This window comes from Ruegeria sp. BHSA191, from assembly GCF_059613325.1.
In genome coordinates this window covers 57,672-113,934 of sequence record NZ_JBXWSH010000011.1, presented here as the reverse complement: position 1 = coordinate 113,934, position 56,263 = coordinate 57,672, and the positions used below count along the sequence as shown (strand labels likewise).

49 protein-coding genes are annotated in these 56,263 nt (G+C 63.4%); 22 read left to right on the top strand and 27 right to left on the bottom strand.

The window, feature by feature from the left end; translation table 11 throughout:
* The 4 genes from AC2FNS_RS12330 to AC2FNS_RS12315 all read right to left on the bottom strand — a co-directional run.
* A partial coding sequence (locus AC2FNS_RS12330; protein WP_496803869.1) for an ATP-binding cassette domain-containing protein occupies positions 1-240 on the bottom strand: 240 nt, incomplete at its 3' end.
* Positions 241-259: 19 nt separating this feature from the next.
* Positions 260-1,564, bottom strand: coding sequence for a phosphate ABC transporter permease PstA (pstA, locus tag AC2FNS_RS12325; protein ID WP_496712000.1), 1,305 nt, complete (start codon positions 1,562-1,564; stop codon positions 260-262).
* Positions 1,565-1,574: 10 nt separating this feature from the next.
* Positions 1,575-2,951, bottom strand: a complete 1,377-nt coding sequence (gene pstC / locus AC2FNS_RS12320; protein WP_496712001.1) for a phosphate ABC transporter permease subunit PstC — start codon at positions 2,949-2,951, stop codon at positions 1,575-1,577.
* A 66-nt stretch (positions 2,952-3,017) separates the two neighbouring features.
* Positions 3,018-4,055 carry a substrate-binding domain-containing protein gene (locus tag AC2FNS_RS12315; protein WP_496683071.1) on the bottom strand — a complete coding sequence of 346 codons (1,038 nt, stop codon included), beginning with the start codon at positions 4,053-4,055 and terminating at the stop codon, positions 3,018-3,020.
* Between the two features lie 302 nt (positions 4,056-4,357).
* Here AC2FNS_RS12315 and AC2FNS_RS12310 point away from each other — a divergent pair, with 302 nt between their 5' ends.
* On the top strand, positions 4,358-5,020 hold the full coding sequence (locus tag AC2FNS_RS12310; RefSeq protein ID WP_496712002.1) for a L,D-transpeptidase: 663 nt from the start codon (positions 4,358-4,360) through the stop codon (positions 5,018-5,020).
* Here AC2FNS_RS12310 and AC2FNS_RS12305 read toward each other — a convergent pair whose 3' ends face one another.
* The gene (locus tag AC2FNS_RS12305; RefSeq protein ID WP_496685579.1) at positions 5,021-5,293 is read right to left on the bottom strand and encodes a hypothetical protein; all 273 of its coding nucleotides are present in this window, start codon (positions 5,291-5,293) and stop codon (positions 5,021-5,023) included.
* 210 nt (positions 5,294-5,503) lie between these two features.
* Between AC2FNS_RS12305 and AC2FNS_RS12300 the strand changes: the two genes are divergently transcribed.
* The 10 genes from AC2FNS_RS12300 to AC2FNS_RS12255 all read left to right on the top strand — a co-directional run bounded on the left by AC2FNS_RS12300 (position 5,504) and on the right by AC2FNS_RS12255 (position 13,777).
* Positions 5,504-5,953 carry a c-type cytochrome gene (locus AC2FNS_RS12300; RefSeq protein ID WP_496683079.1) on the top strand — a complete coding sequence of 150 codons (450 nt, stop codon included), beginning with the start codon at positions 5,504-5,506 and terminating at the stop codon, positions 5,951-5,953.
* Positions 5,954-5,977: 24 nt separating this feature from the next.
* On the top strand, positions 5,978-6,298 hold the full coding sequence (locus tag AC2FNS_RS12295) for a hypothetical protein (protein WP_496683082.1): 321 nt from the start codon (positions 5,978-5,980) through the stop codon (positions 6,296-6,298).
* A 54-nt stretch (positions 6,299-6,352) separates the two neighbouring features.
* A complete protein-coding gene (locus AC2FNS_RS12290) occupies positions 6,353-6,925 on the top strand; it encodes a c-type cytochrome (protein WP_496797883.1) in 573 nt (190 codons plus the stop codon).
* A gap of 9 nt (positions 6,926-6,934) precedes the next feature.
* The gene (locus AC2FNS_RS12285) at positions 6,935-7,834 is read left to right on the top strand and encodes a c-type cytochrome (RefSeq protein ID WP_496727614.1); all 900 of its coding nucleotides are present in this window, start codon (positions 6,935-6,937) and stop codon (positions 7,832-7,834) included.
* A gap of 70 nt (positions 7,835-7,904) precedes the next feature.
* Positions 7,905-8,345 carry a c-type cytochrome gene (locus tag AC2FNS_RS12280; protein ID WP_496803870.1) on the top strand — a complete coding sequence of 147 codons (441 nt, stop codon included), beginning with the start codon at positions 7,905-7,907 and terminating at the stop codon, positions 8,343-8,345.
* A 68-nt stretch (positions 8,346-8,413) separates the two neighbouring features.
* Entirely contained in the window at positions 8,414-10,924 is a 2,511-nt protein-coding gene (locus AC2FNS_RS12275; RefSeq protein ID WP_496713709.1) for a heavy metal translocating P-type ATPase, read from the top strand.
* 14 nt (positions 10,925-10,938) lie between these two features.
* A complete protein-coding gene (cueR, locus tag AC2FNS_RS12270; RefSeq protein ID WP_496683096.1) occupies positions 10,939-11,325 on the top strand; it encodes a Cu(I)-responsive transcriptional regulator in 387 nt (128 codons plus the stop codon).
* A 301-nt stretch (positions 11,326-11,626) separates the two neighbouring features.
* The gene (locus AC2FNS_RS12265; RefSeq protein WP_496713711.1) at positions 11,627-12,367 is read left to right on the top strand and encodes an amino acid ABC transporter substrate-binding protein; all 741 of its coding nucleotides are present in this window, start codon (positions 11,627-11,629) and stop codon (positions 12,365-12,367) included.
* Between the two features lie 4 nt (positions 12,368-12,371).
* Positions 12,372-13,046: an amino acid ABC transporter permease gene (locus tag AC2FNS_RS12260; protein WP_496713713.1), complete on the top strand. Its 675-nt coding sequence runs from the start codon at positions 12,372-12,374 to the stop codon at positions 13,044-13,046.
* On the top strand, positions 13,043-13,777 hold the full coding sequence (locus tag AC2FNS_RS12255) for an amino acid ABC transporter ATP-binding protein (RefSeq protein WP_496727615.1): 735 nt from the start codon (positions 13,043-13,045) through the stop codon (positions 13,775-13,777). Before AC2FNS_RS12260 ends, AC2FNS_RS12255 begins: the two co-directional genes overlap by 4 nt.
* Before the next feature lie 69 nt (positions 13,778-13,846).
* Here AC2FNS_RS12255 and AC2FNS_RS12250 read toward each other — a convergent pair whose 3' ends face one another.
* The 3 genes from AC2FNS_RS12250 to AC2FNS_RS12240 all read right to left on the bottom strand — a co-directional run bounded on the left by AC2FNS_RS12250 (position 13,847) and on the right by AC2FNS_RS12240 (position 18,649).
* Positions 13,847-15,376, bottom strand: coding sequence for a phospholipase D family protein (locus AC2FNS_RS12250; protein ID WP_496713115.1), 1,530 nt, complete (start codon positions 15,374-15,376; stop codon positions 13,847-13,849).
* 207 nt (positions 15,377-15,583) lie between these two features.
* Positions 15,584-16,252: a PAQR family membrane homeostasis protein TrhA gene (trhA, locus tag AC2FNS_RS12245; RefSeq protein ID WP_496683110.1), complete on the bottom strand. Its 669-nt coding sequence runs from the start codon at positions 16,250-16,252 to the stop codon at positions 15,584-15,586.
* Positions 16,253-16,321: 69 nt separating this feature from the next.
* Positions 16,322-18,649 (bottom strand): fatty acid cis/trans isomerase, encoded by a 2,328-nt coding sequence (locus tag AC2FNS_RS12240; RefSeq protein ID WP_496713114.1) that lies wholly within the window; start codon positions 18,647-18,649, stop codon positions 16,322-16,324.
* 161 nt (positions 18,650-18,810) lie between these two features.
* On the opposite strand from AC2FNS_RS12240, the gene AC2FNS_RS12235 reads away from it, so the two are divergent.
* The 8 genes from AC2FNS_RS12235 (at position 18,811) to AC2FNS_RS12200 (ending at position 29,446) form a co-directional block, all read left to right on the top strand.
* Positions 18,811-22,359: an AAA family ATPase gene (locus tag AC2FNS_RS12235; RefSeq protein ID WP_496713112.1), complete on the top strand. Its 3,549-nt coding sequence runs from the start codon at positions 18,811-18,813 to the stop codon at positions 22,357-22,359.
* A 30-nt stretch (positions 22,360-22,389) separates the two neighbouring features.
* Positions 22,390-22,647, top strand: coding sequence for a DUF4242 domain-containing protein (locus AC2FNS_RS12230; protein WP_496683117.1), 258 nt, complete (start codon positions 22,390-22,392; stop codon positions 22,645-22,647).
* 104 nt (positions 22,648-22,751) lie between these two features.
* Positions 22,752-24,167 (top strand): FAD-binding oxidoreductase, encoded by a 1,416-nt coding sequence (locus AC2FNS_RS12225; RefSeq protein WP_496683119.1) that lies wholly within the window; start codon positions 22,752-22,754, stop codon positions 24,165-24,167.
* A 105-nt stretch (positions 24,168-24,272) separates the two neighbouring features.
* A complete protein-coding gene (locus AC2FNS_RS12220) occupies positions 24,273-25,088 on the top strand; it encodes an ABC transporter substrate-binding protein (protein ID WP_496683121.1) in 816 nt (271 codons plus the stop codon).
* A 1-nt stretch (position 25,089) separates the two neighbouring features.
* Positions 25,090-25,923 (top strand): amino acid ABC transporter permease, encoded by an 834-nt coding sequence (locus AC2FNS_RS12215; RefSeq protein WP_496713110.1) that lies wholly within the window; start codon positions 25,090-25,092, stop codon positions 25,921-25,923.
* Positions 25,923-26,654: an amino acid ABC transporter ATP-binding protein gene (locus AC2FNS_RS12210; RefSeq protein WP_496713108.1), complete on the top strand. Its 732-nt coding sequence runs from the start codon at positions 25,923-25,925 to the stop codon at positions 26,652-26,654. The genes AC2FNS_RS12215 and AC2FNS_RS12210 overlap by 1 nt, the downstream gene beginning before the upstream one ends.
* 96 nt (positions 26,655-26,750) lie before the next feature.
* Positions 26,751-28,595 (top strand): amidohydrolase, encoded by a 1,845-nt coding sequence (locus AC2FNS_RS12205; protein ID WP_496713106.1) that lies wholly within the window; start codon positions 26,751-26,753, stop codon positions 28,593-28,595.
* A gap of 41 nt (positions 28,596-28,636) precedes the next feature.
* Positions 28,637-29,446 carry a M90 family metallopeptidase gene (locus AC2FNS_RS12200; RefSeq protein ID WP_496713104.1) on the top strand — a complete coding sequence of 270 codons (810 nt, stop codon included), beginning with the start codon at positions 28,637-28,639 and terminating at the stop codon, positions 29,444-29,446.
* 33 nt (positions 29,447-29,479) lie between these two features.
* On the opposite strand, the gene AC2FNS_RS12195 is transcribed toward AC2FNS_RS12200, so the two are convergent.
* From AC2FNS_RS12195 to AC2FNS_RS12170, 6 genes are all read right to left on the bottom strand, one after another.
* On the bottom strand, positions 29,480-29,659 hold the full coding sequence (locus tag AC2FNS_RS12195; protein WP_496685613.1) for a hypothetical protein: 180 nt from the start codon (positions 29,657-29,659) through the stop codon (positions 29,480-29,482).
* Positions 29,660-29,976: 317 nt separating this feature from the next.
* Positions 29,977-30,333 (bottom strand): DMT family transporter, encoded by a 357-nt coding sequence (locus tag AC2FNS_RS12190; protein ID WP_496713102.1) that lies wholly within the window; start codon positions 30,331-30,333, stop codon positions 29,977-29,979.
* 27 nt (positions 30,334-30,360) lie between these two features.
* Complete coding sequence (locus AC2FNS_RS12185) at positions 30,361-31,797, bottom strand: UbiA family prenyltransferase (RefSeq protein ID WP_496797510.1); 1,437 nt, start codon at positions 31,795-31,797, stop codon at positions 30,361-30,363.
* Positions 31,798-31,887: 90 nt separating this feature from the next.
* A complete protein-coding gene (locus AC2FNS_RS12180) occupies positions 31,888-33,246 on the bottom strand; it encodes a nucleotide sugar dehydrogenase (protein WP_496713099.1) in 1,359 nt (452 codons plus the stop codon).
* A gap of 220 nt (positions 33,247-33,466) precedes the next feature.
* On the bottom strand, positions 33,467-34,642 hold the full coding sequence (locus AC2FNS_RS12175) for a glycosyltransferase family 4 protein (protein ID WP_496713097.1): 1,176 nt from the start codon (positions 34,640-34,642) through the stop codon (positions 33,467-33,469).
* A gap of 43 nt (positions 34,643-34,685) precedes the next feature.
* Positions 34,686-35,795, bottom strand: a complete 1,110-nt coding sequence (locus AC2FNS_RS12170) for an NAD-dependent epimerase/dehydratase family protein (RefSeq protein ID WP_496684254.1) — start codon at positions 35,793-35,795, stop codon at positions 34,686-34,688.
* A gap of 227 nt (positions 35,796-36,022) precedes the next feature.
* Here AC2FNS_RS12170 and AC2FNS_RS12165 point away from each other — a divergent pair, with 227 nt between their 5' ends.
* On the top strand, positions 36,023-37,075 hold the full coding sequence (locus tag AC2FNS_RS12165; protein ID WP_496797149.1) for a Gfo/Idh/MocA family protein: 1,053 nt from the start codon (positions 36,023-36,025) through the stop codon (positions 37,073-37,075).
* A 6-nt stretch (positions 37,076-37,081) separates the two neighbouring features.
* On the opposite strand, the gene AC2FNS_RS12160 is transcribed toward AC2FNS_RS12165, so the two are convergent.
* Positions 37,082-38,020, bottom strand: a complete 939-nt coding sequence (locus AC2FNS_RS12160) for a hypothetical protein (RefSeq protein ID WP_496685628.1) — start codon at positions 38,018-38,020, stop codon at positions 37,082-37,084.
* Positions 38,021-38,034: 14 nt separating this feature from the next.
* On the bottom strand, positions 38,035-38,928 hold the full coding sequence (locus tag AC2FNS_RS12155) for a glycosyltransferase family 2 protein (protein ID WP_496742949.1): 894 nt from the start codon (positions 38,926-38,928) through the stop codon (positions 38,035-38,037).
* Positions 38,929-39,296: 368 nt separating this feature from the next.
* On the opposite strand from AC2FNS_RS12155, the gene AC2FNS_RS12150 reads away from it, so the two are divergent.
* Positions 39,297-40,442, top strand: a complete 1,146-nt coding sequence (locus tag AC2FNS_RS12150) for a glycosyltransferase (RefSeq protein ID WP_496797511.1) — start codon at positions 39,297-39,299, stop codon at positions 40,440-40,442.
* An 86-nt stretch (positions 40,443-40,528) separates the two neighbouring features.
* Positions 40,529-41,797, top strand: coding sequence for a glycosyltransferase family 4 protein (locus AC2FNS_RS12145; protein ID WP_496797512.1), 1,269 nt, complete (start codon positions 40,529-40,531; stop codon positions 41,795-41,797).
* Positions 41,798-41,805: 8 nt separating this feature from the next.
* Here the strand turns inward: AC2FNS_RS12145 and AC2FNS_RS12140 are convergent, their stop codons facing one another.
* The 11 genes from AC2FNS_RS12140 to AC2FNS_RS12090 form a co-directional block, all read right to left on the bottom strand.
* Positions 41,806-43,335 carry a GMC oxidoreductase gene (locus AC2FNS_RS12140; RefSeq protein ID WP_496797513.1) on the bottom strand — a complete coding sequence of 510 codons (1,530 nt, stop codon included), beginning with the start codon at positions 43,333-43,335 and terminating at the stop codon, positions 41,806-41,808.
* A gap of 34 nt (positions 43,336-43,369) precedes the next feature.
* Positions 43,370-44,341, bottom strand: coding sequence for an NAD-dependent epimerase/dehydratase family protein (locus AC2FNS_RS12135; protein WP_496685640.1), 972 nt, complete (start codon positions 44,339-44,341; stop codon positions 43,370-43,372).
* A gap of 85 nt (positions 44,342-44,426) precedes the next feature.
* Positions 44,427-45,170 carry a polysaccharide deacetylase family protein gene (locus tag AC2FNS_RS12130; RefSeq protein ID WP_496713279.1) on the bottom strand — a complete coding sequence of 248 codons (744 nt, stop codon included), beginning with the start codon at positions 45,168-45,170 and terminating at the stop codon, positions 44,427-44,429.
* Between the two features lie 3 nt (positions 45,171-45,173).
* Entirely contained in the window at positions 45,174-46,613 is a 1,440-nt protein-coding gene (locus tag AC2FNS_RS12125; protein ID WP_496713277.1) for a protoporphyrinogen/coproporphyrinogen oxidase, read from the bottom strand.
* Positions 46,610-47,584: a lysylphosphatidylglycerol synthase transmembrane domain-containing protein gene (locus AC2FNS_RS12120; protein ID WP_496713276.1), complete on the bottom strand. Its 975-nt coding sequence runs from the start codon at positions 47,582-47,584 to the stop codon at positions 46,610-46,612. Before AC2FNS_RS12120 ends, AC2FNS_RS12125 begins: the two co-directional genes overlap by 4 nt.
* A gap of 1 nt (position 47,585) precedes the next feature.
* A complete protein-coding gene (locus AC2FNS_RS12115) occupies positions 47,586-48,512 on the bottom strand; it encodes a glycosyltransferase family 2 protein (RefSeq protein ID WP_496683730.1) in 927 nt (308 codons plus the stop codon).
* A 210-nt stretch (positions 48,513-48,722) separates the two neighbouring features.
* Positions 48,723-50,231, bottom strand: coding sequence for a PepSY-associated TM helix domain-containing protein (locus tag AC2FNS_RS12110; RefSeq protein WP_496797514.1), 1,509 nt, complete (start codon positions 50,229-50,231; stop codon positions 48,723-48,725).
* Positions 50,232-50,375: 144 nt separating this feature from the next.
* Positions 50,376-51,872 (bottom strand): NAD(P)/FAD-dependent oxidoreductase, encoded by a 1,497-nt coding sequence (locus AC2FNS_RS12105; protein ID WP_496685652.1) that lies wholly within the window; start codon positions 51,870-51,872, stop codon positions 50,376-50,378.
* Between the two features lie 513 nt (positions 51,873-52,385).
* Positions 52,386-53,408, bottom strand: coding sequence for a glycosyltransferase family 2 protein (locus AC2FNS_RS12100; RefSeq protein ID WP_496797515.1), 1,023 nt, complete (start codon positions 53,406-53,408; stop codon positions 52,386-52,388).
* Positions 53,408-54,892 carry a hypothetical protein gene (locus AC2FNS_RS12095; protein WP_496797516.1) on the bottom strand — a complete coding sequence of 495 codons (1,485 nt, stop codon included), beginning with the start codon at positions 54,890-54,892 and terminating at the stop codon, positions 53,408-53,410. Before AC2FNS_RS12095 ends, AC2FNS_RS12100 begins: the two co-directional genes overlap by 1 nt.
* Before the next feature lie 17 nt (positions 54,893-54,909).
* Complete coding sequence (locus tag AC2FNS_RS12090) at positions 54,910-55,917, bottom strand: UDP-glucuronic acid decarboxylase family protein (RefSeq protein ID WP_496796817.1); 1,008 nt, start codon at positions 55,915-55,917, stop codon at positions 54,910-54,912.
* Between the last annotated feature and the right edge of the window lie 346 nt (positions 55,918-56,263).

The window sequence follows — 56,263 nt, the reverse complement described above, 5'->3', positions numbered from 1 at the left end:
CCGGATATCACCTTCAACCCGGCAGATGTCGATCGTGTCGTTCATTCGGTTGAGGCAGCGAAGGAACGTCGACTTGCCGCAGCCCGACGGCCCGATGAAGGCCGTGACCGTCTTGTCAAGAATGTCCACCGAGACGTCCTTGATCGCCTGGGTTTCGCCATAGAAGACCTGGACGTCCTGCGCCTTTATCTTGACGGCATCGACGGCGACGCCCGGTTCGATCTTGCTCATGTCATTCATCATGATGATCCCTTTGCGCTTACCAGCTGCGCTCGAATTTGTTCCGAAGATAGATCGCGATGGCATTCATCGTGACTAGGAAACCCAGCAGCACCAGGATCGCCGCCGAGGTCCGGCTGACGAAGCCGCGCTCGGGGCTGTCGGCCCAGATGAAGATCTGGGTGGGCAAGGCGGTGGCGCTGTCGAACGGGCCGGCCGGGGCCGAGGTGATGAACGCGTTCATCCCGATCAGCAGCAGCGGGGCCGTTTCCCCCAGCGCCTGCGCCAGCCCGATGATCGTTCCGGTCAGGATGCCGGGCATCGCCAGCGGCAGCACATGGCCAAACACCACCTGATGCTTGGACGCGCCGATGCCCAGGGCCGCCTCGCGGATTGACGGCGGCACCGCCTTAAGCGCGGCGCGGGTGGCGATGATGATCGTCGGCATGGTCATCAGCGCCAGCGTCATGCCGCCCACGAACGGGGCCGAGCGCGGCAGGCCGAACCAGCCGATAAACACCGCCAGCGCCAGCAGGCCGAACACGACCGACGGCACCGCGGCCAGGTTGTTGATATTGACCTCTATGAAGTCGCTGATCTTGTTCTTGGGCGCGAATTCTTCAAGGTAGATCGCCGCGCCGATGCCCAGCGGGAAGGAAATCGCGAAACATACGAACAGCGCCCAGAACGACCCGATCAGCGCGCCCTTCAGACCAGCCAGTTCCGGGAATCGGCTGTCGGCATTGGTGACCAGGCCGGTGTTCAGCGGCTTGCTGATTACACCTTGGGCTTTCAGCTGGTCGAACCAGGCGATCTCGGCATCGTTCAGACGGCGGTTCTGCTCGGGCGTGTCGCGGTCGATGGTGCCCTTGTTCAGTTGGTCATACGGATCCGATACCGGCACCGTCAGCGTGATGGTCTGCCCGATCAGAGAAGGGTCAGCCACCACCCGGTCGCGCAGTTGAAACTGGGCGCCGTTGGACAGGATGCCCGCCAGGGCCTTACGGGTGGCCCGGTCGCTGGTGTCCACCTCGGGCAGCAACTCGGACAGCGAGGCTTGCAGCACGTCCTTGAAGCCGCCGCGCGGCAGCTTTTCGGGCTTGATCTCCTCGGGGTCAACATAAACCTCGAGCGTGATCTTGGTCTGGGTAAAGGCCTGATATCCCGACGATACCAGCGAGGCCACCAGTATGAACAGCATCAGAAAGGCAAAGCCGATGGCGCCCAGGCCCAAGCCCTGCAGCAGCTTCTGCTTGCGGTTGCGGCGGGTCAGGCTGGCGCGTACGGCGTCGGCGGTGTTGCCCTGCGGGGGCGTCTTTTCGGGTCCTGCGGTCAGGTCAGCCATGGTCTTAGCCTCAGTCATAGGCTTCGCGGTACTTGCGCACGATGCGCAGCGCGAAGACGTTGATGATCAGGGTGACGACGAACAGCATCATGCCAAGGGCAAAGGCCGCCAGCGTCTTGGGGTTGTCGAACGAGGTGTCGCCGATCAGAAGCGTGACGATCTGCACGGTCACCGTGGTTACGCTGTCCAGGGGGTTGATGGTCAGCGAGGCGATCAGGCCGGCGGCCATGACCACGATCATGGTTTCCCCGATCGCGCGGCTGACGGCCAACAGGATGCCACCGACGATGCCGGGAATGGCGGCAGGGAAAAGCACGTTCAGAACCGTCTCGGCCCGGGTTGCCCCCAGCGCCAGCGCCCCGTCGCGCAGCGAACGCGGTACCGCCGACAGGGCGTCATCGGTGAAAGACGAGATGAACGGGATCAGCATGATGCCCATCACGCTGCCTGCGGCCAGCGCCGTGTTGGGCGACACCGGAATGCCCAGCGAGGCGCCGAAACTGCGCATCGCCGGCGCCACCACCAGGATCGCGAAGAAGCCATAGACTACAGTCGGCACGCCGGCCAGGATCTCCAGCACCGGCTTGGCCACCGCCCGCAAGCGGTCGGGTGCGAATTCGTTCAGGTAGATGGCCGACAACAGGCCCACCGGAACCGCCAGGAACAGCGCGACCACGGTTATGACGATGGTGCCGAGGATGACCGGAAGCCAGCCGAAGGCACCTTCGGCCGCAATTTGGTCTTCGCGCAGAGGGATCTGCGGTTCCCAATTCAGGCCAAAGAAGAACTCGGTGATCGGCACCATCTCGAAAAAGCGGATGGATTCGAACAGCAGCGCGGCAATGATACCGACGGTCGTAAAAATGGCGACGGTCGAGCAGAAGATCATCAGGCTTGACACGATGCGCTCGACCCCGTGGCGAGCGCGGAACGCGGCCCCCACGCGCGAGCGGGCAAAGGCCACGATGGCCAACGACAGAGCGAGGACGATCGACAGCAGAACCCATCCCGACATCTTATGCAGCTCAAGATACCGCTGGGCCGCGGCCATCTTCCATTGTTCGGGCTCGCCGAAGATCTGCCCGCGCGAGATCGACTTAATCTCGGCCAGCACCAACTGGCGCCCGCCAGTGTCCAATCCGTCAAGGCTGCCGGCAGGCAGGCCCGACATGACCACATGGTCGATCACTGGGCCTTGCAGGATCAGCCACAGTACGATCAGCACAAAGACCGGAACCAGCGTGGACAGAAAAGAAAACAGCCCGTGATAGCCGGGCAGAGAGTGCAGACGCGCCCCATCTGCGCGCAGACCGGCTGCAGCCCGCCGGTTCAGCAAATATCCAAGGATACTGACGCCCAACAGCGCCGCAAACACGAAAGTCGTCATCTGCCCCCCAGGCAAAAAAATAGGCTGCCCGGTTTCGTGGCCGGACAGCCCCGTGAATTGCAAGTCTTACGACTTGGGTTCCATGTTCTGGCCGTTCAGGATTGCGTCCTGCAGCTCTTCACGACGCTCGTCGGACAGGGCCACCAGGCCACGCTCGGCCAAATAGCCGTCAGCGGCCAGCGCGTCGTCCGACATGTATTCTTCCAGGAATTCGTCCAGGTTCGGGATCACGCCGCGATGCGCGTTCTTGACGTAGAAGTACAGCGGGCGGGACACCGGATAGGACTTGTCGGCGATGGTGTCGGCATTCGGCTCGACGCCCTCGATCTTGACCGGCTTCAGCTTATCCAAGTTCTCGTACAGGAACGAGTAGCCGAAGATGCCAACGGCGTTCGGGTCGGCCTCGAGGCGCTGAACGATCAGGTTGTCGTTCTCGCCTGCTTCGACGAAGGGTCCGTCGGTGCGCATGCGCGAGCAGTTTTCCTTGACCCAGTCGCCATCAAACCCGCCATTCTTGACAAAATCCAGCTCTTCGCAGCCGGCATGCATCGCCAGCTCGACGAAGGCGTCGCGGGTGCCCGAGGTCGGCGGCGGGCCATAAGCCAGGATTTCCACGGCTGGCAGGTCGGGGTTGACTTCGTTCCAGGTCTTGAACGGGTTGTCCTTCCACTCGCCATCAACCGGCACCTGGGCGCCAAGGGCCAAGTAGATGTCACCCAGCGACAGGTCCCAGTCCTGATCATTGCCGCGCGAGATGGCGATCGACAGGCCGTCGAACCCGATCAGGGCTTCCGAGATGTCTGTGACGCCGTTCTTTTGGCACAGCTCGTATTCCGAGGCCTTCATGGCACGCGATGCGCCGGTGATGTCGGCGGTGTTTTCACCGATGCCTTCGCAGAAGATTTTCATGCCGCCGCCGGTACCGGTCGATTCGACGATGGGCGAGGCTGCGCCGGTGTTGTTGGCGAACTGCTCGGCGACGGCCTGGGTGTACGGGAACACGGTCGAAGATCCGACGATGCGGATGGCGTCGCGCGCCGAAGCAGCAGACGCAGCAATGGCGGTGATTGCCAGAACCGAAGCGGTCAGTTTGATGGTGGTCATGGTCACTCCTGAAACTCAGCTTTGGCCGCCCCCTGCGGCCTTGGCGACTGCTCTAAGCGGGACGTGCGACGCTTATGTAACGGCAGTGTAACAGTTTCATGACAAAGCGCGCAGGGTTCGGGTTTTTGCGGGATCTCCTGCGCCGAATCCTGCTGAAATGGAGATGAGGCGGCCCAAATAACACCTGGCGTGCAGGGAAAATGGCCCCATACACACAAGTGAATGGACTCGGCGCCCCGATTCGAGGATCTTGGTGATCCAGTTTCGAATCATACCGATGGCCGGGTGACAGGAGCGTTGATATGCTGACCAGACGACACTTTGTTGCGACATCGCTTGCCTTGTTCTCGCAGCCGATTCTGGGTGCGTTGCCGGCCTCGGCCGCGACCGCGTCTCAATGGGCAGCATGGGATGCGCAGGTCACGCCGGCCAATTACGATCCGGCCGCGTCGAACCCCTGGGGTCTGCATCCGCGGTTCCTGCCCCGCCGGGTTCAGACCAACCGGCCGCTGAAACCCGGCGACATCCATGTGGATGCCGTGGCGCGGTATCTGTATTTCATCGAAGATGGCGGTACCGCCATGCGCTACGGCGTGGCCATCGCGCGCGGTGATCTGTACGAGCCCGGAACCTATACGATCAAACGCAAGGCTAAATGGCCGCGCTGGACGCCCACCGCCGACATGATCCGCCGCGACCCGCAGGATTATGCCCAGTTCGCCGACGGCATGCCGGGCGGGCCGAAAAACCCGCTGGGGGCGCGGGCGTTCTATCTGTATCAGGGCAACCGCGACACCTATCTGCGCATCCACGGCACGCCTTATCCCCGGTCGATAGGTGGCCGCGCCAGTTCAGGCTGCGTGCGCATGGTGATGGCGCATATCATCGGCCTGTATGACCGGGTTCAGCCCGGCGCCACGGCACATCTCTACCCGCCCGAGCAGCCGATCACTGCCTCTGCCTGATCAGGCGCGGGCGCAGATCGGGCGCCCCTCGACGGTTCTGAGCGGCAGATAGGTCGTCTCGACCGGGCCGACATGGCGGTACCAGTAACACCCATCCTCGGGCATGATCCGAACCGCGTTCAGGTTCTGGCCGGGCGCGGCAATTGCGATCACCCCTTCGGGCACCTTGGCCAGGTCGCCGGGCGCGGACGCGCCGGACATCGACGCGGTTTCCGTGCAGGCGCCCACTGCCAGCAAAACTGCCGCATATTTCAAGTCCGATTTGGCCAACATCGTGTACTTCCCCGTGCTGTTTCCCGGTCCGTTTGCCGCACAAAGTTGCATCCTGACGCGCGCAGTTCAATTCGCTGCGTACAATAGGTGTGACAGCGTGGCTTTTCTGCGCAGGGCGTTGCGAACAAATTTGGGTTGACCTTCCAGCGCGGTAAGGCGGCAGAAGACGCGCAAACAGCGAATGCATCTAAAACCAAGTGAAACGAGCCGATGAACAAACTGACGCTTTTGATTGGCGGCGTTCTGATCGCGGGCGCTGCCGTATTTGTCTACAACTTCAACCAGCAGCCTACGGGCCATTCGATGGCGGTGCCCGATACGTCGTCGCTGTCGCAGGGGGAACCAATCGCGCAGGTCCGGGTGCCGGCGACGTTCAGTGCGCAGGCGCAGATGGGAAAGGTTGCCTTTGACGCTAAATGCGCAGCCTGCCATGGAATGAATGCGACGGGGCTGGAAGGGCTGGCGCCGCCGTTGGTACACAAGATCTATGAGCCCAGCCACCACGGGGACGAGGCCTTTCAGCGGGCGGTTCAATATGGTGTTCAGGCCCATCACTGGCGCTTTGGCGACATGCCGCCGGTCGCTGGCTTGACCCGTGCAGACGTGCAGGGCATCGTTGCCTATGTCAGGGAACTGCAGCGCGAGAACGGGATAGACTGAACCTTGCACAGCTGGGCGGACAGGATGATCGGACGGTGGCTTCTGGCCTTGGGCTTGGTCTTGGCCGGTGTTCTGGTGTTCTCGGAACCCGCCTTGGCGCATGGGGGCGATGGGGGTACACATGCCGTCGTCGATCTGGAAGCATCCGACCCCGACCATGTCGAACAGGGCCACCCGGGTCATTGCCACGGCGGGGCCTTCTGCAACGGCGTGGCAATGACCGTGGCCGCGCCCGTCGTTTCCGCTCTGGTATCAAGGATCAGCCGCCGTGCCATCCCGCCGGGCCGGTACCGGATGTTGCCGGTGGCCCTGTTCGATCCGCCCCCGCCGCGCGCCGTGTCCTGAGTCACGAAAGGCCCCTTTCGGGGGCGAGTTGAAGCAGACAAACAGGACAAGACGATGACCCTTTCAAAACTGACGACGGGAGCCGTGCTGGCGTCGATGATCGCCGTAACCGCCCTGGCGCATGGTGGCGCCACCGGGATCGTGAAGGAACGCATGGACGGTATGTCCGCCATGAAGGACGCGATGAAGACCCTGACGCCGATGATGCAGGGCAAGACACCCTATGACGCCGCCACAGTCCGGCGCGCGGCCGAGACAATCGGGCGCCATGCCGGTGACAGCATGACACGGCTGTTCCCCGAAGGCAGCGATGGCATGCCTTCCGAGGCCAAACCCGAGATCTGGCAGGACTGGGAAGCGTTCGCCGAACTGGCCGAGCAGCTGCAGACCTATGCCGAGGGGCTGGTCCTTGCGGCCGACAACGGGCTGATGATGGCCGGTGCCGGTCAGGGGTCCGGCATGATGGGCGGATCGGGCATGATGGGTGGCGCCTCGATGATGGGGGGCGGGGCCATGATGGGCGGAACCCCCGGGCGCGAGGAGCTGTCCGAGATGCCCGCCGATGGCGTGTTCATGATGCTGGGCCAGAACTGCTCGGCCTGTCACACGCGGTTCCGGTCGGAATAGGGTGCCACGATGAAACGCATCTATCGCTTGGGCCTTGCCTCTGCCGTACTGGCTGCGGCGGGGCTGGCCGCCGTGGTCGCGTGGCCAATCGGTCTGACGCCGCAACTGCCCGAGCTGACGGGCGACGTTGACCGCGGGGCCTACCTGGCGCGGGCGGGCGGCTGCATCGCCTGCCACACCAATTTCGCCGAGGGTGGCGCGCCCCTGGCCGGCGGCGTCAAGCTCGAAACACCCTTTGGCACGGTGTATTCCCCGAACCTGACCACAGACCCGGACCACGGCATTGGCGGCTGGTCGATCGAGGAATTTGCCAAGGCCGTGCGTCAAGGCGTGGCGCCGGACGGGCAGCCCTATTACCCAGCCTTCCCGTACCCGTTCTACGCCGATTTCACCGATCAGGACATTGCCGACCTGTGGGCGGCGTTCCAGACCGTGCCGCCGGTGGGCACGCCGTCCCGCGCGCAGCAGATGGCCTTTCCCTTCAACCAGCGCTGGGGGCTGAAACTGTGGCGCGCGGCGTTCCTCGAGCCTCCGCGCACCGATCCGGTCCCCGGCAAAGGTGATGTGTGGAACCGCGGCCGGCTGCTGGTCGAAGGCGCCACTCACTGTGCCGCCTGCCACACCGGGCGCAATCTGTTTGGTGCCCGCAAATCGGATACCGAGCATTTCAAGGGCAGTGATGCACTGCCGGGCGGCGACAAGGCGCCGGCCATCGACTATGAAACCCTGCAGAGGCTGGGCTGGACGGTCGACAACCTGGCCTATGCCCTGCGCACCGGCATTATGCCCGACGGTGACGTATTCGGCGGTGCCATGGGCGAGGTCGTGACCTACGGCACCAGCTTCCTGACCGAAGCAGACCGCCGCGCCATGGCCACCTATTTGTTGGACGACTATGACGGACGGTGAAAAGGTGGAGCCGCGGGGCCGGCCGCGCAGGACGGCATTGCCCTGGGTGGCGCTGACGGCCGCCGTCGTGATGGGTGCTGCTGGCGCGTTCGGATGGATTTCAGGCGCTGACCTCAGTGACGAACCCTCCGATCCGGTGCGGGGGGCGGTGCTCTATGCCGAGAACTGCGCCGCGTGCCACGGGGCCAACCTTGAGGGTCAGCCGGACTGGCAGACGCCCGACGCCAACGGTGTTCTGCCGGCCCCGCCGCATGACCGCACAGGCCATACTTGGCATCACGGAGACGGTATGCTGTTCGCCTATACCAAGCTGGGCGGTGCCGAGACGCTGAAACGCATCGGCGTGACCGGGGTACAAAGTGGCATGCCCGGTTTCGCCGATACTCTGACCGATGCAGAGATCCGAGACATCCTCGGTTTCATCAAATCCAGTTGGACGGAGCGCGAGCGTGAGATGCAGCAACTGCGGACCGAGGCCGAAGACGGCGGACCTTTCGAGGACTTTCGCTGAGTACACCTTGACCTTCCACTTGCTGGAACCCTTATGTAGCGGGTCAGCAGCGATTCAATGGTGACGAAATGACCCAGATTTCACACGCCCGACTTCAGGTTCAGGGAATGAGCTGCGCCTCGTGCGTCGGCCGCGTCGAGCGAGCCCTGAAGGCCGTGCCCGGCGTCGAGGACGCCTCGGTCAACCTGGCCAGCGAAAGCGCCCAGGTCGATTTCCACGCGCCCGCTGACCTGCCGACCATCCTCGGCGCGCTCGAGGCGGCCGGGTATCCCTCCGCGATCGAAGAGGTCACGCTGGACATTCAAGGAATGAACTGCGCCTCATGCGTGGGCCGCGTGGAACGGGCGCTGTTGGCGGGGCAGGGGGTCGTGGCGGCCTCGGTCAACATGGCCTTGGAAACTGCCACAGTCCGCTATGTGGCAGGCTCCACCACGCCCGAGGCCATCGCCGCGCTGGCCACGGCGGCGGGCTACGCCGCCACCCTCCGAGATGCGGCACGGCCCGAGCCCGAGGACCGCAAAGCCGAGGAAATCCAGCACCTGGCCCGGCGCACGAGTTTTGCCGCGATTCTGGCTCTGCCGGTCTTTGTTCTGGAAATGGGCGCGCATGTCGTTCCCGGAATGCACCATCTGATTGCCCAGACGATCGGTCTGCAGACCAGCCACCTGTTGCAATTCGTACTGACCACGATCGTTCTGTTCGGGCCGGGGCTGCAATTCTATACCAAGGGCTTTCCGGCCCTGTTCCGGGGCGCGCCCGACATGAACTCGCTGGTCGCGCTGGGGACGGCGGCGGCTTATGGGTACTCGCTGGTGGCGACCTTTGCGCCCGACCTTCTGCCGGCGGGCACCGCAAACGTCTATTACGAGGCGGCGGCGGTCATCGTGGTGCTGATCCTGCTGGGCCGCTTCCTCGAGGCGCGCGCCAAGGGCCGAACCGGTGAGGCGATCCGCAAACTGGTGGGGCTGCAAGCCAAGACCGCGCGGGTCGAGCGCGATGGCCGCGTGGTGGAACTGCCCGTCGATCAGATCGTCGTGGGCGACATAGTGCATGTCCGCCCCGGCGAGAAGATCCCGGTGGATGGCGCCGTGCTGACCGGGCGGTCCTATGTGGATGAAAGCATGATCACCGGCGAACCGGTGCCGGTCGAAAAGGCCGAGGGCGCCGCCGTGGTTGGCGGCACCGTGAACGGAACGGGGGCGTTGACCTTCCGGGCCGAAAAGGTCGGGGCCGACACGATGCTGGCGCAGATCATCCAGATGGTCGAACAGGCACAGGGGGCCAAGCTGCCCATCCAGGGTCTGGTCGACCGGATCACCCTGTGGTTTGTTCCGGCCGTGATCTCGGTTGCCGTGGTGACGGTTCTGGTCTGGCTGCTGTTCGGCCCGGACCCGGCGCTGAGCCTGGCGCTGGTGGCCGGGGTCTCGGTTCTGATCATCGCCTGCCCCTGCGCCATGGGTCTGGCCACGCCGACCTCGATCATGGTGGGCACCGGGCGTGCGGCCGAGATGGGTGTGCTGTTCCGCAAGGGGGACGCGCTGCAGATGCTTCAGGAAACCACCGTCGTTGCGCTGGACAAGACCGGCACGCTGACCGAGGGCCGGCCCGAACTGACCGACCTGATCGTGGCCGACGGCATGACCGAGGACGCGGTGCTGCGCCTTGTCGCCGCGGTCGAGGCCACGTCGGAACACCCGATCGCAACCGCGATCACCCGGGCCGCCGAGACCCGCGGGCTGACCCTGCCCAGTCCCGAAGGATTTGACTCGATCACCGGGTACGGGGTGCAGGCAATGGTCGAAGGTCACCGGGTTCTGATCGGCGCCGACCGCCTTATGGCCCGCGAGGGGATCGAGATCGGCGGGCTGGCAGAGCGCGGCGCGAACCTGGCCGCCAAGGGGAAAACGCCGCTCTATGCCGCGATCGACGGGCGTATCGCGGCGGTGATCGCTGTGGCCGATCCGATCAAGCCCGGTACGCCTGCCGCGATCCAAGCCCTGCATGACTTGGGTCTGAAGGTTGCGATGATCACCGGTGACAACGCCGCCACGGCCCGGGCCATCGCCGCGCAACTAGGCATCGACCACGTGGTCGCCGAGGTGCTGCCCGAAGGCAAGGTGGCAGCGCTCGAAAGCCTGCGCGCAGACGGAGGCAAGCTGGCCTTCGTGGGCGACGGCATCAACGACGCGCCCGCGCTGGCGGCGGCGGATGTGGGCATTGCCATCGGCACCGGCACCGACATCGCGATCGAGGCGGCCGACGTGGTGCTGATCTCCGGTGACCTGACCGGCGTGGTCAACGCGTTCGACGTCAGCCGACGCACCATGCGCAACATCCGGCAGAACCTGTTCTGGGCCTTTGGTTACAACACGCTGCTGATCCCGGTGGCCGCCGGGGTTATGTACCCGTTCGGCGGGCCGCTTCTGTCGCCGGTTCTGGCCGCGGGCGCGATGGCGCTGTCCAGCGTTTTCGTCCTGTCCAACGCCTTGCGGCTGCGTTGGGTGAAACCGGCCCGAACACCACAGGACGCTCCCGAAGAAACCCGCATCCTGACGCTCAACCCGGCCAATGCCGACTAGACAAGGAGGGAACCATGAATATCGGAGATGTCGCCGAGCGCTCGGGCCTTCCGGCCAAGACCATTCGTTACTACGAAGACATCGGCTTTATCAAACCCCGGCGCGGCGCCAACGGATACCGGCATTTCGACGAAAAAGAGCTGCACAAACTGGCGTTCATCGGCCGCGCCCGGTCGCTGGGCTTTACCATCGAAGACTGCCGGACGCTTTTGGCACTGTACGAGGACAAGCGTCGCGCCAGCGCCGATGTAAAGCGCATCGCCAAGCAAAACCTGAAGGAAATCGACGCGAAGATCGCCGATCTCAAGGCCATGCGCGCCACGCTGTCTCACCTGGTCGCGGAATGTGCCGGCGATGACCGCCCGGATTGTCCGATCTTGAATGACCTTGGGCGGATTTGACCGCATCCGTCTGCGACACATTCCACAGGATGGTGGCGGAAACCCGCGTCGTCCGGTCTCGTTTGTCCTCGACATCACTCCAGAAGAAGCCCAACGCCGACATCAAGGCGTTGGGAAGGAACACCCGCCTCTGCGAACAAAGCTTTGTAAAACGCTCGTTCAGAAACGGGGCGCAAGTTACGAACCGAGTTTCGCCCCAACCCAGTGTCCCGAACAGAGCGTCTTTTGTTAGCCCACCCGGTTGACTTGGCTTTGCCGATACCCAATTTCCGCGGCCTACGCATAACAGAGGTTTGCCGAAATGAACCGTATCCTAGCAACCGTTCTGGCCTTGGGCCTGGGCACTGCCGCAACCGCCGAAACCCTGCGCGTGGGCATGTCGGGCGGGTATTTCCCCTTTACCTTCGTTAAGCAGGACGTGCTTCAGGGCTTCGAGGTCGACGTCATGAACGCCGTTGGCGAAAAGACAGGGTTGGACATCGCGTTCGAGACCATGTCGTTCTCGGGCCTGATCGGCGCGCTGGACGCGGGCCGGATCGACACGATCGCCAACCAGATCACCATCACCCCCGAACGCGAAGCCCGGTTTGCGTTCAGCCAGCCCTATGTGATCGACGGCGCGCAGGTGGTCGTGCGCAAGGGCAACGACACCATCAAGGGGGTCGAAGATCTGAAAGGCCACACCGTCGCCGTCAACCTCGGCTCGAATTTCGAGCAGCTTCTGAAAGAACTGCCGTATTCCGACGAGATCGAGATCAAGACCTACGAGGCCAACATCGCGCAGGACACCGCCTTGGGCCGTGTCGATGCCTTCGTGATGGACCGCGTGTCCTCGGCCCAGCTGATCGCCGAAAGCCCGCTGCCGCTGGAGCTGGCCGGCGCGCCCTTCTCGGAAATCCGCAACGCCCTGCCGTTCCGCGATGACGCGGAAGGCCGGGCTTTGCGCGACCGGGTCGATGCGGCGCTGACCGAGCTGAAGCAGGACGGCACCCTGGCGGAAATCTCGGTCAAGTGGTTCGGAACCGACATCACGGCGAACTGAAGCCATGCGGGGATTGGACCTTGAATATATGCTGGGGCTGGTCCCCGTCATCTTGGGCTATGTGCCGCTGACGCTGGCGATGGCTTCGGCCGCCATGGTGCTGGCGCTGGTTCTCGCGGTGGCGCTGGCGGTGGAACGTGTCTTTCGCGTGCCCGTGCTGGATCAACTGGTACTGCTGTTCATCAGTTTCTTCCGCGGCACGCCGCTGCTGGTGCAACTGTTCCTGTTCTACTATGGGTTGCCGCAAGTTCTGTCTTTCCTGACCGCGATTGACGGGGTGACCGCCGCGATCATGGGGCTGACGCTGCACTTTGCCGCCTACATGGCCGAAACCATCCGCGCGGCGATCATCGGCGTCGATCGCAGCCAGTGGGAAGCAGCGCAGTCCATCGGCATGACCCAAGGCCAGTTGATGCGGCGGGTGATCCTGCCGCAGGCGGCCCGCGTGGCGGCTCCGACGCTGGTCAACTACTTCATCGACATGATCAAGGGCACCTCGCTGGCCTTCACCCTCGGCGTGACCGAGATGATGGGCGCTGCCCAGAAAGAGGCGGCGGGCAGCTTCCTGTATTTCGAGGCCTTCCTGGTGGTCGCCGTCATCTACTGGATCATGGTCGAAGGTCTGAGCCAGGCGCAGAAGGTCCTCGAGATCCGACTGAACAGGGCATATGCACGATGATCCGTATCGAAGGACTGACCAAACGGTTTGGCGGCACCGCCGTCCTGAACACCATTGATCTCGAGATCGCAAAGGGCGAGCGCGTCGTCGTCATCGGCCCCTCGGGCACCGGGAAATCCACGTTGCTGCGCTGCATCAACTTTCTAGACACGCCCGATGCGGGCCGCATCACGGTCGGAGGCATTTCGGTCGATGCGACACGGGCCAGCCGTGCCGATATTCTGGCCCTGCGGCGCGCGACTGCCTTCGTGTTCCAGAATTACGGCCTGTTTTCACATCGCACCGCGCTGGAAAACATCATGGAAGCGCTGGTCACCGTGCAGAAACGCCCCCGCGCCGAGGCCGAGGCGCAGGGCCGTCGCATCCTGAAGGAAATCGGTCTGGCGGAAAAGGCCGACAGCTATCCGGCCAGCCTGTCGGGCGGACAGCAGCAACGTGTGGGGATCGGCCGCGCCATGGCGATCGGGGCGCAGTTGATGCTGTTTGACGAGCCGACCTCGGCGCTGGATCCGGAATGGGTCGGCGAGGTGCTCGACCTCATGCGTTCGGTCGCCGCGCAACGCCAGACCATGTTGATCGTCACGCATGAGATGCGTTTTGCCCGCGAAATCGCCGACCGGGTGATCTTCATGGAGGGCGGTCGGATCGTGGAACAGGGCCCCCCGGCACAGATCTTCGATGCGCCGAAAGACCCGCGTTTGCAGCGGTTTCTGGCGCGCGTCAGTGCATGACGACGCGGCCCCGCCCTCGGGGGTGCAAAGCCCCCTGTCCATCGCGCCACGATCGGGCGTGGTCCCTGCTCACAGCTGCGACCCGATCGGCAGCAGGCTCAGGAACCCTGCAACGATGTGATCCCAGGCGCTGCCCGTTGGCTCGGCATCATATTCCAGCACCGTTCCGTCGGCCGCACGGGTCCGCCAGGTCAACTGCCCGGCTGGCCCCAGCGTGACCCGGTACGTATAGGCGGGTAGCGCGTCGTCCAGCGCACCGATGGCCTGTTCGGTCAGGGCGGGCGAGTCGATCAGGATTCCCATCTCGGTGTTGATGTTGACCGAGCGGGGGTCCCAGTTGAACGACCCCACGAACAGGTATCGATCATCAATCGCGAAAGCCTTGGAATGTAGCCCCGACCGAGACTGCGCCCAGTTGATGCCCTTTCGCTGCTGTTGATAGTTGTCGGGTCGCAGTTCGTACAGATCGACGCCGCCGCGCAGCAACGGTCTGCGTTTCGTGGCGTAATGGGCATAGACGGGAAGCACATCGTTCGATGCCAGCGAGTTGGTGACGACCCGGACATCGACGCCTCGGCGCTCGAGTGCGGTCAGCCATCGGACACCGCTGTTGCGGGGCACGAAATAGGCCGAAACGATGGTGACCTCGGATTTTGCTGTCTCGAAATATGGCAGCAGTTGCGCGGCAAGGATCGGATCCGCGATGTCGGCGCCGGCTGCCTTGGCAGGCGGGTCCGCATAGAGTCGGGCCGGCACCCAATCCAGCGAAAGGGCCCCGTCTGCAAAGTTTTCCTGCGCCGACCGGCGCAGCGCGGCGCCATAGGGTGTTCGCTTCGCGTCTTCGACCAATTGGCGCAACCGGTCGCGGGCGGCGGCAAGGCTGAATTCCGGCGGCCCGACAACCGCGCGAGCGGGCACCGCGAACGGGCTGTTCCAGTAGGCATCGAAGCTTTTGGAAACTTCGGTCACCACCGGCCCCGCAGCCAGCACATCGAGATCGGCATAGTTCATTTCCTCGCGCGCGAGAAAATACTCGGCCCCGATGTTCCGCCCGCCCACGATGGTAAACAGATTGTCGGCCGTCATGGACTTGTTGTGCATCCGTCGATTGATCCGCTTGAAATCGGTCAAACCGGCCACGACCAAGCTTTGATCGCGCCAGAACGGGTTGAACAGCCTGATTTCGATGTTTTCGTGCAGGTCCAGTGCGGCGGTCATCGCGTCATAGCCTGCGGTGTCCATATCATCCAGCAACAAGCGGACGCGCACTCCGCGATCAGCCGCCTGAAGAAGGCTGGCTGCAAAAAGATGCCCCGTCGGGTCGTCATGCAGCAGGTAATATTGTGCGTCGATCGTGCGTTCGGCGGCGGCCGCCATCAACAGCCGAGAGACCAGCGCCTGTTCTCCATCGCTGACAAGTCGCACGCCCGAGCGCCCGTCCCCAGGGTCGCCCAACCGGCGCGCCGCGCGTCCTAGTTTGCTGTCTTCACGGGCGGGCTGATAGTTGGACACCGTCTTTTCGTACATGCGCTCCTTGGGTGCGCAGCCAAGCAGCGCGACCAGACAGACCAGACCGGCTATGATTTGCCGCAGCTTCATGCAGACCCTCCCTTCGCAGGGTCTCAGATGACACTGCCACGGCCCCCTGGTTCAAGCCCCTTGCGGATCAGCGGTGCAGGTTTTCGGCGGCCTGTGGCGATTGCGCAGGGCGGGTCGGCCAGCCCCGTTCGCCGTAGTGGTAGCCGACTGCCTTCCGACCCGAGACACCCGACGGCGAAAAAAAACACCACTTGGAACGCGCGGCGTCTACAGGCCCAAGACCGGTTCAGGCAGAACCCGCATGCAGACAGCGGCAAAAAACAGACCGCTGCCCGACAGCACGAACACATGCCAGATCGTGTTGTGATACGGGATCCAGTCCAGCAGATAGAACGCAACGCCGGCCGTGTAGACCAGCCCACCCGCGATCATCAGGATCACGACCGCCGAGGGCAGATCGGCCAGAACACCCTGGCCTGCCCACACGATGGCCCATCCCATCATCAGGTAAAGCGCCAGCCCGAACCACCGGAACCTGTGCGGAGCGATCATCTTCAGGGCCGAACCCAGCGTGGCCGACGACCACAGACCAAACAGCAAGCCCGGCGCCTGCCCGCCGGACAACAGCAGGAACGGCGTATAGGTTCCGGCGATCTTGACGTAGATCCCCGAGTGGTCGAGACGCCGCAGAACATCGGTCCATTCCGGGCTCTGGCTCATGTTGTAGAGCGCTGAAAAACTCAGCATCAAGACAAGCGTCACGCCGTAGATCAACGCGCCCCAGACCGCGGCGGGCTCGGGTCCGGACTGCACGGTCTGGCCGACCAGGATCGGTACCGCGACCAATGCCGCACCAACGCCCAGTACATGAACCACCCCGTCGCTGACGCGTTCGGACCGGCTGTAGGTCGGGCGAATTTCGGCAAAGGATTTCATCCCCACTAGGATAGGCCAGCGCTCGGCCCCGGGCAAGCCGGGTGTCGATGACCTTCGGGTGTCGGGCCTCTATGAGGGTTGATCGTCCGCCTTCGGGTCCTTGTAGCGGTTGAGGTCCAGAACGCCGGACTGAACCGGCGCTTGCCGTGCCAACATCTCGTGCAGGCGGTCGCTGAGCCTCCAGAAGTCGGAGCTTGTCCTGCGTATGCCGTAAGTGGCGATGACATTCATATAGTCGCTTTGCGAGCGGATCGCCTTCACGGCAGACACGAAGTCGGGCAACGCGTCGCTGGACAAGCGGAAGAAGAAATTGGGATAGCTTCCGATCAGCCCGGGCAACACCGTGATCGTGTCGTCCCGGGGCAGGCGTCGTGCGTGTTCGCGGAACAGAAATGCAACGTTGGAATGGGCCTTGTCGTGGACGAGGGAAAAGACCTCGGTCTGGTCTTCGCCATGTTCGACCAGCAAAACCGACAGGTCGGGCAGATACCTGACCCACGGGCCGGTTTGGCTGGACAACTGCCGCAGCAGCGCCGCGCTGGGGTCGCTGGTACAGGCGTCACCCGTGCAGCGATTGATCGGGTCGGTGACCGGCCACAGCCCATTCCCGCGGTTCAGCAAGTTCAGCAGAAACTCGGCCTTGGGGTTGTCGGTGCCGAAGGCGATCCCGGTCGGGAAATCGTCATCGAGACGGCGCTGATGCCAATAGGTGTGCAACTCGGCAAGAAATCCCTGATACCAGCCATCATGCATCCGGGTTCGGATTTCGGCCGGCATGAAGGTCAGGAAACTATCTTCGCTCTCCATACGCAGCTCATTCATGTACAGCCGTGTGGCCAGCTGATGCGCGACCCGGCCGAACACGTCGTAGCCTGCGACCAGATTGTAATAGATCCTCTCGAACACCGGATAGTCGATCACCCAGGCGGTTTCCGGGATGTCGCCGTGAAACCCGATCATCGCCGAGGCGTTGTCAAAGTGCCGAAACACGGTGATCAATGCCTGTGGATTCGTCCCGCCCCCGTCCCAGATCGCATCATAGCCGAACCCCGTCCGATGCGCCGGGCTGTTGCGATAGCGGGCGTCGCGAAACTGAAGGTATTCCACCTGATTGCGGTGATAGAGCGACTGGAGATCGCCCAGCACCCCTTCATCGGCCCTGGCGACCGGCAATTCGAGATAGGCCGCGCCCTGGGCAAGATAGCTGGGATCGGTCACCGACAGATCCGCCTCGGGGTCAAGGAAACTGACCCAGAACCGGTCTTCGATCACGTTGACCGCCGTCTGCCCATGACAGACCGGGCCTCGGATGAAGCTGCGCACGAAGAACAGCGCGTCGTCCAACAAAAACTCATAGCGGCTGCGGGCGGGGAGCGCAGCGAAGGTGCTGAACGGGTTGCCGCCCTCTGCATCGCCATAGGGCGGCAGTTGTTCCAACGACCAGTCGGGTTCAAGAAACAGCTCCCGATACCGGTCCATACGCCGGGACCCGAACGGATAAACCAGGTGTTCCTTGTGCACGATGGTCTCGGTCACAAGTTGCAGCCGATAGTAGAACGGCCTTGCGCCGGGGTCGTCGAAGGGCCGGCGGGACGCGATAACAGAGATCGGCTGCCCCGGCGGCGTCGTGGACCTTACCATCTGAAAGAAGCGGCGCGGGTCGTCATCCGGGAAATGCAGGCGCGCCAGGAACAGATGTTCGAACAAGTAGCGGCTGGTCAACCGGCTACGGAGATCGTCGGCGTTCAGAAAGGCCTCCCACCTATCGACCTTCGCCTGGACCGAAGCTGGCAGATCCGCTGCTTCCGGATCGAGTGTCCCGCCGGCCCGCGCCCATTCGCGCAATAGGGTGAACTCGTCATCCGACAACCGCGCGGCAGCGTAGGGCATTCCGGCCAAGGGGTGTTTGCGCCGAAACGCATCGAATTCCTGCGGCGACGGGCAGACCAGTTCGCGGTTGATCGAAAGACCCAGCTCCTGAGGAACCGGCTCTCCCTCGGGCAGCGGCGCGGCGTGGCCCAGATCCAGAAAGCGTTCCAACAGACTGAGTTGCCCGGGCTTTTGCCCCGGACCTCCGGCGACCGTGTGGAACCCCAGCGCGCGCCAGTCCGGCACGGTCCGGGCGTCGAGCCCAAGCCGCGTGGGCGGCGCATCTGTCAGCCGGTCGGTGTCGTAGACCACCTGCTTGGTCCCGCCGCGCGCCACGCCTTCGGGCGCGGTCAGCTTCAATTGGCAGGGCGCGTCATAGCAGCTGTGGCAGACGACGCATCGTCGGTTCAGCAGGTCTCTGACCTGTACGGTGCCCGTCACGCCCGTCTCGACGGTGTTCTGGGCGCAGGCACCCATTGGGATGATCAACCCAGCCAAAACGATCAGTGCAAGGCCGGCTACCGTCATTCGGAATTGAAAAAATCCGCTGCGCTGCATGGCTGGACTCTGCCCGATCAAGGAATTGAAACGTCAGCGCAGTCTGATCCGCCCAAACCTGCGTGTCGAGACATTTTCGGCCGCACTGACCGATTGCTTGATTGACACCGCGGAACCCCGCATGATCAGGCATGGACAGCACGGTCGAGACATGGCTGCACGATCTGGGCCTGGACCAGTATGCCGATGCGTTTGCACAGAACGACGTCGATGAACGGGTGCTGCCCTTGCTGTCCGACGCTGACCTGCGCGAACTGGGTGTCAGCCTTGGGCACCGGAAGCTCATACTGGCGGCGGCGCGGGATTTGGGCGGCACGCCGGACGGGTCGCCGCACCCTGCCATCCCTTTGCCCGAAGCGGCGGGGACCGTATCCGACCAAGCTGACCTTGCGGCTGCCGAGCGCCGGCACCTGACCGTGTTCTTTGCCGATCTTGTCGGCTCGACCGAACTGACCAACCGGATTGACCCGGAAGACATGCGGACCCTGCTGCAGCGCTATCAGGACGCCGTCGCCGGGGCCGTCAGCCGGTATGGCGGCTATGTCGCCAAATATCTGGGTGACGGGTTGCTTGTCTTTTTCGGTTGGCCGCGCGCCTACGAGGATCACGCGATCCGCGCGGTCAAAGCAGGCCAGGAGTCGGTGGCGCGGGTCAAGGCGCTGCAAACCCCGGACGGGACCCCGCTGTCGGTTCGGATCGGCATCGCCAGCGGCGACGTGGTCGTTGGTGACGCGATCGGCAAAAACACTTATGAGGAAGGGGCGATGACCGGGCCGGTCTTGAACCTGGCCGCCCGCATCCAGGAACGAGCGCCGCCGAACGCCGTGGTCGTCCCGCAGGAGGACGCCACAACGGCGTTGCAGGGCGTATTCGAATTCGCCGCACTGGGGCAGGTCCCGCTCAAGGGGTTCGATGCACCGCGGACATTGATGCAAGTCGTGGCGGAACGCAGCGCCGAGAGCCGCTTTCGCGCCGTGCATGACGGTGCGGCCCAAAACAGGTTGATCGGGCGCGAGACGGAAAAGGACATCCTGCTGCAGTCGTGGCGGCAGGCGCAGGATGGCGCGGGCCAGGTGATCCTGCTGGGCGGCGAGGCCGGTATGGGCAAGTCCCGGCTGGTCGAGGCGTTTCTTGCGGACCCCAACGTGGCGGAACACGCCGACATCATCCGCCTGAACTGCTCGCCTTACCTGACCAGCAGCCCGTTTCACCCGGTCGCGGCACGGATTTCGCAGGATGCGGGCGTTGGGCACGATTTTGACGACGACAGGGTTCAGGAGCATGTGCGCGGGATGCTATCCCGGCGTCAGGGTCTGAAACTCGAGCAGGTGCTCCCGGTATTTGCGGCCCTGGTTGCGCCGCACAGCGCGCTGGCCCAAACGGTTCTGAACCTTTCGCCGCAAGAGCAGCGTGATCTGACGATTCAGACGCTGATCACCACGGTCAGGGCGCGAGCGTCAAATCGTCCCGTCATCATTTTCGTCGAGGACGCCCATTGGATCGATGCCTCGACCTTGGCCCTTCTCGAGCGGTTCAAATCGATCTGTGTCGACCTGCCGTTGCTGATGGTTATCACTCATCGCCCCGAATGGGAAATGCGGACCGGCGCCGGCGATACCCATGTCCAGACATTGCAGTTGCGTCGCTTCGGGCCTGCCCAGGTCGGCGACCTGATCGAATCGTTGACCGGCCGCCCGACCGACCCCGAAATGGTGGCCAGCATCATCGAGAAAACCGACGGAATCCCGCTGTTCGTCGAGGAATTGACCCGAACGATCACCCAGACGGGCGATCTGCGCAATGTGCCCTCGTCGCTCAAGGGCACGTTGATGGCTCGGCTCGATGCGGTGTCGCCCGGCGCCAAACAGGTCGCCTTGGCCGCCTCGGTGATCGGGCGCGAGTTCGAGCCTGACCTGCTGCTGGAAATCATGTCCCTGGGCCCGGAGGACCTGCACACGCATCTCGATGAGTTGAGCCACGCCGGTCTGATTTTTGAAAGTGGCCACCGCAAGGGGCATTTCGTATTTCGCCACGCGCTGATCCGCGACACGGCCTATCAATCCATGCTCAGCACCACACGCAAGGTCCAGCACGCCCAGGTGGCCCGAGCGCTGACCCTGCACCGCGCCGCTGACATCGAGCGCCGCCCGGAACCCGTCGCCCGGCACCTGACCGAGGCCGAGGATTGGGCCGCTGCCTTTGAACGGTGGCGCGCGGCCACCGAAATGGCCTTGGGCAGATCGGCCAGCCAAGAGGCCTTGGCCAACGCGGCTGAAGCGCTGAAGGCCGCGGGCCAGTTGGGCTCTGACGACAGCCGCGAGGTGATTGTTGCTACTTCGCTGCTGGGGCGTGCCCATGACAGCGCCGGGCAATTGCCCGAGGGGATTGCGCTGCTGCAACAAGCCATGGATGCGGCGCGGCGCACCGGCCGGGATGCGCTGGCCGCGGATATCACGAACCAGTTTGCGGATACCTGCATGATGGCCGGCCGGAATCATGAAAAGGCGATCTCGCTCTGCCTCGAGGCGCTGGAAAAACTGCCCAAGCAAGACGAGGCGCGCCGCTGCAGCCTCATGGGACAGATCTCCAAAGCCTGCATGTTCATTGGCCGCCTTGCCGAAGGCGCGGAATATGGTCAACGATGCATGGACTTGGCCGCGCGGCTGGGCGACCACAAATCGCAGTTTCACGTCATGATGACCCGCTATGGTGCGCCGTTCATCGCCCGGCAGGGCGACGACCGCTGGAACTGGCGGGAAAATCTGGAGGCGATGCACGCGACGGCGGAAAAACTGGGCAGCATCGACCAGGGGCGCGACCGCACGCTCAGTTTGTTCGTCGGTGCCGAGATGGCTGACCGTGCGTTGGTCGACAGCTCGCTGGACCTGTTGACCGAGATTTCGAGCAAGGACATGCATCTGCAACTTTATTGGGTGCAGATTCATGCCCGGGCCATGGTGGACATCTTGGACGGTCGGTTTGACCGGGCCGAAGCCTATGCGACCGAGGCGTTGAAGATCGGCCGTCAGACTCACGGTGCCCATGTCGAGGGCGTGTATGGCGTTCAGATGTTCACGATCCGTCGGGAACAGAACCGCCTTCACGAAGTGGCGCCCGTCGTCAAACGCCTGATGTCCGACAACCCGGAAGATGTCGCTTGGAAGCCCGGCTTTGGCCTGATCGCCGCCGAGCTTGGCTATTCCGAGGCAGCTGAACGAATCCTCGATGAGTTGTCCGAAACCGGCTTCGAGCTGCCGGAGGATGCGATGTATTCGACCACTCTGGGCTATCTCGCCGATATCTGCGTAGCGGTCGAGCGGCGCGACCTCGCCGAGATCATCTATCAGAAACTGTTGCCCTTTCGCGATCTTACCATCACCGCCGGGGCAACTACCGTCTGCACCGGCGCCGCTGCACGACGGCTGGGCGCGCTGGCGGCGCTTTTGGGCGAATGGGACACTGCCGAGAGTCTGTTCGACACCGCGATGGCCGTCGATACAGCGATGGCCGCTCCACCCTGGATCGCCCATAGCCAAGCCGCCCGAGCCCGAGCATTGCGCCGCCGAGGTCGCCCTCAGGACCTTAGCATTGCCTTGGAGCTCGAGGTGGCAGCGTTGGCAACCGCGCGAGAATTGGCTATGGTTTCCTTGGCGTCAAGACTTGAGGGAGCAGCGTCCTAGTTTTCAGAAAGTGTGTACCGGGGGGGTGCCATGCCAAGATATATCATTGAACGAAATTTTGCCGAACAGCTTGATCTGGGAGACGACGACAAGATCAAGATCAAGGAAATCAACGATGAAGAGGGGATCGAGTGGATATTCTCGTTCCTCAGTGCCGACAAGCGCAAGACCTATTGCCTGTACGAAGCCCCGGACGAGGAAAGTCTGCGCAAGGCGGCGAAGCGCCTGAACATTCCTGCTGACGTCATCACGCCGGTTGACCGTGTCGACCCAGGCCTTTTCGCCTGACGTAGCATCCGATCTCAGTTGCGCCCGACGCCGGCAACAGGCGAAAGGGCACCCGCCGAGGCAGACAAGCAAGGATCCTGTCCACCTGATCTGGAGGACCGATCATGTTTGACCTGATAACGCTGAACGGCAGCACCAAATCCGTGGACCAAGACGCGCTTGACGCTTTGGACGCGGCGCTACGCGGCTCCGTCTTCCTACCCGGTAGCCCGGAATACGATGACGCCCGGACCACTTGGAACAGCATTGTCGACCGCAAACCCGGCTTTGTGATCCGGGCGCTCGGCGCCAGCGATGTGCAAAAGGCCATCAATTTCGTGCGCGAGGCGGGGCTGATCATGTCCGTCCGCTCGGGCGGACATCAGATTGCCGGGCATGCGGTGGCCGATGATGCGGTGATGCTGGATTTGTCGCAGATGAAATCGGTGCATGTCGACCCGAAGGCGCGCACCGCGCGTGTGGCGCCAGGCGCGGTACTGGGTGACGTAGACCGAGAGACGCAGGCGCACGGGTTGGTGGTTCCGACCGGCATCAACTCGACCACCGGGATCGCCGGGTTGACCTTGGGCGGCGGCTTTGGCTGGACTACGCGCAAGTTCGGCATGACCATCGACAACCTGATCTCGGCCGAGGTGGTGCTGGCCGATGGCGCGATCGTGACCGCGTCGGAAAGCAGCCACCCGGACCTGTTCTGGGCCATCCGTGGGGGCGGTGGCAATTTCGGCGTGGTCACTTCGTTCGAGTTCCGCCTGCATCCGCTGGGGCCGCAAGTCCTGTCCGGCCTTGTGATCCACCCGCTTGAACAGGGTCCCTCCCTGTTGCCCGAATACGCCCGGATCGCCGACACCGCCCCTGACGAGCTGACGGTCTGGACGGTGATGCGCAAGGCCCCGCCCTTGCCCTTCCTGCCCGAAGACTGGCACGGGCGCGAGGTGCTGATCTTTGCCGCCTGTTATGCCGGGCCCATCGAAGACGGAGAAGCCGCGATGGAGCCGCTGCGCGCCCTCGGAGACCCGATCGTGGACGTGATCGCGCCGCACGCCTTCGTCGACTGGCAGGCCGCGTTCGACCCTCTGCTGACCCCCGGCGCGCGCAACTATTGGAAAAGCCACGATTTTGATGCCTTGCCCACGGATGCGGTCGCAGGGCTGCTCGACAGTATCTCGACCTTGCCGGACCCGGCTTGTGAAGTGTTCATCGCCCACGTCGGCGGCGCGATGGCACGGGTAGAGGCTGCGGCGACAGCCTATCCCCAACGCTCGGCCCATTTCATCATGAACGTGCACACCCGTTGGGAAGACCCAGCCAATGACGATGCCTGCATTGCTTGGGCGCGGGCGCTGTATGACCGCATGGTGCCGTATGCAACCGGCAGTGCCTATGTCAATTTCATGCCCGCGGATGAGGCCGCCGCCCTGTCATCGGCCTATGGTGCGAACGCGGCCCAATTGTCCCGGATCAAAGGCAGGTACGACCCCGGCAACCTGTTCCGGGTGAACCACAACATTCCACCCGCGTGACGGCTTGAACTTCTTGCGGTGTTTGGCATAGACCGCGACCAACTGGACAGGGTCGGCGGGCAACACTACCGTGGGCCCGACATTCCCAACAGGAGACCCAGATCCATGTCCAAGATGCTTTCGATCGCGGCCGCAACCCTTGCGTTCACCGCAACTTCGGCCCTTGCGGATGGGCATTGCGCCGCGGGCAAGACCCTGACCGAGGGCAAGTTCACCGTGGCCACCGGAAACCCGGCCTATTACCCTTGGGTGATGGATGACGCGCCCGAGTCCGGCCAAGGCTTTGAAGCCGCCGTCGCCTATGCCGTGGCCGAGGAGATGGGCTTTGCCGCTGATGACGTGGTTTGGGTCCGGTCGTCCTTTGACGAGGCGATCCAACCCGGCGCCAAGAACTTCGACGTGAACATCCAGCAATACTCGATCACGCCCGAGCGCGATCAGGTCGTCGATTTCTCGGCCCCTTACTACACCGCGCCGATGGCGGTTTTGGTCAGCGCAAACGCCGTTGACACCCCGCCCACGCTCGAGGCGCTGAAGGGCCTGCAATGGGGCGCGGTCGGCTCGACCACAGCGGTGCCGAAACTGGCCAACGTAATCCAGCCAAATGCCGATCCGCTGCTCTATGGCGACAATGCCGATGTGAACGCGGCCATGACCGCGAACCAGATCGACGCCGCGCTGTTCGACCTGCCCACCGCCCTGTTCCTGAGCGCGGTGATGATCGAAGGGTCCAAGGTGATCGGCCAGTTCCCTGCCGATCAAGGCGACAACCCCGACCAGTTCGGCATGTTGATGGAGGAAGGCAACCCGCTGAAATCCTGCGTGGATGCGGCCATCGCCGCGCTGACTGAAAGCGGCAAACTTGCCGAGATCGAAGCCAAATGGCTGCAGGACACGACGGGCGTTCCGCTGATCAAGTGACATGACACGAAACAGAACGGCGGGTCCGACCCGCCGCGAACTTTTTGAGGCGCAGCAGCGGCGGCGATCGATCCGGATCGCCGCGACCAGCACCGTTCTGGTCGTGTTGGCGCTGATCGTGCTGGTGCCGCTGGCACCGGGCTGGGCCAAGGTCCAGCAGAGCTTTTTCAACGGCGAGGTTCTGGTCAAGACCTTCCCGAAGCTGCTCGATGCCTTCAAGATCAACGTGATGATCTTTGCTTGGTCGGCGCCCGCGATCGCGGTGCTGGGGCTACTGATCGCGCTGGCCCGCGACACCAAATCGCCCGCTCTGTTCCCGTTGCGTATCTTCGGCGCGGCCTTCACCGACATATTCCGCGGCGTGCCTGTGATCCTGACCGTCTATCTGATCGGCTTCGGCATTCCCGGGCTGGGTCTGGCCCGGCCGTGGAACTCGCCCTATATCTGGGGATCGCTGGCGCTGATCCTGACCTATTCGGCCTATGTGGCCGAGATTTTCCGCTCGGGCATCGACAGCGTACACCACAGCCAGCGCGCCGCCGCCCTGTCGCTGGGCCTGACCGAAGGCCAGGTGATGCGCGACGTGGTGCTGCCACAAGCCGTCCGCAACGTCGTGCCCTCGCAGATGAACATGTTGATCGCGCTGCAAAAGGACGTGTCGCTTCTCAGTTTCATCGGCCCGGTCGAGATCTTCCGCCAGGCCGGCGTGTTCAAATCGCTGCTGGCCAATTTCACGCCTTATGTGGGCGCGGCGATCATTTTTCTGATCGTGACCATCCCGGCGACACGCTATGCCGACCACCTGATGGCCCGGCAGATGCGGGAGCGGCGCTGATGGCGAAACTGAACTTGCGCAACGTCGTCAAACGCTTTGGCGACCGCACCGTCTGCGACGGCATCGACCTGACCGTGGACGAGGGGCAGATGGTCTGCCTGATCGGCGCTTCGGGGGCGGGCAAATCCACCGTTCTGCGCTGTATCAACCTGCTCGAGCCGATCGAGGATGGTGAGATCCTGCTGGACGGGGTCGACATCTCGGTGCCCGGGCTGGATCCGCAATCGGTGCGCGCCCGCATCGGCATCGTGTTCCAGAGCTTCAACCTGTTCCCGCACATGACGGCGCTGGACAACGTGATGCTGGCGCCGCGCCGCGTGCGCGGCCGCACGCGCGCCGAACTGCTGCCCCAGATCGAAGAGATGTTCGAACGCTTCGGGCTGGCCGACCGGATGCACAACTATCCCGACCAACTCTCTGGCGGGCAGCAGCAGCGGGTCGCCATCGTGCGCGCCCTGGCAATGCAGCCCGAGGTGATGCTGTTCGACGAGATCACCTCGGCCCTGGATCCGCAACTGGTGGGCGAGGTTCTGGACGTGCTGCTGATGCTCAAGCAACAGGGCATGACGATGGTGATGGCCACGCACGAGATGGGCTTTGCCCGGCAGGCCGCCGACAAGGTGTGTTTCCTGCAGAACGGCCGCATTGTCGAGGAAGGCCCGCCCGAGCAGCTGTTCGACAACCCGCAGCAAGACGCCACACGGCAATTTCTGGCGCGCGCGCTCAAGTAAACACCGGCGCCGGTTCAAAAATTGAACATTGCACGGACCGGACGCCAACTTCGTGCTAGAGTCCACCGAACTGCCATATGCTGCTGGAGGTTCGGAATGCGTCTTTCAACCCTGTCTGCCGTGTGCGTTGCTGCCGGTCTTACCCTCAGCAACATGGCTTTGGCCCAACAGGTCGCTGACACGATCTATACCGGTGGTCCGATTCTGACAATCGATGACGCCCGGCCCACGGTACAGGCGGTCGCGGTCAAGGATGGGCGGATCATCGCAGCAGGTGAACTGGCCGAGATGCGCAGCCATCAGGGCGACGACACGACGATCTTTGATCTGGACGGGCGCGCAATGTTGCCCGGCTTTGTCGACAGCCACGGTCACGTGGTCATGGGCGGTTTGCAAGCCTTGTCGGCGAACCTGCTGGCACCACCGGATGGCACGGTCACCGACATTGACAGCCTGCAGGCGGCGTTGTCCGCGTGGGCCGAGGCCAATAGCGACACGGTCGAAGCGATGGGGATGATCATCGGCTTCGGCTATGACAACGCGCAACTGGCCGAGCTGCGCCACCCCACCCGTTCCGAACTGGACGCGGTATCGCGCGACGTTCCGATCATGATCATCCACCAATCCGGCCATCTAGGGGTCGGCAATTCCAAAGCGCTCGAATTGGCCGGGATCACCGCAGAAACCGAGAACCCGCCCGGAGGCGTGATACGAAAGGACGATGCCGGCCAGCCGAATGGCGTGCTGGAGGAATACGCATTCTTCGGCGCCTTGGTGCCCCTGCTTGGCAGTGTCGGCGAAGACGGACTGCAGACTTTTGCGCGCGCCGGCAGCCGGATGTGGGCGCGCTTTGGCTACACCACCGCGCAAGAGGGGCGCTCCTCGGGCGCGGCAGTTCAGGCCCTGCGCCGGGTGGCCGCGGACGGCGACCTTCCGATCGACGTGGTGGCCTTTCCCGACGTTCTGGAATCGCGCGATTTCATCGCATCGGACGCGTCGCGCACCTATGCCGACCGGGTGCGAGTCGGCGGGTGCAAGCTGACAATCGACGGCTCGCCGCAAGGATTTACCGCGCTGCGGGATCGGCCCTACTACGATCCGGTCGGGGATTACCCGCCCGGCTATGCCGGCTACGCCGCCATCACGCGCGAGCAGTTGCAGGATTCGGTGAACTGGTGTTTCGAGAACGGTCTCCAGATCCTGACCCACTCCAATGGCGAGGGGGCCACGGACATGCTGATCGCCGCCATCGACGAGGCGCGGTTGACCTATGGGGATCCGGGCAATCGGCCTGTTCTGGTGCATGGTCAGTTCCTGCGCGAGGATCAGGTGGCCAGCCTCAAACGATTGGGCGTGTTCCCATCGCTGTTTCCGATGCACACCTTCTATTGGGGCGACTGGCACCGCGACCACACGGTCGGGCCGGTCAATGCCGACAACATCTCGCCCACCGGCTGGGTGACCGAGCGCGGCATGATGTTCGGTACGCATCACGACGCGCCTGTGGCATTTCCAGACAGCATGCGGGTCTTGGCAGCGACGGTTACCCGGCGCACCCGGTCGGGCGACATCCTGGGCCCGCATCAACGGGTCGATGTGATGACGGCGCTCAAGGCGATGACGATCTGGCCGGCATGGCAGCATTTCGAGGAAGATCAGAAGGGCTCGATCGAGGTGGGCAAACTGGCTGATTTCGTGATCCTTTCGGATGACCCGACCGCGGTCGACCCTGAAACGCTGGCCCAGCTTCGCGTGCGGACCACCATCAAAGAGGATGCGGTGATCTTCGACGCCGATACGGCGGTCAAAGAGGGACGACTGGACCGACGCCCCCTTGCCCCCGACCCGGTGACGGCACATCTGCTGCTGCATGCGCTGTATCAGGGCCTGGACGTCGAACGACCTTGGCTGGCGGAATTCACGCAGCCCTCGACCGAGTGAATCGGCTTTTCGAGGTGGGGCAATAGAGATACCGTCGCCACATGGTGCTTTTTCTGAGCCTTGTTGCGGCAATCGCCGGTCTGGTGGCCTGGTATTTCTGGTCGAAGTCCAGGGCTAGGGCCGCGCTGCTGCAAACACCGCTGAGCGATGAAGAGCGGCGGACCATCCACGCGACGGTGCCGATTCTCGAGCGGCTGCCTGCCAAGCTGCGCGCCACTTTGGAAGGCAAGATAAACCTGTTCCTGAACCAGGTCGATTTCATCGGCTGCGACGGGCTTGAGGTCACGGACGAAATGCGCCTGTCGATTGCCGCACAAGCCTGCCTTCTGGTCGTCAACTCGGACCAATGGTATGACAATCTGACGACGGTCCTGATCTATCCCAACGCCTTCAAGTCTCGCCAACAGCGGCACAGCGGCTATGTCGTGACCGAACAAGAGATCATCCGTACCGGCGAAAGCTGGGATCGGGGGCCGGTGATCCTGTCCTGGGCGCACAGCCGGCGGGGCGCGGCAAACGATCATGACGGGCACAACGTCGTGTTCCACGAATTTGCCCATCAGTTGGATGACTTGTCCGGCGGCACCAACGGCGTGCCCGTACTGGCCAAAGAGCAGAGCTATGCCGGGTGGGCGCGTGTTTTTTTGGCGGCCTTCGACGCGCATGTGCAAGCGGTCGAGACGGGCCGGCGCACAGTGATCGACCCCTATGGTGCCACCGGACACGAAGAGTTCTTTGCCGTCACGGTCGAGCTGTTCTTTGAGCGGCCCAAGGCCTTGAAGCAGGTCGAACCGGCATTTTATTCGGAATTGCGCAAGTTCTTTCGCGTTGATCCTGCAAACTGGTCGTAGGATCGCCGGCCCAGATGTCTCGGAATGCGGCGATCAGCCGGAAAAGGCGCGGCGTTCATCCGATTGCGTGGTCTTCAGCGCGCGGGTCAAGCAGATTGCGCCCATGCCAACCAGGACAAAGCAAGTTCCGGCGAGCATATAAACCAACAGTGCGGTCAGAACCGAATACCCGGACAACAGGGCGGCCACGGCCAGACCAAGGCTGAATATCATTGCCAATCCGACGATCCCCAACACTGTCCCAGTCCCTCCGGTCATGAGTCGCGACCCGGTTGTGAGAGGACCAAGATGTCCACCACTCAAGCCGCAATTCGATTACGGTTTCAAATCATGGCAAAAGTTTGAACTGCCAAGGGTAAAAATTTGGTTAGCGGTTGCCTGTTTGCACCGATCCCATCACGCGAATCCATGAACTCTTGCGATATGGTACGGTGTGCGCTGCATGCCGGAACAAGTGTTGCAAGGGCAAGGCGTGAGGTGCAAATCGGTTCATTTGTGCAAGGTTTTGCCGATGGTCAACGGGCCGGGTGTCAGGCTTGGTCGACCTGCGACAGCAACAGAACCCCTGCCATGACCAACCCGATGCCGGTGATTTTCTGAAGGCTCAGCGTTTCCGAAAACAGGACGTAGCCGACGACAAGAATACCAACCATCGCCAGCCCCGTGACGGCCGGATAGGCGATGCTCAACTCGATCCCGCGGATGGCGACGATGAAACTGCCCAGCAGAAGCAGCCCGCTGGCCAGCCCGGCCCACGCCCAAGGAGATGCCACCAAGGCGCGGATGTCAAACGGACCGGACAGCTGTTGAACGGCCAGTTTGAATGACACGTTGGTGCAGATGTTCGCGCAAACCGCAAGCAGCAAAGAAGACCAGTAGAGTGACATGTTCCTTCTCCTCGGTTGTCGGGTCCGTCACAGGCTGAGGTACTTGGCAGCCAGCGTGACCACCACGAAGGCTGCGCCGACCATCAGGCTGATGCGGTCGCGCAGCGCGAACAGAACCGGGTCGTCGGCCACCCGCCCGCGCCGCGCCCCGACCCAGATCCGGTTGCCCCAGTACAGCAGCAGAAGGCACAGTAGCCACAAGATTTCGGGGGTCCGGTAGATGGTCTGGACCTCGGGGCTGTTGATGTACAGCGCCAGAATGACCACCGCCGCGGTGATGTTTGCGACGCCCAGGCTGAACATCGTCTCGCTGTCGGCATGCGAATAGTCCCGGCCATGCACGGTGCTGTCATCGGCGGGGGCCGCGGCCACTTCGACATAGCGTTTCAGATAGCCCAAGCTGACAAAGATGAACATCGAGAAGGCCAGAAACCAGGACGACAGGACGATACCGGTGGCGGCTGAGCCCGCGATCACCCGCAATGTGTACAATGAAGCCAACACCATAACGTCCGCCGTGGCGATCTGCTTGACCCAAAAGGAATAGGCCATGGTGATGGCAAGGTAGGCGATCAGCACCAGGGTGAAATTGACCGGAAGGAAAACGACCGACAGTCCGAAGGCAACGATCGGCAGGGCGATGGCCCCGACCACGCCCGCCCGCAGCGAAAGGTCGCCCGAGGGCAGGGGACGGAACTGCTTGCTGGTATGCTGGCGGTCGGCCTGCAGATCGACAAGATCGTTCAGGAAATACACGCCCGATGCACAGAGGCTGAAGCAGATGAAGGCTAGCAGCGACGCCAGCACGCTCTCGATCGGCAGGTGCTGCTGTGACGTGAACAGAGGCGCAAAGATCAACGCGTTCTTGGCATATTGATGCGGACGCATCGATTTTAGGAATGCTCTCCAGCCGGGTGGCCGCGAGTTGACGACCATTTCGGCTTTGTCCGCCGCCCGTGCTGCATCCACATCCCGTGCCGGTGCATTCACCAAGATTTCGGTCTTGGCTGCGGCCCAGATCGGACGGTCCGCTGCGGTGTCACCTGCGTAGGTGAAGGGATCCTGTCCGGCCATATCCCGGATCGCGGCGAGTTTCCTGGCGCCTTTCAGGTTTTGCGTTACGTCGGTGGCCAGGACCGTATCGAAAAGGCCCAGATGCTCGGCCACCGGTTCGGCAAAGGCCTTCGGCGCGGCCGTCGCCAGAACCAGTTGCCGGCCCTGGGCCTTTTGTTGCTTCAAATACGCCAACAGCGCCGTTTCGTAGGGCAGGCCGGCCGGGTCGATCCGAACCTGCTGCGCGATGCGGGATTTGGCATAGGCGATGCCGCGAAACAGCCAGAGCACCAGCACAAATATGTTCAACGGGTTCTTCGTCAGAAACTGAACGATGGCCTCGACAAAAAGATCGGTCCTGACCAGCGTGCCATCCAGGTCGACGAAGATTCTTGCGGGCTTTTCACTCATCAACGGGTTCTTCTTTCGGTCCGGGCATCCTTGAAAGCAAACCTTGCCGACCTGCCGGACCTTCGCCCGGCAGGGCCGCCACACGCGGTCTCAAAGCTTCAACAGGCGGCCACCGGCCACCTCAATTCCTTTCTTTGCAAAGACGTTGCGCGTGTCGAATATCATCGCGGCTTCGCGCGCCACCAGCGCATAGTCGGGCGCGCTGTGGTCGGTAATCACCGCCACCGCGCCATAGCGTTTCAGGTTTTCCGCCGTCAGAGGCATCGATTCCCGCCCGGCCAGATCCGGGTACTCGCCCCCTTCCGGCAGGCTGGGGAAGAACGGATCATGGTAATCGACCCGCGCGCCCAGCTTCTCCAGCTCTTGCAGCAGCACCAGCGCGGGGCTGCGGCGGGTATCCTCGACGTCGCGCTTGTAGGCGATGCCCATCAGCAGGATGCGTTGGCCGGCCAGAGGTTGGTCGGTGTCGGCCCCATCCGGCGCCAGCCGGTCGGCCATCCGGCGGGCCAGCGCGCTTGGCACGGCATCGTTGCTGGACCGGGCCAGGTTGATGATCGGCGTGTCGGATCCGGCATCGGCCGCGCGCCAGGCCAGATAGGCCGGCGAGACCGGGATGCAGGCGCCGCCGATCCCCGGACCGGGATAGAAGGGCATGAACCCGAAGGGCTTGGTGGCGGCGGCGTCGATCACTTCCCATACATCCACGCCCATTGCGTCCAATGCGGTCTTGAGTTCGTTCACGAGCGCGATGTTCACCGTCCGAAAGCTGTTTTCCACCAGCTTGACTGCCTCGGCGGTGGCGGCCGAACTGACCGGAACCGCGCGTGTCACAATGGCGCGATAGAACTCCTCGATCAGTTGCAGCGAAAGCGGATCGTCGGCGCCGACAACCTTGGGAATGTTGTGGGTGTCGAACTTGTCATTGCCGGGGTCTTCGCGCTCGGGCGAGAAGCCCAGAAAGAAATCGACCCCCGCGCGCAGGCCGCGCGCTTCTAGCAGCGGCTGCACCAGCGTCGTGGTGGCGCCCGGCCAGACGCTGCTTTCCAATACCACCAGCTGCCCGGGCCGCAGATGCTGCGCGATGGTCTCGGCGGCGGCTGCGACAAAGCGCATGTCCGGGTCCTGGCTGTCGGTCAGCGGCGTGGGTACGCAGATCAGGATGATGTCGGCCTCGCTCAGGGCTGCCGCGTCCTGCGTTGCCCGGAACCGTCCGCTGTCCACGGCTTTGGCGATTCGGTCTGGTGCGAGGTAGGAGATGACCTGAGCACCTTGATTGATCCACGCGACCCGCTGCGGGTTCAGGTCGATTCCGGTGGTGTCAAAGCCTTTGTCATGGGCGGTCAGCGCCAGAGGCAGGCCGACATAGCCCAGCCCGACCACGGCGACCCGCGCCTCGCGCGCGGCGATGCGCTGTCTGAGGGTCTGGTGATGTGAGGTTTCGAGATTCATGATGTACCCTGATCATACAAACTGGAACTGAAATCAATTGCCGTCTTGGACCTAAACAAACCGCCCTCAACCACCGATACGGAGGATCGGGGCCGAATCCAATAAAATAGTCTCGCCCGGGCAGGGCGCAGATTGAATGTTTCCAAATAGGGCGCAATGGGACCTATTGCCGTGGACTGTACTGTGACAGCTTGCGCAGTCGGACGATGCTGCAATTTTCCTATTTCCTACCCAGCGCCCGCTGAAACGACTGTTCGGCCATGGCCGCGCCCTTGTCCCACCCGAACCCTGACGCCCGGGCCAGCGCCTTGTTCGACAGGTCGTGTCGAAGGCCCGGATCGGACAGCAGGCGGATGGCCTGGTCCGCCAGCGCCCGGCTGGATGTCGGGTCGAAATACAGCCCGCTATCGCCGACCACCTCGGGCAGGCTGCCGCGATCCGAGGACAGGACGGGCGTTCCGCAGGACATCGCCTCGAGCGCGGGCAGGCCGAAACCCTCCCACAGCGAGGGAAATACCAGCGCGTCGGCGGCGTTCAGCAAGGCGGCCAGTTGGGTGTCGTCGATCTCTCCGGTAAACAGGATGTTTTCGGAACACGCGGCATTCGCGGCTGCACTGGCCTTGAGGTCTGCGACGTTGTCCCAGAACCGGGCCCCGGTCGTGCGCCCGACGATGGCCAACCGCGTGTCGGGAAACGTGGCGACGATGCGCGGCATCGCCTCGATCAGGCGCAGCACGTTCTTGTGCCGGTTGAACCCGCCTACATAGACCAGAAGCGGCGCGTCCGGCGGGATGCCATGGCTTTGCCGGACACGGTCCAGCTGCGACTGGTCCCGGGCGGGGGCAAAGATCGGCTCGGCCCCTTCGGTGATCGTGTCGATCTTGCCGCGGGGAATGCGCAGGATGGCCGCCAGATCGGTTGCCGAGGCCTCGGAGATCGTCATCACCCGCGTCGCCTGTTTTTTGGCCAGCCAGCATTTGGCCTGCCACAGGCGGAAGTTCAGCTTTCGGGGAAAGATCAGGTCGGGAAACCGCTCGGGGATCGTGTCGTGAAAGCACACCACGCTGGGTCGCCGCGCAAGCAGGGGGAAATAGGAATAAACCGCCGGATAGAAGAACAGGTCGCACTGAATCTGCCTAGCGGCCCGCGCCATCGTCATCAGGTCGGCGCCTTTGCGGGCCCGCGCGCCTGATGAGGCCTCGGACATCGAAGCCCCGGACCCGGCGACCCGTATCTCGACCCCGTCCGGCACCACGCGCGTGGGGGGTTGATCGAACAGCAGCGTGTACCGGTACCCCCTGTCCCGGCTGACCAGCGCGTGGATCAGGTTGCGGGTGAAGCGGCCAAACCCGCGTTCGTTTTCCCACGATGTTGCGTCAACGGCGATATGTGTCAAAACCCATGAACCTCGAAACAAGAAACACTGAAAAAACCGTCAATTACGGGGCGCCGTGGCGGGATTGAAGATAGGTGCGTGTGGCGTCGAGCCCGGCGGGCAAATCGTATTCAGGCCGATAGCCCAGGCGCGCGCGGGCGAGGTCGATCCGGCAGACCCCATGTGCCGCGAACAGTTCGAGCATGGCGTGGTCGGGAAAGACCTCGGCCGGACCGGGCAAGCGGCGCTTCAACTCGTGAACCATGGTTTCGAACTTCTCGCGACCGATCAGGCTGCGGGCGGCGGCGCTGACGCGCGCGGCCAGAGCTGGCCGGTCGGGCGGGGCGTCCTCCGATGGCGCGGGCAGCCGGGCCTGCAGCGCGGCCAGTGGGGAATGGCGCACCTGACCCCGCCCGATGATCCGGGCATAGCCAAGCAGCAGGTCCGACCAGGCGAAAGGTGCCGCGCCGGAAATGATGAAACGCTCGCGGTCCAGATCCGGCAGGATCGCCGCGCGCAACAGAGCCTGCACCAGATCATCGACGAATACCCCGTTGCAGACACCTTCGGGATCGGGCAGGACCACCGTTCCACGCGCCAGCCAGTCGGCCAGCTGGTCGGTCCACATCCGGCTGTGCGGGCCATAGACCAGCGTCGGCTGCAGGATCGCCGCGGGGCAGTTCCCTTGCATCAAGGCCTGCTCCATGGCCTGCTTGGCCTGCCGATAGGCCGACCCGCCCGGCCTTTGCATGGGGCTGTTTTCATCCAGATCCTGATGTGGCCAGCCGTCATGCACGACGATCGAGCTGACATGGACGATCCGGCCGACGCCCGCGGTTTCGGCGGCGGATCTGAGCACCTCGAAATCCGCAAGGTTTTGGGTTGCGGGTGCGCGCATGTCATACGCGAGGTGAAACAGCACCTGATGGCCGCGCAAGGCGGCCTGCATCAGAGGTCGGTCAGACAGGGCGCCCACCTCGACCCGGACCCCGAGCGCGGCAAGATCGCGCGTGCCGTGCCGGGTTCTGAGCAAAGCGGTGACGTTTGCCCCGGCCTGGGTCAGCTGTTCCAGCAGCCGCCGACCGACGAACCCCGTGGCACCGGTGACAAAGACTGGGCAGCCAGCAAGGTCCTGCCATTGGGCTTGGTTCCCGGTGTGGGTCCGATCCGTCAAAACTCGATCCAAAGCAACATGTTGTCCGAGGTCAGCCTAGCGCAACGCGCTGGCCTGTGCTACTGCGCTGGAAAGGAATGTTGGATTGGAGCGCGGGTTTTGCGCCGGGCCACCGCCGGATCCGCGATTGAAGGACCGAGCACCGTAAGGGGCCGTTCCCAAGGTTGATTGTCGTGTGCGCCGGACCGGTGCGGTCGGGCGAAAGTATTGAGTGAAGGAGTTGTTTCATGCGTATCGGGGTTGTCGGCGGGGCCGGGAAAATCGGGAAATTGCGGGTCGAGACCATCCAGGAGTGCCCGGACACGACGCTGGCGGCCGTCATGGATCTGTCGGAAGAGGGTGCCCGGGCCGTAGCCGGTGGGGCGCCGGTCTTCACCGACCTGGACCGGTTTCTGGACACCGATATGGATGCCGTCGTGGTCTCGACACCGCCGCACCTGCACGAGGCCCCCTGCCTGGGCGCGCTTGCGCGGGGGCGGCATGTGCTGGTCGAGAAACCGATGGCCAACTCGGTCGAGACCTGCCGCCGGATCCTGAAGGCGGCCGCAGCCGCGAACCGGGTCGTCGCGACCGGGTTCAACATGCGGTATTACCCGGCCTTCGCCTATGTAAAGGACGCCGTAACCAGCGGCCAGATCGGAACGCTGACCCATGTGCGGGCCTTCGGCGGCCATGACGGGCTAGCCCATTTCGCCCACGATTGGGAATACCGGACCCCGCTGGCGGGCGGCGGCGCGATGTGGGACATCGGGATTCACCTGACCGACCTAGTGCGGCATCTGCTGGGCGAGGTTACGTCGGTCTATGGCGTGGCCAGCGAGTCCGTCTGGAACTTGGCGGGGTCCGAGGACAATGCCATGGCGATCTTCCGCAATCCCGACGGGCTGGCCGCGATCTATCAGGCCACATGGGATGAATGGCGTGGATACGACTTTGTCATCGAGGCACATGGAACCCACGGGCTGGTGCGCGGGGCCTATGCGCCGATGAAGAACGTGCTGGTGACCCTGCCGGAACCGGGCGGAAAACCGGTCACGACCACCCGGCACTATTTCGACATCGCGGTCCGGGAAAAGCTGCGGTCGTGGAAATCGACGGCCAAGTTATCCTTCGCCGAGGAACTAAGGGATTTTCTGAAACTGTGCGACGGGGACCTGAGCGTCCGGATTGCCGACGGGAATGCTGGTCTGCGCGCGATCGAGATTGCCTTGGCGGTGGCCGAGAGCAGCCGCACCAACGCGCCGGTCGAGTTGCCCCGCTTGCTGCCCGAGCGTCCTTGACCGGGATCAGGCGTGGTCGGGTTCCGGCCCCTGCACATAGCCTGCAAGCTCGCCCAACGCCCACATCGTGACGATCAGAAAGATCAGGGGGGATGCTTTCCAGAAGTCGCGCAGATGTATCCGTTTCTTCCGCTGGGTTGAATAGTGCCGCGCAAACAGAACGAAGGGCAGCAAGGGGGTCACAGCGGCGCGAAAGACACGCTTGGCGGCCGAAATCTCGCCGGAATGTATCCGCGCGTATTTTCGCCCCCAATGAAACCACTCGACCGCCAGCAGATGTGTCGGGATGCGTGGCCGGAATTGCGTTGTGCGGGGGTGTTCTGACAGGACCAGCTTGTGACCAGCCGCCTGTAATGCCGCGTGGATCGACGGTTCGTAGAACCGCTCTTTGTAGAGGGCCTGCAATTCACGCAGGGTATCGGCCCGGTAGCAGACGTTTGTTGCCGACAGAAAATCGGCCTCGGAGGTCGGGATCGGCGGCATGTAGCGGCTGAAGTCACAGATGTGAACCGCCCAATTCCACGCCGTGTCGTGGCCGTTGTCCACGCATCCCCCCACTGCGGCCGCGCCGGTTTGCCGTTGCAGGTCGATGGCGGAGGCCACCCAGTCTTCCCGCGGGATGCCCCGGTCTTCGACCATGCCGATCAACCGGCCGCGCGCGGCCTTGACGCCCTCGGCGCGGCGAATGTCCCAGAACCGGTGCAGTTCGAGCGCGTTGCGCGGCACCTGGCCCCGGGCGACCACGCCCAGATCCAGAAACCGGAACTCGGGGAAATCGGTCTGCAGGTCGGCGGCTTCGCGCGATAGCTGGTCGTAGGGAATGATGACTTCGAACTGATGCGTGCCTGACTGGTTCCGCAGTGCGTTCAGACAGTTGCGCAGCGCAGCGCCTCCATCGACGATGGCGACGATCACGGACAATTCGGGTCGGGTCGGATCGGACATCGGCCGCTATCCCGCTAGCGGACCTTGGAAAGGGACTGTCCGGCCCCGAACCAGTAACCCGAAATCTCACCCGCCCCCCAGGACAGCGCAAAAGGCACCAGAAGCGGCAGCGACCGAAGCAGCTGTGGCACATGCCTCTTCTTTGACAGGATGTTGCGGACCACCCGCGCAAAGACGACCGGCGGCAGGGCAAAGGCCAAACAACCCATCAGAGCGCGTTTCGTCGCGGGTTCGCCGCGGACCCGCGCCCCGGCGAAGCTTTTGGAGTAGAGATATCGCTGTGCCATATACAGCCCGAAGGTGTAGTGCATCTTGTGGCCGGCGACGATGTCGTTGCGCATGACCAGTTTCGCGCCTGCTTGGCGCATGTAATCATGTAGATGGTTTTCCCATTTGCCGTCGTCCAGCACCGCGTCGCATTTGCTCAGCACGTCGCGTCGATACACGGTGTTGTTGCCGGGCAGCCAATCACACGGTCCGTCGGCCAGCGGCGGCAGGACCGCGCTGTATTCACACAGGAACGCCGCCCAATCGATCAGCGAGTCGGTCGCCTCGTTGTCGACCGGCCCGGCAACCGCATCCGCGCCGGCGGCGATCTCTTCCAGCATCCGGGCGGTCCAATCCGGCGGGACGATGACGTGATCCTCGATCACGCCGACCGCATCCGCCGAGGCCGTCCGGATGCCAACTGCCCGCATCTGCGGGATCGTGGCTTCGGCGCCCACCGAGATGACATGAACGTCGGGAAATTCGGCCTGGACCTTCTGGGCAAAGCCGCAGCCCAGACGCTCGACCGCCAGGACCTCGGGTTTGGGGCCGGTCTGGTTGCGCAGCGCGGTCATGCAGCCTTGAAAATCGGAATAGGAATTGACGCAGGGTATGACGACCGAAATCTGATGTGGTTTCATGACTAAATCTCCAATCCTGATCGTAATGCAAAACCGGTCGTCTGCGCGCCCATAATCCGAAATATTGAATTTGAACGTGCTTGAACACAGCGATCAAAGGTCGGCTGGCCAACTGTCAAAAAAATTTGCCCATTGATTCAAAGGTGACCGGATTGTGGCATCAGTGGCAACAGTCCTGATTTGGGCTTCGCGGGCGAAACCGGCTTGGCCAATCCGTGCGGGGGCATGGATTTGGCCATCCGCCCTGATCTGACCCAGTCTGGGCCGCTGCGTTTTCAGCGGCCAGTCGTACAGGAGGCGTTGATATGCGTGGCGTCGCACATGTGCTCTTGTTACACCTTCACTACCGAGTGCAGTTGGAATGAACCATGCAGACAGAACCCGGAACGGATGTCCGCCAGCCCCTGCGCATCGCGCAGATGTGTACCGATTTCGGAATGGGCGGAATAGCACGCCATGCGCTGGACCTGAGCACTTGGCTGACGGGTCGCGGGCATGAAATCTATCTGGCCGGCAGCCCCGGAAACTGGGCGAACGAACAACTGAGCGATCGATTTCTGTCGGTTCCGACGCGCGGTGTTGCGGCGGATGGCGGGTCGGTTCTGCGGCGACTGTCAAACGCGGGGCGGGGCGCGCAGTCGCTGCGTCGCTGGTTGCGCGAGGCGAACGTCGACGTGATCCATGCGCATGAATCCGCTCCGGCCCTGGTGGCATTGCTGGCGCGGATGGGTCTGAACATTCCACTGGTCGTGACCTATCACGGCTCGGACCCCGACCGGATCAGGGGGTTCGGCACCATTGCGCGCCATGCCGACCTGATCGTCACGCCCAGCCACCGCGCCGCCGAGGACCTTGTGGCGATCGGGGGTATTTCCAAGGGCAAGCTGAGGGTGATCGGCCTCGGGATCAAGCCGCCCCCCGTAGACCTGCCGGAAGACGTGGCCGCGTTGCGTGACCACCTGTTGCGCGGGGGCACGCGCCTGGTCGTGACCATCGCCCGGGTGGCGCATCAGAAAGGGATCGACATTCTGATCGAGTGTGTGGCGCGCCTGAAGGGCAGCCATCCCGAATACCGCTTCGTCGTGGTCGGCGATGGGCCGCTGGATCGCGAGATGCAGGCGTTGGCCACGGATCGCGGCCTGGACGGGTATCTGCAGTTCGTGGGGCGGACGGATGTTCCGTACCGGTATCTGCGGGCGGCGGATCTGATGCTTTTGACCTCGCGGTGGGAGGCCCTTCCGATCTCGATTGCCGAGTCGCTGCAGACCGGCACACCGATCGTCGCGACGGATTGTTCCGGGGTGCACGAACTGGTCGACGACACGGTCGGGGCCTGCGTTCCCATCGGTGATGTCGCGGCGATCATACAGGCGGTGACAGAGGTGCTGGAAGATGATGCGAAACGCGCGGCCATGGCGGCAAACGCGTTTCAGAGATCGAAAGCGTCCCGCTTTGACCCCGACCATATCAACCGGCAGATCGAAAGCCTGTATCTTGGGCTGCAGGAGCGGTAGGCCCGGTCGGTGGCGACTTGTGCCTTTCGATCGGGGCGGGGATCGTGTTTCATGCCCCGAAGGTGTTGGTTCTTGAGTATTGTGACATGCGTTCGTTGAAAATCCTGATGTTCACGACCTTCTATCCGCCCTATTCCTTCGGTGGCGACGCGGTGGGCATCCAGCGCATGGCACGGGCGCTTGTCGCGCGCGGGCATGACGTGACCGTGGTGCATGACGAGGACAGCTATCTGATCCTCGGCGGCAAGCCCCAACCCGAAGGCGACCCGGACGGAGTGCGCCGGATCGGACTGCGCAGTCGCTATGGCATGCTGTCGAACCTTCTGACCCAGCAGACCGGCCGCCCGGTGGTGCACGCGGGCCGCATTCGTCAGATTCTGGACCAGCAGCAGCCGGATATCATCTGGCACAACAACACCTCGCTCATCGGAGGGCCGGGCCTGTTGCCGATGGGATCGGGCCTGAAGATCTATGAGGCGCATGAACACTGGCTGGTGTGTCCTACCCATGTCCTGTGGCGCCATGGGCGCGAGCTGTGCGACAAACGCCAGTGCCTGCGCTGTGTCCTCAGTTACAGGCGCCCACCACAGCTGTGGCGGTATACCGGGGCGCTGGACCGCGCCTTGGATCACATGGACCTGATCGTCGCAAAAAGCGAATTCAGCCGCGCCAAGCATCGCGAATTCGGGCTGCGCCACGATATGCAGGTGCTGCCGTATTTCCTGCCCGACCTGGACCCATCGGCGCTGCCCGAACCGGCCGTGCATGACCGCCCTTATTTTCTGTTCGTCGGTCGCCTGGAAAAGATCAAGGGCTTGCAGGACGTGTTCCCTGCCTTTGACCGATACCCCGATGCCGACCTGCTGATCCTGGGCGACGGCGACTATGCGCCCGAGCTGAAACGGCAGGCCGCGGACAACCCGCGGATCCGGTTCCTAGGCCGCAAGACGCTGGATGAGCTCAATGCCTATTACCGGGGGGCGATCGGTCTGATCGTGCCCTCGGTGTGCTATGAAACCTTTGGCATCATCCTGATCGAGAGCTTCCGACTGGGAACGCCGGTGATTGCCCGGCGTCTGGGCCCCTTTCCTGAAATCGTCGAGCGGGCCGGAGGTGGGGCGCTGTTCGACACGCAAGAGGATCTGATCGCTGCCATGCGTGAACTGCAGCACGAGCCGGGGCGGCGCGACAGCCAGGGCCGTGCCGCGCGCGCCGCGTTTCTGGAAATCTGGCACGAAGACAAGGTTCTGGCCGCCTATGGTGCCGCACTGGCCCGCGCCGCGTACGGCAACGGCGACCGGGTGCTGGCCGCCGCGCTCGAGGCCGGAGCATTTGAGACCGGCGCGCAGGCCTGACCGTCGGATCAGGGCGCACAGGACCCGATCCGGTGGGCGTTCGCCATGACCGAAAAGGTGATGGTCGTCGCTGGAATGCTGGGAAAGACCGAGGCATCGACGAGATGCACACGCGACAGACCGCGGGGCCGTCCCAGCGTATCCGCCTGCCCGGCTTCGGGCAGCTTGGCCATGGGCATCGACCCGCCGACGTGAAAGCTGGACCCCACGGCCCCCTGACGGCGGGCAAAGCCCAGCGGCAGCAACCCGGCCAGTTTCAACACCTCCGCGATGCGCGCGGCGGCCTTGCCGGACACGGCGTCGGTTTCGTCATTGCCCGTTACCGTCGGGACAAGCCGCCCGTCCGAGGCAAGAGTCAGTCCGATCCGAGCCGAATGCGCCGAGTGCAGAAACACCTGGGCCACGATCAGCCGCCGCGCCAGCATGCGCCACAACGGCCCCGAGCCGGGAAGCCGGGCGCCGTAGTTGCGGATCAGGTCATGGGCGAAGAATTCGTTCCAGGTGTACAGTTGCGCATGGACCATATGGGGCGAGACGGCCGCGTCGTCCAGCTCGACGAAGATCTGCGGCAAAGTATGGAAGGGTCCGGCATCCGGGCGGCGGGGCAGGTGCCATCGGTGCAGACTGGGCAGAAAGAAATGCTGACTGTCCAGCAGGCGCAGGCTGGCGTCGGGAGCCGGAGAGGACAGCAGCAGAATGCGCGCGGTCTCGAGCACCCCGGCAGCGATGAAGACGCGGTCGGCCTGAATGGTCTCGCCCCCGTCGAGCGTGACCGTGACCGCATCGCCCTGTTCCTGAAACCGGTTCGCCAGCCCGATCCGGTACCGAAAGGCCGAATGGTGGCGCAGCCCCTCAAGCGTATGCGCGGCCGAATAGATCAGCCCCCAGGGACAACCATGCAGACACTGACCGCAATACCGGCACACGGTCTCGACCGCCAGCCGCGACGCCCCGGCCCGTACGCCCAGTTGGGCCAGATCGTCTTTTCGCAGTGTCAGCCTGTCGAGCACTCGTTGGGCTTGTACCGAGGGGCTCAGCGGGGTTCTCTCGCGCATCGAAAAGGCCGGAAACAGGTCTTGCAGGGCGTCAGTCTGCCCGCTGATGGGCATGAAGGTGGCGACGGCGCGGTAATGGGGTGCCAGATCCTGATCGGTGATCGGCCAATCCTGCATGTCGGCCGCCCGGTTGGGCAGAACGGCAGAGCCCCACAGGTTCGACAGCCCGCCAGCCGCGTGCGACGCCCGCAATGCGACCGCGTCTGGATCGGTCAGCGTCATCGCGCCGGGTTCCATGGCGAAATCGGACCCAAACCGGCGAACCTGTCCCGCCGGGGTGTCGAATTGCGGAGCCTGCCAGGCCCGCCGGTCCTGCGGCGACCAGCTTTCGGGGTCGGTGGCGGCCAGACGGCCGCGCAGAGCCATCGCCGGCTCGTCGGGTCTGCGCCCGCCATCCAGCATCAAAACCCGGCGACCCCGGTCCAGAAGGGCCGAGGCGACCGACACGCCCGCCGGTCCGGATCCGATCACCAGATCGGTCACGGCGCGCGGCCCGCCCGGATCGCGACGGGGACGGTCATGTCGTCACTTGTCCCTGCATCTCGGCCACGATGTCGTCGATGATCTGCTGCAGCGTTCGCATCGGCCGGAACCCGGTCACGCGTTCAAGTTTGGTGACGTCCGGCAGCCGCCGCTGCATGTCCTCGAACCCGTCGGGATAGACCGTGTCATAGGGCACATGGCGGATCTCCGATCGGGATCCGGTCGTTCGGATGACCTGCTCGGCCAGCCTGCGGATCGTGACCTCCTGGTCGGTGCCGACATTGAAGACGTCTCCGCGGGCCTCGGGCAGGTGCATCAGGCGGCACATCGCCTCGACCACGTCGGCCACATGTCCGAAACAGCGCGACTGGTCGCCGGTTCCGTGTACCATCAGGGGGGCGCCGTCCAGCGCGGCCCGCACGAAATTGGGCAGAACCATTCCATAGCGCCCGGTCTGCCGCGGACCGGTCGTGTTGAAGAATCGCAACACCGTGACCGGCAGCCCGGATTCACGTGCATGCGCCAGGGCCAGGAATTCATCCAGAGTCTTTGCGCAGGCATAGGACCAGCGCAGATTGCGGGTGGCGCCGATGGTCAGGTCGTCCTCTTCCTGGAACGGAAACTTGGTGCTTTTGCCATAGACCTCGGAACTGGATGCGATGAAGGTATGGGTCTTGTCGGTCAGCGCCGCATCCAGCACGTTTTCGGTGCCGGCAACATTGGTCAGGATCGACCGGCTGGGTTCGTCCATGATCAGTTTGACGCCGACCGCTGCCGCCAGGTGAAACACCACATCGGCCGGGCGCACCAGATCTGCAACCAGCTGCCGATCCAGAATGCTGCCCTCGACGAAGGAAAAATCGGCGTGGTCCGCCACCCCGGCCAGATTGGACATCAGCCCGGTCGACAGATCGTCGAGAACGGTCACCCGATGTCCTTCGCCGATCAGCCGTTCGGTCAGATGAGACCCTATGAACCCGGCGCCGCCGGTAATCAGAATGTGCATGTGTTCGTACCAGTCACTTACCAAGAACCAAATTCAACCTTTGCCGACCCGCGCTGATAAACCCGGCGCCGGCCGTCTTTGAAATTTACCACGGCTTTCCCCGAACCCGCGCCCGTAACCCGCGCAGGGCCTTGCGGACGGTCAGATAGGGGCCGCCGCGCCCCGCCAGATGCGCCCGCCACCGGGCGATGTCGGTGAAGTAATACATCTCGAGCCGGGGCAGATTGTGGATGTCATCCCCCGATCGGGCCACGCCCAGCCGGGTTCCGACCGCGCTATCATACCGCCGGGCGATCATCTGGCGGACGGTGGGGTTCGAGGCGCCGTAGGGCGGCGCGAAATGCCGGATCGGGCGGTGCAAGCGGGCCGAGATTTCAGCTCCGCTGGCCTCGATTTCGTGTTGGGCTGCCCCGGCGTCCAGTGCCGTCAGGTCCGGATGACTGATGCTGTGGGCGCCGAACTCCACGCCCTGATCGGCCAGGCTTTCGATCTGGTCCCATCGCATCAGCGGCCGGGGCGGGACATGCCCGCCGGCCCAGGAATCGGTGCCGCCGATCCGGCCCGAAGGCAGATAGACGATGGGCTGAAACCCATGGTCGCGCAGGATCGGCCAGGCGGTGTCGGCGAAATCGGCGAACCCGTCGTCAAAGGTTATGACGACCACGCGCGGGGCAGGGGGGGCGGCTAGGGCGTCAGGCGTCACCACCGGCAGGCCCGAGTCGGCCAGCGCCCGCATCTGTTCGGCAAAGATACGCGGCGCGATTGACGTCGGTCCGGGCGCGTCCGAAATCGCGTGATACATCAGGATATCGGCCTGCCAGTCGGACATGGCTCAGTCTTCCACCACATGCGAGGCGAAGACCTCGCGATACCGGTTCCATTTCGCGCGATCGACCCGGCCTGCATCGTCGATGCAATCGGCGGCGCCATAGGCCATGGCAAAGGCATGGTGGGTGTTGTCATGGGCAAACAGGCCCTGCCGCCCGAACACCAGCAGGCCATCGAGCCCCGACAGCCAGCGATCGACGGTGTCGAACCGCGCTTCGTAGCCGATGTCATAGACCGGATAGGCATGGCTGAGCCGACGGGTTTCGCAGCGCCGGACCGGAACCGTGACCGGCAGGCCCAGCTGACCCAGCCACTTGGTGAACTCCTGCCCCAAGGCCTCGTCGGACATGCTCCACCATTTCTCGTCCGGGTCGCAGGGCAGTTCGGCGCACAGGACCGTCACGCCCTTTGGCGAGCCGCTGGCGTTATAGTTCTTGGGTTCTGACATGCGGCTGATCGGGATCGACAGCTCGGGGAAATAATGTGCGTCGAACTCGGTGAACTGGTCGGTTTCCAGCACCAGATACAGCAGGATCATGCCGCGAAACCGGATGCCGCGGGCCGCTTCTACCACATCGGCGGGCGGGTCGGGGATCAGGCGCGTCAGCGCGGTCAGCGGGATGGTAGACAGGATCAGGTCGCCGGTCAGCTGTCGTTCGCCGCCGGCGTCGCGGACGGTCAGGCCGCAGACGTGGTTTCCCTGCCGCTGGATTGCGGTGATTTCGGTGTCGAACAGAAATTCCGCGCCTTTTGTCCGGGCGCTCTCGCGCATTGCGTCCGAGATCTGCCCGAACCCTTTGCGCGGATAAAAAAACCGCCCCGCCGTTTCGCTGCGCAGCCCGGGCAACAGCCGCAGCATCTTCATCAGGATCTTTCCGACCGACCCGCTGCCCACCCGTCGTTCCGCCAGCTTGACCGCCAGCTTCTCGGGCTCCAACCCCCACAGCTTGCGCACATAGGGAAAATAGAAATTGTCAGAGATCGTCGGACCCAGCCCGTCATACAGAACGGTCGAGAAGGTCTGTTGGCCCTGATGTTTCTTGCGGAAGGGTTTCAGCACCATGTCGCCGATCAGCGACAGGGCGAAGGGTTTGGGCAGACGCAACACCGCATCGGTCAGCTTGAGCGGAAAATGGATCCACTTGCCGCCCAGCCGGATGCGTCCATGGCGGGGGCGCAGCAGCAGATCATCGCCCAACAGGGTCTTCACGTCCTGCAGCACTTCGGGTTCGGCTGCGGGATGGAACCGGTGCGAGCCGTAGTCGCAGACCACGCCTTCGACCGGGAACGAGGCAGAGTTGCCGCCCGCCACCGAGGCCCGTTCGACGACGGTCACGCGCGCCTTGCCCGCCAGCGAATGGGCAGCTGCCAGCCCCGCCGGACCTGCGCCCAGAATGATGATATGGGGCTGATCGCCCGATCGGGGTTGGGAAACATCCGTCACTTGCACTCTTCCTTTCTCGAACGCGTGGGCGCAGCAAGACTCATCCCTGAGACCAACAGAACCAGCGCGCCGATTCCGCCCGCCGAAAACAGAACCACCTGCCAGACCAGCCCTGCGGCAACCACCGCTGGGGCGCTGACTCCAAAGGGCACTAGGAACCCGGCCAGCGTCGCCTCGCGTAGCCCGAGCCCGTTCAGGGACACCGGCAGAACCGCGATGATCTTGGCTAGGGGCCAGGCAAAGACCCACGCGCCGGCCTCCACCGAAACGCCCGCAGCCCGTGCCAGCCACCAGGCCAGAAGGACCAGCGAAAGTTGAATAAGAACCGAAGCCGAGAAGGCGATGGCCAGAAGGCCGGGCCGGGCCGCAAACCCGGCCAGGGCATCGGCCAGCCTCAGGGCAAAGCTGCGCCCTGGCAAGGCCGGGAAGGCGCGCCAGATCAGCGGTAGCAACCACGGCAGGGCGACCATTCCGACCATCACGGTCAGCACGATCATGGCCGCGGCCCCGATCGCCGTCGTCCCGGTCGCGCCGTCCCACACCAGAACCAGACCTAGCCCGGACAGGGTCAGCAGGGCCACCATGTCGATCACCCTGTCCACCGTGGCCGTAGCAACCACTTGGGCCCCGTCGCTCATTGCGGCCTGCGCCATGGCTGCGCGTACGGTGTCGCCGCCGATCGCGCCGGGCAGGCACAGGTTGGCGGCAAGGCCGGCAAAATGGGCGCGAATCGCCAGCAGGGGCGAAATCCGGCGATTCAGCAACAGCCACCATTTCAACGCTGCGGCGACATGGGCCAGCATGAACAGAACCAGTACGGCCAGAAACACGGGGGGCGGAATGGCCTTGAGCGCCGCCACGATCGCGTCAGCCGGCAAAAGCCAGAACAGACCGGCCAGCATCACGCCGGACCCGACCAGCCGGATCAACCAGCGGCGCGTGACCGGATCGGAGGGTAGCAGGCGCCCCATGTCACGGCCGCAGGTGGAGGCGCGAAATCATGTCGGCAATCAGCCCCAGCGACCAGATCATGATGGCCGCCAAAAACGAAAACACGGCGGTCTCGCTGAGGTTCCAGTAGAATATGTCGACGATGAACTTGACCAACCCGAGCGTGAAGAAAGCCAGACCCAGCGGGATGAAAACGCGCAGCGGGTTGAACAGGGTACTGATGCGCAGGATCAGGATGATGAAGTTCAGAAAATCGATCGGACGGATCTTCGATTTGCCGATCCGCTTTCCGTACTCGATCGGAACATAGATCATCCGCTTCCCGTTCGACGTCATGCACAGCGTGATCGTGGTGGTGAACGAGAAATTCTGCGGCAGCAGCGGCAGGAACGGGATCAGCTCGGATTTGCGGAACACCCGCAGCCCGGAATTCAGGTCGTTGATCTTGCGCTCGGCCAGAAACGAGGCGAAGGCGAACAGGAATTTCTTGGCCGGCCGCCGCAGCAGCGGCACGTTTTTCATCGCGGCGCCCCGATCCCCGACCACCATGTCCTGATCGCGACACAGGGCCAGCATTTCAGGCAGGTAGCGCGCAGGGTAGGTGCCGTCGGCATCGAGGATCGCCACGTATTCATGCTGCGCCATGCGTACGCCGCGCTTGAGGCTGGCCCCATAGCCCGAATTGACGTCGTTGAAGGTGACGGTTGCCCCGCTGGCTTCGGCTTCGGCGCGGGTTCCGTCCTCGCTGGCATCATCCACCACGATGATCTCGTAGGGGATGTTCAGCGGCCCGAGATGCGCGCGAACGTCTTCCACGGTCGCGCGAACGGCGTTTTCCTCGTTGTAGGCCGGAATGACCACGCTCAGGCTCATGCCGGTGACATCCGGCGTGCCCGGCTCATCCGTGTTGGCGCGATCCGTGCCGATTGGTTCTGCAACTTTGTTCATGAAACCCAAAACCCTAACCTACTCAAAATCAATTCTGTTCATACTCACCCGGGGGGCGTCCATGAAAATGGTCGCGGCCCGTCCCGGAAACTTCCCGCCTATGGCAATCCGACACCTGAGCACCGAGCGTATCGGTAAAACAGGGCGAAATTGGACCGTTTCCGCGCCTGGCCGCCATTTTTTCGTATTTTGCGCCCTATGTTCATCACCTCACCAGATCGGCGGCCCGAGGTGAAAGGTGACGACCGTTTCGCTGCCGTCCTCTTTTGCCAGATGCGCAGTGATGTCGTTGGCCTGTTGCGCGGGGTTCAGTCTGAACCGCGCCTTGGCCGGGCCGTCGGCGGCGGTCTGAGGGCCGGTCACCTCGGGGGTCTGGCCGTTGACTTCGACCCGCGCGATCCTGAGCGCGGGGTCCCGCACGCGCAGTTCGACGTCGAGTGGCTTGCCGGCCCTCAGCGGGTCGCGCAGGATCAGCCGGGCGACCGGGGGCATTCCATCGGCCGGGGCGACGCGGCTGGTGCGATGGGCGCCGGGGCCGAAATTGTAGAGGCCAGCGGCCACGACCGCCGGCACCAGCAGAAGGTAGCCCCAGCGGAAGATGCCCAGCCCACGCCAGATCCGCCGCAGCGGACCATATTGCGCGGCCTCGGGGGCTAGCCGTGCGGCAAAAATCACGGCGCCGGTCACGGCCACGCCGGTTGCGATCAGCCCCATGACAAGCCACAGCACCCGCGAAAAGGCGCCCCCCCAGAACCCGTAGTGCAGCTCGTCGACGACGTTGCGCCAGCGTGCAAGGCTGGTGTTGTCATTCGGGGTGAAGGCGCCCGTGATCTCGAGCGTGGTGGGGTCCACCGCCACGGTGCTGAGCCCTCGAATATGCGGCATCGACGGCAGATATCCCACGAAGCGGAAGCTTTCGGTGGTCTTGCCCGGCAAAGTCACGCCCGTGGGTTCGAACCCCTGCAGGCCCGTGCGCGCGCGGGCCTCGGCCCGATCTAATAGATCGGGTGTGAATCCGGCGGGCAGCACGGTTTCCCGTGCGGCCGCTGGCTGTGGCTTGGGGCGGTGGCCGTCTATGCCGAAATCACCCAACAGAAAGATGAAGGCGGTGACACCGCTGATCAGCAGCAGGGGCGTGGCCCAAAGAGCGGTCAGCCGGTGCATTCCGCCGGCCCAAGGCCGCAGGCCGTTGGCCGTTGTGGGCCAGCGCAGAAACCCTCTCCAGAACCGCCGATAGGTGATAAGGCCGCTGACGATCTGGAACAGCAGTATGATCGAGGTCGCCGCCACCGCCTTGTAGACGATGCTCTGACCCGACAGCAGTTTGACATGGAGCTCGCGGAGGATTTTCTGAAACCCGGGATAGCCGGTGGTCTCGACAAGCGCGCCGGTGGCGGGATCGGTCCAGAAGACGACCTGTTCGCCCCAGCCGGTGCGGCCTTCGGCCCGGTCGACGAACCACGGGGTGGGACGCTTGGTGATGGTTTGAACGGTGCTGTGAGGATGCGCGTCCTTGATGCCCTTGTAGATCGCTCCAAAACTGGCCGTGCGGTCCTCTTCCGCGGCGGTGGTCCAGATTGCGGGGCGGGTCAGTGCCTGAATTTCATTGCCGAAGACAAGAATGGAACCTGTGAGGAACAGAAAGGCAAAGAAGATCGACAGATGCAGCCCCAGCCAGGTGTGAAAGGTGAAAAGGCGGTTGCGTAATTTGCGGTTCATGGAACGGCCCGAAGGTGCACGGTATCAGAAAAGGAAAGGTCGTTAGCGGTGCCACTCGGGCCCAGAGCCTGGTTTGCACGGCATAGTCCTTGCCCGACCGGACTTTTTACAGGTCGGGCAAGGGGCAACCCGTTGGGTTGCAGTTCATTCCAGAACGGCGCCTTTGCCGACACGCTCGGCCCGGGCCGCCTGTCTTTTGGGTTTTGCCTCGAACTCCTCATGATAGGACCTCTCGACATTGACGTCCCAGACATCGTTGTCTTCCCCCAGGATGTTGCGGGCCGCATACATGGCCGACAGCATCGAGTGATCCTGGTTGTTGTAACGGTGCAGCCCGTTGCGTCCGACGGTCTGGAAGTTTTCCAGCGTCTTCAGCCAGCTGCTGACGGTGTCCAGGGCGTCCTTGTATTCGCTGTCATAGACGGGATAGGCCTTTGGCTGCCGGATCACGGCGTGGTCAATCACGTCCGACGCCTTGGCCAGGCCCAGCTGCTCCAGCTCTTCGCTGGCCAGCTTCCTCAGGTCCTCGTCGCTGGACGACCAAAGCCCGTCGCCCTTCTGGCAGAAATATTCCATCCCGATCGAGGCGGTATTCTGGTCGGGCAGCATTTCGGCCGACCAGGCGCGGAAGTTCTGAATGCGCCCGACCTTGACCTTGGGGCTGTGGATGTAGATCCAGTTGTCGGGAAACGGGTCGGCGTGGTTCAGCACCAGCGTCACGATCAGGAAATCCCGGTACTTCAGTCGGTCGGCGGCCTCGATCACCTCGGGCGGCGGCGGCGGGTCGAAGGCATGGATCAGGTCGCGCACGGCCATCGAATTGATGAACTCGTCGGCCTCGACCCGTTCGGTGGTTTTCTCACCTTTTTCGTTCCAGTGGCGGATGTCTACCGAAGTCACCCGGTTGCCATCGCGGTTGACCCGGAACACCTCGGAATGGGTCTCGACCGAGCCGCCTTGTTCCCGGATCAGGTCGCGGGTCTTTTCCCACATCATGCCAGGGCCCAGGCGGGGGTATTGGAATTCCTCGATCAGGCTGGCCGTGTCATTGGCGCCCGAGATGGCGTTCCAGACAGCCTTGGGCAATGACAGGTTCTTGATCCGCTGCGCGGCCCAGTCGGCCCGGATCTCGGACGGGGGAATCCCCCAGACCTTCTTGGTGTAGCTGTGGAAGAAATGCATGTAGAGCCGGCCACCAAAGCGGTTGATCACCCATTCCTCGAACGTGTCTTCCTGCGGCTTCGGCCGGATCTTCCATTTGATGAAGCTGCCGATGATCTTGTAGGTCTCGTACGGGCCGATATTGCCGAGCGCGTTGAAGATGCGCAGCGGATAGTCATAGAACTTGCCGCGATAGAAAATCCGGCTCAGGCGCTGGACGGTGATGAAGTCATCCCCCATCACCTCGTGCCACATGTCTTCGACCTCGCGCACCTTGGTGAAGAACCTGTGCCCGCCGATGTCAAAGCGGTATCCGTTGTGGGTTTCGGTGCGCGAGATGCCGCCCACCATGTCCGAGGCCTCGTAGACCCGCGGGACATGCTTGTCGCTCAGTTTCTGAAGTTCGTATGCAGCGGTCAGACCTGCTGGTCCGCCACCGATGACGACGACCGGAACAGTATCGTTTTTCAATTCACTCACACCAAATCTCACACAAAATAGCTTGGGTCAGGCTACTAGAGGCTGCACCAACTTCGCAACAAATTCCTGTCACACGCTCGCTTCGTGATCCCAGGCCGCTCAAAAAGTGCCCGACGCGCGAAAGTTGCGCCGCGCGCCGCAAGCGATGAATGACCCGGTTCACATCTACCGGCCCCCACGCGATTTGGGCTCGCGGCTGCGCCGTCGAGGAGTTGCCGACGCGTTGCACCAAAGGCCGGACAGGCTGCAAACACTTGTTTTACCAGAAAATCATTCGCGCGGGGCGCATCGAAATCACACCGACTTCCGCAGTCTGTGTCCGGCGGGCGGGACGGCTGGCGCCGGCATGACCGCCGCAACGTCGAACGGTTCCAATACGCCCTTTTTGAATATGTACCCAAGGTAAACAATGGCCCATTTGCGGGGGGATTGTTTTGTTTCGGTGGCGCCCGGGGCGGGACTCACGTTCGGGGAGGGCGAATCTTGTGCGTGTTTCAGACCCGCACCGGCCGCTCAGTTCCGCCTGACCTGCAGTTTCTGACGCTGACCCAGAACGTGGTATTCGAACAGGCACCAGACATATACGGCCGCGGAGTAGACATAGTAGACTTGGTGATACAGCAGGCATTTGACGGCAAACCAAAGCCCACCATGCCCGGCCATTGTTCTGAACAGGTCCAGATTGATCGCGAAGGCGATGCCCAGCAGGATCAGGGGGAGGGGCCAAAGGCCTGGCCAGAACGGCAGAATCAGAAGCGACAGAATCAGCAGCCCCGCGACGGCCGCGCGCGCGCGCTCAGCCATGGAGGTGTTCAGATCGTCCGTCAGCCCCTCGCGCGAGATCATCAGGCGGGACCATGGCAGGGCCCGGCAGAAGATATCGGTGCTCAGGCTGTTGCGGATCGTCCAGATCTTTAGGTGTTTCCCCTGCAGGCGCGGTTCGACCAGAATGCGGCGGCCGGATTCTGCGATGCGATAGCCCAGTTCGATGTCCTCGATCGAGGGGATCTCGTAGGTCTTGACGTCAAAGCCGCCCACCTCGAGGAAGACGTCCCGGCGGATGGCGCCGCACCCGGCCCAGAACGTGCGTGCCTCGCGCCGGGCGCGCTGATGGTGATAGCGGTGCAGCAGGTTCTTGTAGCGCGAAAACCACGACTGCCCGTCCGGCGCGTCGTCATAGGATCCGAAAACCGCGCCGACATTGTCCTCGGACATGGCGCGGCGGATGTGTTCGGGGCCGTCCGGCCAGGCGATGACGTCGGAATCGACGAACCACAAGATGTCGCCCGTGGCCTGTTCGGCCGCCAGATTGCGCGCGGCGCCCGGCCCGCCATTGACCGGAGTCGTCAAGACCGTCGCCCCCATTTCGCGGGCCAGCGCGGCCGTGCCGTCCGGGGACTGGTCATCGACCACCAGAACCTCTTGGACCGTGCCGGCCTTCAACATCTCGATCAAAGGGGGCAGCACCCGGGGCAACAGGTGTTCGGCCCTGTAGGCGGGCATCACCACACTGATCGTCGGTTGGTCGTTTTGCATCATTCATCCTCGGTGGGCGTTCGTGGTCTAGAGCGTGGATTTCGCACCAGAACGAGCAGGGTGGCGGCGAAGGGCAGCAGCCACATGACCCGCGCCCCGTAACGGTCGGCTGGCTGGGAAACGCCGCCGCATACCAGCGCGTTTACGGCGATTCCGATCAACAGGAACAGCGTAAACACCCGGTAGGGCGCAGCGACCTGGGCAGGCCACAGCAGCAGAACGGCCACGATCGCCCCCGAGACCGCATAGATCGCGAAGTGGACCCCCACCAGCGGGTCGATCCAGGTCTGGGATCGTTTCAGGGTCGTTTTGTCCAGGACGGCAAGCTGATCTTCGGGCAGGCCCGAGAGCTTTTTGGCGTTGCGTATCGTGGCCGAGTTGGGGATCGTCATCGCCACGCTGTGCGTTCCAAGCTGTCTCAGGGCGTTCTTGCCCAATGCGGTTACCGTCGCGACGGGATAGGCGGACAGGACGCGCAGAAAGAACTGTCGCTGTTCCAACGCGATGGCCTGCTGATCCTCGGGCGGCAACAACCGGAACGAGCCCAGCCGCGGGGACCGCTCGAAAATGATATGGGACGCGGTCAGGCGGTACGGATCATCCGACCATGTCAGGGCCTCGTGCAGGGCGCATGTCGCCAGGTCCGGCGCAGGGCAGACATCGTCCAGATAGGCCAGCCCCGGCCCGTCGACGATCAAGCGGGCGGTGATGTGAGGCGTATAGACCACGTCTTTGTGGGTGACGGTTTCGACGGCAACTTCGAAAGCTTTCCGTTCGGCGATCGCGAACACGGCAAGGCACGTCGCGAACCCGGCCGCCAGCCAGCGCCCCTGGCCGATCCGTAACGCGGCGGCCAGAACGACCAGAGGAACCATCAACACCGCGATGCCCAGATGCGACGGGTGCAGGACCGTAGAAAAGGTGCCGAGCGCCAGTGCTCCCAGTGCCTCGGAAACGTGCATCCGGTGGCCTGCAGCCACCACGGCGGCGACAAGGATCAGCATGACCGGCGTGAAAATGTCGGGCATGACGTAGGCGACATAGAAGGGCAGCGACGTCGTCGAAGCGGCCAGCAGCGGAAGGCAGACCAACTGAGCGGTCGAACGTGCCGTCGGCGCGACGCGTCCAAGCGTCCGCATCGCCAGCCAGACGGCCATCAGCACAAGGCCCAGTTGCAGCCACGCCAGACCGGCCAGCCATCCGACGCGCCAGAATGCGGCCACCAAAACGGCGTAGAAGATTGATCGCGATCCGCCCGCAGTCTGGTCGTCGTCAGCCTTGTGCCGGGTTTTCTGGGTTGCTCGGGTTGCGCTGTCCGGTTCACCCGCCGCCGGCAGGATCATCGACAGAACGACATTGCCCTGCCGCACATAGCTGCCGGTATCGAAATACACCAGCGGTCCGCGATTGATTGCAAGGATCGACAGACCGGCGGCGACGGTCACACCCAGCAACAAAAGGGTTATTGACCACCGCGGGCGCATTGCATCGTCAATCCGGGTCATGCCCCGCCGGCAGCGGTTTGGGGCGCTGCGGTGGTCAGGTGCCGGAAATAGGCGATCGTGGCCTCGAGGCCTTGCTCCAAGGGCACCTTGGGGGACCAGCCAAGTTGCTCTTTGGCACGGGTGATGTCGGGTTGACGTTGGATCGGGTCGTCTTGCGGCAGCGGGCGGAAATCCAGCCGGGATGTCGAGCCGGTCATGCGGATCACGGTTTCCGCCAAATCGCGGATGCTGAGTTCGACGGGGTTGCCCAGGTTGATCGGCCCGGTCACGTCTTTGGGGGATTCCATGAGGCGGATCAGCCCGTCGATCAGGTCGGACACGAAACAGAACGACCGGGTCTGACCGCCGTCGCCATAGACGGTGATCGGTTCTCCGGCCAGAGCCTGCATGATGAAATTGGACACCACCCGCCCGTCGTCGGGGTGCATGTGCGGGCCGTATGTATTGAATATGCGCGCCACCTTGATCGGCAGGCCGTGCTGCCGGTGGTAATCGAAGAACAGCGTTTCGGCACAGCGCTTGCCTTCGTCATAGCAGGAACGCGGCCCGATCGGGTTCACATGACCCACATAGTCTTCGGTCTGCGGATGGATCTGGGGGTCGCCATAGACTTCGGATGTCGAGGCCTGCAGGATGGTGGCGCCGACCCGTTTGGCCAAGCCCAGCATGTTGATGGCACCATGCACCGCCGTTTTCGTTGTCTGCACCGGATCGTGCTGATAGTGGAACGGAGAGGCCGGGCAGGCCAAATTGTATATCTCGTCGACCTCGACATACAGCGGAAAGGTCACGTCGTGGCGCATGACCTCGAAGCGGGGGTTGTTCAGAAGATGACGCAGATTGCCGCGTCGTCCGGTAAAGAAATTGTCCACGCACAGGACCTCATGCCCCTGATCCAGCAATCGTGCGCACAAGTGCGATCCCAGGAAACCCGCGCCACCGGTGACGAGGATGCGTTTGGCAGTCAGGTGCAGGCCATCGGGGTCGAAATCAGCTGCGTTCATCAAAATACTCTTCAATAACCGACCGGCGCGCAGAATGTCGCCCCGGCCCAGGAAACCGTTCGGATACCTCCGGCGGTCAGGTACCCACACTCGTCATCTTCAGTATGGGCGAGGTTACACGAAGTTCTTGGGCCGACGAAGGACAAAAAAATGGTCCGAGACGCAATTCGGCGCAGCTGGTTCCGCCGACACCGGTCAGCGCAGTGGCGTGCAGACCGGTCCGAACCAATGAGGGCGGTCGGAACCGAGTTGTTGCAAAAACCTTATTCGCAAGGGGCGCGGGCGTTCCGCAGGTGCAGGCGCACAGCACCAATTTACGGCTTTGGGCAGTGTCCGCATCGGAACT

What these genes read in the sequence shown, in the direction of transcription:
- AC2FNS_RS12315 (WP_496683071.1), bottom strand. Translation starts at nt 4,055, where the DNA reads ATGACCACCATCAAACTGACCGCTTCGGTTCTGGCAATCACCGCCATT.
- AC2FNS_RS12275 (WP_496713709.1), top strand. Translation starts at nt 8,414, where the DNA reads ATGACCCAGATTTCACACGCCCGACTTCAGGTTCAGGGAATGAGCTGC.
- AC2FNS_RS12260 (WP_496713713.1), top strand. Translation starts at nt 12,372, where the DNA reads ATGCGGGGATTGGACCTTGAATATATGCTGGGGCTGGTCCCCGTCATC.
- AC2FNS_RS12280 (WP_496803870.1), top strand. Translation starts at nt 7,905, where the DNA reads ATGGGTGCTGCTGGCGCGTTCGGATGGATTTCAGGCGCTGACCTCAGT.
- AC2FNS_RS12130 (WP_496713279.1), bottom strand. Translation starts at nt 45,170, where the DNA reads ATGTCCGACTGGCAGGCCGATATCCTGATGTATCACGCGATTTCGGAC.
- AC2FNS_RS12195 (WP_496685613.1), bottom strand. Translation starts at nt 29,659, where the DNA reads ATGATATTCAGCCTTGGTCTGGCCGTGGCCGCCCTGTTGTCCGGGTAT.
- AC2FNS_RS12205 (WP_496713106.1), top strand. Translation starts at nt 26,751, where the DNA reads ATGCGTCTTTCAACCCTGTCTGCCGTGTGCGTTGCTGCCGGTCTTACC.
- AC2FNS_RS12290 (WP_496797883.1), top strand. Translation starts at nt 6,353, where the DNA reads ATGACCCTTTCAAAACTGACGACGGGAGCCGTGCTGGCGTCGATGATC.
- AC2FNS_RS12200 (WP_496713104.1), top strand. Translation starts at nt 28,637, where the DNA reads ATGGTGCTTTTTCTGAGCCTTGTTGCGGCAATCGCCGGTCTGGTGGCC.
- AC2FNS_RS12135 (WP_496685640.1), bottom strand. Translation starts at nt 44,341, where the DNA reads ATGCACATTCTGATTACCGGCGGCGCCGGGTTCATAGGGTCTCATCTG.
- AC2FNS_RS12220 (WP_496683121.1), top strand. Translation starts at nt 24,273, where the DNA reads ATGTCCAAGATGCTTTCGATCGCGGCCGCAACCCTTGCGTTCACCGCA.
- AC2FNS_RS12090 (WP_496796817.1), bottom strand. Translation starts at nt 55,917, where the DNA reads ATGAACGCAGCTGATTTCGACCCCGATGGCCTGCACCTGACTGCCAAA.
- AC2FNS_RS12235 (WP_496713112.1), top strand. Translation starts at nt 18,811, where the DNA reads ATGGACAGCACGGTCGAGACATGGCTGCACGATCTGGGCCTGGACCAG.
- AC2FNS_RS12155 (WP_496742949.1), bottom strand. Translation starts at nt 38,928, where the DNA reads ATGAAACCACATCAGATTTCGGTCGTCATACCCTGCGTCAATTCCTAT.
- AC2FNS_RS12150 (WP_496797511.1), top strand. Translation starts at nt 39,297, where the DNA reads ATGCAGACAGAACCCGGAACGGATGTCCGCCAGCCCCTGCGCATCGCG.
- AC2FNS_RS12145 (WP_496797512.1), top strand. Translation starts at nt 40,529, where the DNA reads ATGCGTTCGTTGAAAATCCTGATGTTCACGACCTTCTATCCGCCCTAT.
- AC2FNS_RS12115 (WP_496683730.1), bottom strand. Translation starts at nt 48,512, where the DNA reads ATGAACAAAGTTGCAGAACCAATCGGCACGGATCGCGCCAACACGGAT.
- AC2FNS_RS12095 (WP_496797516.1), bottom strand. Translation starts at nt 54,892, where the DNA reads ATGCGCCCGCGGTGGTCAATAACCCTTTTGTTGCTGGGTGTGACCGTC.
- AC2FNS_RS12240 (WP_496713114.1), bottom strand. Translation starts at nt 18,649, where the DNA reads ATGACGGTAGCCGGCCTTGCACTGATCGTTTTGGCTGGGTTGATCATC.
- AC2FNS_RS12185 (WP_496797510.1), bottom strand. Translation starts at nt 31,797, where the DNA reads ATGAGTGAAAAGCCCGCAAGAATCTTCGTCGACCTGGATGGCACGCTG.
- AC2FNS_RS12190 (WP_496713102.1), bottom strand. Translation starts at nt 30,333, where the DNA reads ATGTCACTCTACTGGTCTTCTTTGCTGCTTGCGGTTTGCGCGAACATC.
- AC2FNS_RS12230 (WP_496683117.1), top strand. Translation starts at nt 22,390, where the DNA reads ATGCCAAGATATATCATTGAACGAAATTTTGCCGAACAGCTTGATCTG.
- pstC (WP_496712001.1), bottom strand. Translation starts at nt 2,951, where the DNA reads ATGACGACTTTCGTGTTTGCGGCGCTGTTGGGCGTCAGTATCCTTGGA.
- AC2FNS_RS12160 (WP_496685628.1), bottom strand. Translation starts at nt 38,020, where the DNA reads ATGTCCGATCCGACCCGACCCGAATTGTCCGTGATCGTCGCCATCGTC.
- AC2FNS_RS12305 (WP_496685579.1), bottom strand. Translation starts at nt 5,293, where the DNA reads ATGTTGGCCAAATCGGACTTGAAATATGCGGCAGTTTTGCTGGCAGTG.
- AC2FNS_RS12295 (WP_496683082.1), top strand. Translation starts at nt 5,978, where the DNA reads ATGATCGGACGGTGGCTTCTGGCCTTGGGCTTGGTCTTGGCCGGTGTT.
- cueR (WP_496683096.1), top strand. Translation starts at nt 10,939, where the DNA reads ATGAATATCGGAGATGTCGCCGAGCGCTCGGGCCTTCCGGCCAAGACC.
- AC2FNS_RS12310 (WP_496712002.1), top strand. Translation starts at nt 4,358, where the DNA reads ATGCTGACCAGACGACACTTTGTTGCGACATCGCTTGCCTTGTTCTCG.
- AC2FNS_RS12300 (WP_496683079.1), top strand. Translation starts at nt 5,504, where the DNA reads ATGAACAAACTGACGCTTTTGATTGGCGGCGTTCTGATCGCGGGCGCT.
- AC2FNS_RS12255 (WP_496727615.1), top strand. Translation starts at nt 13,043, where the DNA reads ATGATCCGTATCGAAGGACTGACCAAACGGTTTGGCGGCACCGCCGTC.
- AC2FNS_RS12110 (WP_496797514.1), bottom strand. Translation starts at nt 50,231, where the DNA reads ATGAACCGCAAATTACGCAACCGCCTTTTCACCTTTCACACCTGGCTG.
- AC2FNS_RS12210 (WP_496713108.1), top strand. Translation starts at nt 25,923, where the DNA reads ATGGCGAAACTGAACTTGCGCAACGTCGTCAAACGCTTTGGCGACCGC.
- trhA (WP_496683110.1), bottom strand. Translation starts at nt 16,252, where the DNA reads ATGAAATCCTTTGCCGAAATTCGCCCGACCTACAGCCGGTCCGAACGC.
- AC2FNS_RS12250 (WP_496713115.1), bottom strand. Translation starts at nt 15,376, where the DNA reads ATGAAGCTGCGGCAAATCATAGCCGGTCTGGTCTGTCTGGTCGCGCTG.
- AC2FNS_RS12285 (WP_496727614.1), top strand. Translation starts at nt 6,935, where the DNA reads ATGAAACGCATCTATCGCTTGGGCCTTGCCTCTGCCGTACTGGCTGCG.
- AC2FNS_RS12100 (WP_496797515.1), bottom strand. Translation starts at nt 53,408, where the DNA reads ATGCAAAACGACCAACCGACGATCAGTGTGGTGATGCCCGCCTACAGG.
- AC2FNS_RS12215 (WP_496713110.1), top strand. Translation starts at nt 25,090, where the DNA reads ATGACACGAAACAGAACGGCGGGTCCGACCCGCCGCGAACTTTTTGAG.
- pstA (WP_496712000.1), bottom strand. Translation starts at nt 1,564, where the DNA reads ATGGCTGACCTGACCGCAGGACCCGAAAAGACGCCCCCGCAGGGCAAC.
- AC2FNS_RS12225 (WP_496683119.1), top strand. Translation starts at nt 22,752, where the DNA reads ATGTTTGACCTGATAACGCTGAACGGCAGCACCAAATCCGTGGACCAA.
- AC2FNS_RS12265 (WP_496713711.1), top strand. Translation starts at nt 11,627, where the DNA reads ATGAACCGTATCCTAGCAACCGTTCTGGCCTTGGGCCTGGGCACTGCC.
- AC2FNS_RS12165 (WP_496797149.1), top strand. Translation starts at nt 36,023, where the DNA reads ATGCGTATCGGGGTTGTCGGCGGGGCCGGGAAAATCGGGAAATTGCGG.
- AC2FNS_RS12120 (WP_496713276.1), bottom strand. Translation starts at nt 47,584, where the DNA reads ATGGGGCGCCTGCTACCCTCCGATCCGGTCACGCGCCGCTGGTTGATC.
- AC2FNS_RS12180 (WP_496713099.1), bottom strand. Translation starts at nt 33,246, where the DNA reads ATGAATCTCGAAACCTCACATCACCAGACCCTCAGACAGCGCATCGCC.